The 57,671-nt window shown below is 37.4% G+C and carries 43 protein-coding genes (1 of these 43 running past the window's edge); 4 read left to right on the top strand and 39 right to left on the bottom strand.

Annotation, left to right across the window (positions count from 1 at the left end; all coding sequences use genetic code 11):
- Positions 1 to 460: 460 nt before the first annotated feature.
- From cysC to H4J65_RS13325, 36 genes are all read right to left on the bottom strand, one after another.
- Positions 461 to 1,063, bottom strand: coding sequence for an adenylyl-sulfate kinase (cysC, locus tag H4J65_RS13150; protein ID WP_182198479.1), 603 nt, complete (start codon positions 1,061 to 1,063; stop codon positions 461 to 463).
- Between the two features lie 171 nt (positions 1,064 to 1,234).
- A complete protein-coding gene (locus H4J65_RS13155; RefSeq protein WP_182198480.1) occupies positions 1,235 to 2,962 on the bottom strand; it encodes an SLC13 family permease in 1,728 nt (575 codons plus the stop codon).
- Between the two features lie 739 nt (positions 2,963 to 3,701).
- On the bottom strand, positions 3,702 to 5,126 hold the full coding sequence (cysN, locus tag H4J65_RS13160) for a sulfate adenylyltransferase subunit CysN (RefSeq protein WP_182198481.1): 1,425 nt from the start codon (positions 5,124 to 5,126) through the stop codon (positions 3,702 to 3,704).
- Between the two features lie 148 nt (positions 5,127 to 5,274).
- Positions 5,275 to 5,610: a four helix bundle protein gene (locus H4J65_RS13165; RefSeq protein ID WP_182198482.1), complete on the bottom strand. Its 336-nt coding sequence runs from the start codon at positions 5,608 to 5,610 to the stop codon at positions 5,275 to 5,277.
- Between the two features lie 239 nt (positions 5,611 to 5,849).
- Entirely contained in the window at positions 5,850 to 6,749 is a 900-nt protein-coding gene (cysD, locus tag H4J65_RS13170; RefSeq protein WP_182138269.1) for a sulfate adenylyltransferase subunit CysD, read from the bottom strand.
- Between the two features lie 473 nt (positions 6,750 to 7,222).
- On the bottom strand, positions 7,223 to 8,872 hold the full coding sequence (gene pgi / locus H4J65_RS13175) for a glucose-6-phosphate isomerase (RefSeq protein ID WP_182198483.1): 1,650 nt from the start codon (positions 8,870 to 8,872) through the stop codon (positions 7,223 to 7,225).
- A gap of 538 nt (positions 8,873 to 9,410) precedes the next feature.
- Positions 9,411 to 9,785: a GxxExxY protein gene (locus H4J65_RS13180; protein WP_182198484.1), complete on the bottom strand. Its 375-nt coding sequence runs from the start codon at positions 9,783 to 9,785 to the stop codon at positions 9,411 to 9,413.
- Positions 9,786 to 10,170: 385 nt separating this feature from the next.
- Positions 10,171 to 11,073: a UTP--glucose-1-phosphate uridylyltransferase GalU gene (gene galU, locus H4J65_RS13185; protein WP_182198485.1), complete on the bottom strand. Its 903-nt coding sequence runs from the start codon at positions 11,071 to 11,073 to the stop codon at positions 10,171 to 10,173.
- Between the two features lie 296 nt (positions 11,074 to 11,369).
- On the bottom strand, positions 11,370 to 12,470 hold the full coding sequence (gene rfbB, locus H4J65_RS13190) for a dTDP-glucose 4,6-dehydratase (RefSeq protein ID WP_182198486.1): 1,101 nt from the start codon (positions 12,468 to 12,470) through the stop codon (positions 11,370 to 11,372).
- A gap of 29 nt (positions 12,471 to 12,499) precedes the next feature.
- Positions 12,500 to 13,396: a dTDP-4-dehydrorhamnose reductase gene (rfbD, locus tag H4J65_RS13195; RefSeq protein WP_259367615.1), complete on the bottom strand. Its 897-nt coding sequence runs from the start codon at positions 13,394 to 13,396 to the stop codon at positions 12,500 to 12,502.
- A 23-nt stretch (positions 13,397 to 13,419) separates the two neighbouring features.
- The gene (gene rfbC, locus H4J65_RS13200; protein WP_182198487.1) at positions 13,420 to 13,968 is read right to left on the bottom strand and encodes a dTDP-4-dehydrorhamnose 3,5-epimerase; all 549 of its coding nucleotides are present in this window, start codon (positions 13,966 to 13,968) and stop codon (positions 13,420 to 13,422) included.
- Positions 13,969 to 14,151: 183 nt separating this feature from the next.
- Entirely contained in the window at positions 14,152 to 15,030 is an 879-nt protein-coding gene (gene rfbA / locus H4J65_RS13205; protein ID WP_182198488.1) for a glucose-1-phosphate thymidylyltransferase RfbA, read from the bottom strand.
- 37 nt (positions 15,031 to 15,067) lie between these two features.
- The gene (locus H4J65_RS13210; protein WP_182198489.1) at positions 15,068 to 15,847 is read right to left on the bottom strand and encodes a glycosyltransferase family 2 protein; all 780 of its coding nucleotides are present in this window, start codon (positions 15,845 to 15,847) and stop codon (positions 15,068 to 15,070) included.
- 37 nt (positions 15,848 to 15,884) lie between these two features.
- Positions 15,885 to 16,454 carry a DapH/DapD/GlmU-related protein gene (locus tag H4J65_RS13215; protein ID WP_182198490.1) on the bottom strand — a complete coding sequence of 190 codons (570 nt, stop codon included), beginning with the start codon at positions 16,452 to 16,454 and terminating at the stop codon, positions 15,885 to 15,887.
- A gap of 29 nt (positions 16,455 to 16,483) precedes the next feature.
- The gene (locus H4J65_RS13220; RefSeq protein WP_182198491.1) at positions 16,484 to 17,548 is read right to left on the bottom strand and encodes a glycosyltransferase family 4 protein; all 1,065 of its coding nucleotides are present in this window, start codon (positions 17,546 to 17,548) and stop codon (positions 16,484 to 16,486) included.
- Positions 17,541 to 18,587, bottom strand: coding sequence for a RimK family alpha-L-glutamate ligase (locus tag H4J65_RS13225; RefSeq protein ID WP_182198492.1), 1,047 nt, complete (start codon positions 18,585 to 18,587; stop codon positions 17,541 to 17,543). The genes H4J65_RS13220 and H4J65_RS13225 overlap by 8 nt, the downstream gene beginning before the upstream one ends.
- Entirely contained in the window at positions 18,565 to 19,689 is a 1,125-nt protein-coding gene (locus H4J65_RS13230; RefSeq protein WP_182198493.1) for a CapA family protein, read from the bottom strand. Before H4J65_RS13230 ends, H4J65_RS13225 begins: the two co-directional genes overlap by 23 nt.
- Before the next feature lie 140 nt (positions 19,690 to 19,829).
- Positions 19,830 to 21,101: an EpsG family protein gene (locus H4J65_RS13235; RefSeq protein ID WP_182198494.1), complete on the bottom strand. Its 1,272-nt coding sequence runs from the start codon at positions 21,099 to 21,101 to the stop codon at positions 19,830 to 19,832.
- Positions 21,088 to 22,278, bottom strand: coding sequence for a glycosyltransferase (locus H4J65_RS13240; RefSeq protein ID WP_182198495.1), 1,191 nt, complete (start codon positions 22,276 to 22,278; stop codon positions 21,088 to 21,090). Before H4J65_RS13240 ends, H4J65_RS13235 begins: the two co-directional genes overlap by 14 nt.
- Entirely contained in the window at positions 22,275 to 23,366 is a 1,092-nt protein-coding gene (gene wecB / locus H4J65_RS13245; protein ID WP_182198496.1) for a non-hydrolyzing UDP-N-acetylglucosamine 2-epimerase, read from the bottom strand. Before wecB ends, H4J65_RS13240 begins: the two co-directional genes overlap by 4 nt.
- A 4-nt stretch (positions 23,367 to 23,370) precedes the next feature.
- Positions 23,371 to 24,762, bottom strand: a complete 1,392-nt coding sequence (locus H4J65_RS13250; RefSeq protein ID WP_182198497.1) for a lipopolysaccharide biosynthesis protein — start codon at positions 24,760 to 24,762, stop codon at positions 23,371 to 23,373.
- Between the two features lie 21 nt (positions 24,763 to 24,783).
- A complete protein-coding gene (gene rffA / locus H4J65_RS13255) occupies positions 24,784 to 25,926 on the bottom strand; it encodes a dTDP-4-amino-4,6-dideoxygalactose transaminase (protein ID WP_182198498.1) in 1,143 nt (380 codons plus the stop codon).
- Between the two features lie 2 nt (positions 25,927 to 25,928).
- Positions 25,929 to 26,825: a formyltransferase family protein gene (locus tag H4J65_RS13260; protein WP_182198499.1), complete on the bottom strand. Its 897-nt coding sequence runs from the start codon at positions 26,823 to 26,825 to the stop codon at positions 25,929 to 25,931.
- A 7-nt stretch (positions 26,826 to 26,832) separates the two neighbouring features.
- Complete coding sequence (locus tag H4J65_RS13265) at positions 26,833 to 27,873, bottom strand: TDP-N-acetylfucosamine:lipid II N-acetylfucosaminyltransferase (RefSeq protein ID WP_182198500.1); 1,041 nt, start codon at positions 27,871 to 27,873, stop codon at positions 26,833 to 26,835.
- A 34-nt stretch (positions 27,874 to 27,907) separates the two neighbouring features.
- Entirely contained in the window at positions 27,908 to 28,978 is a 1,071-nt protein-coding gene (locus H4J65_RS13270) for a DegT/DnrJ/EryC1/StrS aminotransferase family protein (RefSeq protein ID WP_182198501.1), read from the bottom strand.
- A gap of 5 nt (positions 28,979 to 28,983) precedes the next feature.
- On the bottom strand, positions 28,984 to 29,568 hold the full coding sequence (locus H4J65_RS13275; RefSeq protein ID WP_182198502.1) for an acyltransferase: 585 nt from the start codon (positions 29,566 to 29,568) through the stop codon (positions 28,984 to 28,986).
- A gap of 10 nt (positions 29,569 to 29,578) precedes the next feature.
- Positions 29,579 to 30,538 (bottom strand): Gfo/Idh/MocA family protein, encoded by a 960-nt coding sequence (locus H4J65_RS13280; protein WP_182198503.1) that lies wholly within the window; start codon positions 30,536 to 30,538, stop codon positions 29,579 to 29,581.
- Positions 30,538 to 31,566 carry an NAD-dependent epimerase/dehydratase family protein gene (locus H4J65_RS13285; protein ID WP_182198504.1) on the bottom strand — a complete coding sequence of 343 codons (1,029 nt, stop codon included), beginning with the start codon at positions 31,564 to 31,566 and terminating at the stop codon, positions 30,538 to 30,540. Before H4J65_RS13285 ends, H4J65_RS13280 begins: the two co-directional genes overlap by 1 nt.
- A gap of 77 nt (positions 31,567 to 31,643) precedes the next feature.
- Entirely contained in the window at positions 31,644 to 32,924 is a 1,281-nt protein-coding gene (gene tviB, locus H4J65_RS13290; protein ID WP_182198505.1) for a Vi polysaccharide biosynthesis UDP-N-acetylglucosamine C-6 dehydrogenase TviB, read from the bottom strand.
- 133 nt (positions 32,925 to 33,057) lie between these two features.
- A complete protein-coding gene (wecA, locus tag H4J65_RS13295; protein WP_182198506.1) occupies positions 33,058 to 34,086 on the bottom strand; it encodes a UDP-N-acetylglucosamine--undecaprenyl-phosphate N-acetylglucosaminephosphotransferase in 1,029 nt (342 codons plus the stop codon).
- Between the two features lie 11 nt (positions 34,087 to 34,097).
- Complete coding sequence (locus H4J65_RS13300; RefSeq protein ID WP_182198587.1) at positions 34,098 to 35,153, bottom strand: Wzz/FepE/Etk N-terminal domain-containing protein; 1,056 nt, start codon at positions 35,151 to 35,153, stop codon at positions 34,098 to 34,100.
- 461 nt (positions 35,154 to 35,614) lie between these two features.
- Positions 35,615 to 38,407, bottom strand: a complete 2,793-nt coding sequence (locus tag H4J65_RS13305) for an SLBB domain-containing protein (protein WP_182198507.1) — start codon at positions 38,405 to 38,407, stop codon at positions 35,615 to 35,617.
- Positions 38,408 to 38,671: 264 nt separating this feature from the next.
- Complete coding sequence (locus H4J65_RS13310; RefSeq protein ID WP_182198508.1) at positions 38,672 to 39,724, bottom strand: NAD-dependent epimerase/dehydratase family protein; 1,053 nt, start codon at positions 39,722 to 39,724, stop codon at positions 38,672 to 38,674.
- Between the two features lie 561 nt (positions 39,725 to 40,285).
- Positions 40,286 to 40,738 (bottom strand): REP-associated tyrosine transposase, encoded by a 453-nt coding sequence (locus tag H4J65_RS13315; RefSeq protein ID WP_182198509.1) that lies wholly within the window; start codon positions 40,736 to 40,738, stop codon positions 40,286 to 40,288.
- A 673-nt stretch (positions 40,739 to 41,411) separates the two neighbouring features.
- Entirely contained in the window at positions 41,412 to 42,692 is a 1,281-nt protein-coding gene (gene tviB, locus H4J65_RS13320; RefSeq protein ID WP_220461205.1) for a Vi polysaccharide biosynthesis UDP-N-acetylglucosamine C-6 dehydrogenase TviB, read from the bottom strand.
- A gap of 1,224 nt (positions 42,693 to 43,916) precedes the next feature.
- On the bottom strand, positions 43,917 to 46,637 hold the full coding sequence (locus H4J65_RS13325; protein WP_259367625.1) for an SLBB domain-containing protein: 2,721 nt from the start codon (positions 46,635 to 46,637) through the stop codon (positions 43,917 to 43,919).
- Between the two features lie 780 nt (positions 46,638 to 47,417).
- Between H4J65_RS13325 and H4J65_RS13330 the strand changes: the two genes are divergently transcribed.
- The 4 genes from H4J65_RS13330 to serA all read left to right on the top strand — a co-directional run bounded on the left by H4J65_RS13330 (position 47,418) and on the right by serA (position 52,637).
- Positions 47,418 to 48,950, top strand: a complete 1,533-nt coding sequence (locus H4J65_RS13330; protein ID WP_182138247.1) for a peptide MFS transporter — start codon at positions 47,418 to 47,420, stop codon at positions 48,948 to 48,950.
- A gap of 681 nt (positions 48,951 to 49,631) precedes the next feature.
- On the top strand, positions 49,632 to 50,270 hold the full coding sequence (locus tag H4J65_RS13335; protein WP_182198511.1) for a 5-formyltetrahydrofolate cyclo-ligase: 639 nt from the start codon (positions 49,632 to 49,634) through the stop codon (positions 50,268 to 50,270).
- 371 nt (positions 50,271 to 50,641) lie between these two features.
- Entirely contained in the window at positions 50,642 to 51,298 is a 657-nt protein-coding gene (rpiA, locus tag H4J65_RS13340; protein ID WP_182198512.1) for a ribose-5-phosphate isomerase RpiA, read from the top strand.
- A 109-nt stretch (positions 51,299 to 51,407) separates the two neighbouring features.
- The gene (gene serA / locus H4J65_RS13345; RefSeq protein ID WP_182138245.1) at positions 51,408 to 52,637 is read left to right on the top strand and encodes a phosphoglycerate dehydrogenase; all 1,230 of its coding nucleotides are present in this window, start codon (positions 51,408 to 51,410) and stop codon (positions 52,635 to 52,637) included.
- Between the two features lie 272 nt (positions 52,638 to 52,909).
- Here the strand turns inward: serA and thrC are convergent, their stop codons facing one another.
- The 3 genes in view from thrC to thrA are tightly spaced (at most 58 nt apart) and all read right to left on the bottom strand, a layout consistent with a single transcriptional unit that may run on beyond the window.
- The gene (gene thrC, locus H4J65_RS13350) at positions 52,910 to 54,196 is read right to left on the bottom strand and encodes a threonine synthase (RefSeq protein WP_182198513.1); all 1,287 of its coding nucleotides are present in this window, start codon (positions 54,194 to 54,196) and stop codon (positions 52,910 to 52,912) included.
- Positions 54,197 to 54,254: 58 nt separating this feature from the next.
- Positions 54,255 to 55,229 (bottom strand): homoserine kinase, encoded by a 975-nt coding sequence (gene thrB, locus H4J65_RS13355; protein ID WP_182198514.1) that lies wholly within the window; start codon positions 55,227 to 55,229, stop codon positions 54,255 to 54,257.
- A protein-coding gene (gene thrA / locus H4J65_RS13360; RefSeq protein ID WP_182198515.1) for a bifunctional aspartate kinase/homoserine dehydrogenase I crosses the window boundary here: on the bottom strand, positions 55,229 to 57,671 show its 3' portion. It continues 14 nt past the right edge of the window; only the last 2,443 of its 2,457 coding nucleotides appear in the window; its start codon lies beyond the right edge, outside the window — the gene reads right to left on this strand; the stop codon is at positions 55,229 to 55,231. Before thrA ends, thrB begins: the two co-directional genes overlap by 1 nt.

Genomic DNA, 57,671 nt, shown 5'->3' on the forward strand with positions numbered 1-57,671 from the left:
CCAAAGTCAATGCTTTAAGGTTGGACTCAAACTCTCTTAGTTCTCGTCATAGAATAATAGCTCATTACTCTATTTAGAGAGATACAAGGTTGGACTTTAGTCCATCAAGTTAAATGAAATTTAACCGTCTTCTGCCTCAATGCCAATTGAGAAAATAATACTCGCTGCAAGTGTTTGCTAGCCCATCGCGTTAATCGCCTGCTAATGGTTGACGGACTAAAGTCCGACCTACATCAAAAATTTCCCAAGGCTACGTTATCACCCGTAGGCTCTTGTAGGTTGGACTTTAGTCCATCAAGTTAAATGAAATTTAACCGTCTTTGGCATCAATGCGAACGACAAAATAATACCATTTTCAGATGTTTTTTGGCCCATTACGTTAATGGCTCGCTATACAGTTGACGGACTAAAGTCCGACCTACATCAACAATTGCCCAACGTTACATTGTCACCCGTAGGCTCAATCAGTGATCAAGCCTTGTGTGATCAGATAATCAACCACTTGTTGAGCACATTGTTCAATACTTTTATTAGCCGTGTCGATATGAATGGCTGGGTTTTCAGGCGCTTCGTAAGTAGAGTCTATACCGGTAAAGTCTTTAATCTCACCTGCTCGGGCTTTTTTATACAAGCCTTTTGGATCACGTTGTTCGCAAACAGCAATCGGAGTATCAATAAATACTTCAATAAATTCTCCATTCTCAAGCTTGTTGGCTGCCATGGCGCGATCAGCGGCAAAAGGAGATATAAATGCGGTTGAGACAATTAAACCGGCATCTACAAACAGTTTTGCCACTTCGCTAATACGGCGAATGTTTTCAACTCTCTCTTCATCACTAAAGCCTAAGTCACCATTAAAGCCATGGCGAACATTGTCACCATCAAGTAAATAACTATGACAATGGCGTTGAAAAAGTAACGCGTCAACCGCGTTGGCAATGGTTGATTTACCTGAGCCACTAAGACCTGTGTACCATAACAAACAAGCTTTTTGCTTTTTGATATCAGCGCGTTGTGCTTTGCTCACTTGTTGGGTGTGCCAAACGGTATTTTCAGTTTTCATATTATTCCAGTTAAATTATGTACATAGCTGTAAGCTAACAAAGCTTTAAGCTTTAAGCTATCAGTTCAAAGCTGTCAGTAAAAACACAACCAAACGCCCAACTAATCTCTGATCTTTGTTTTTTACTGACAGCTGACAGCTTTAAACTAAAAGCTTCTCTTTTATTTTGCTCTAAAACGGAAAAATCACCGGTATCAAGATTAACACCACTACACTATAAGTCAGTGTTATTGGCCAACCAAATTTAATAAAGTCAGTGATTTTATAGTTGCCGGCATTAAACACCATAATATTGGTTTGATAACCATAAGGGCTAATAAAACTGCCACTAGCGCCAAAGGCTACCGCCATCACTAAGGGTAAAGGGTTAACACCTAAGCCAATGGCAATATTATAAGCTACCGGAAACACTAAAGCCGCCGCGGCGCTGTTGGTAATAACTTCGGTCAATATTAAGGTAATGAAAAATATCACCACCATAGCGATTAAGGCACTTTCACCTGCCAGTAATTGCTCAATTTCATGAGCAAAAATTCCTGCGACACCGCTATGTTCAAACGCTTGCGCTAAGGTTAATGCACCTAGCACAATGAGCCAAATTTCAATTGGGAATCGGCGCTTAATTTCATTCACCGTTAAACAACCAGTTAAAATCAATAACGCTAAATAAAACATTAGGCTCGACAATAAACTTATCGTAGTCACCATGGTCAGCGCAATAGCAATAATAAAGCCAAAAATAGCTAAAGAGTCACGCCAGCCTGACAGCATATCGTCGGGTTTATGACCGGAAAGAATGAAAAAGTTTTTCGTTAAATTAGTGCGCGCGCAAAAATCGGAGCCCACCGCTAAAACTAAAAAGTCACCCGCTTGCACTTTTATATCACCGAGTTTGCCAGAAAGCGACGTGCCCTCTCGGCGAATAGCGACAACGGCGGCATCAAACCTTGCCCTAAACCCGGCTGTTTTTAAGGTTTTACCTACAATAGCAGAATCAGGTTTAATCAATACTTCGGTTAAGTTTTCCCGTAACAAACCCTTTTGCTCAGCAAATAAGGTTAAGCCATCAAATTGCTGCAAGACTAAAACTTTGCTGATGTCACCACTAAAAATTAGCCTGTCATTCGGTTCTATTACTTCATCTGGCGTTACCGGGGAAATAAGCCGCCCGCAGCGTACTAACTCGACCAAAAATAAAGTGTCTAAATTTCTTAAGCCATTATCTTCAATGCTTTTTCCAATGAGTTTGGAGTTAGGTTTTACTTGTGCTTCAACCAGATATTCCTTATCGCCTAGCTGCTCGTTTGGCATGTCAGCTAAAGTATGTTGACGCAATAATATAATCAACAAACAAGCAACCAGTGCAGCACCACCCACTAGCGTAAAGTCAAAAAAACCTAAACTTTGTTGACCTTGTTCTAGCCATAACGAATTAACAATTAAGTTAGTTGAAGTACCAATTAAGGTTAAAGTACCACCAAGAATAGCGGCGAATGACAAGGGTAAGAGTAATTTACCAGGATTGACCACAGTATTTTTTTTCACTACCGAAATTAATGTAGCGACCACCGCCGTATTACTGATTAATGCCGAACTCAAAGCGGTAAATACAAGCGTTCTAAAACTTGCCGTAGATGCTTTACCATTGAGCATTAACGCTGATATACGCCTTAAAATACTGGTGCGTTCGTAAGCAAAAGAACATAACACCAATAATAATAACGTCACTAAACCAGGATTTACCGCATTACTGAGAATATCATCCGTGCTAACAAATGACGCAGCTAAACACAGTAACGTTGTACTACCAAAAACACGCTCGGGTTTGTTCGGAAAAAAAACCAGCCCAATCAGCGTTAATGCAAATATTGCGACCAGTAGCCACTGCGTATACAACATAATGTAAACCTAATCCAAGTTCTAACTACTGTTCGAAAAGTAAATTTCGTGAAATTATAAAAATTGCCCAACACTAGATTATCACCCGTAGGCTCTATGTTGGTTGGACTTTACTCCATCAGGTTAAATGAAATTTAACCTTCTTCGCATACATGCGAATGACAAAATAATGCCCGTTGCAGATGTTTTTTGGCCCATCTCTTTAATGGCTCGCTGTAAAGTTGACGGACTAAAGCCCGACCTACAAAAATCACAAAAAAAACCAAACGCCCAACACTACATTATCACCCGTAGGCTCTTGTAGGTTGGACTTTAGTCCATCAGGTTAAATGAAATTTAACCGTCTTCGCATACATGCGAATGACAAAATAATGCCCGTTGCAGATGTTTTGTGGCCCATTACGTTAATGGCTCGCTTTACAGTTGACGGACTAAAGTCCGACCTACAAAAAACACAAAAAAACAAACGCCCAACACTACATTATCACCCGTAGGCTCTTGTAGGTTGGACTTTAGTCCATCAAGTTAAATGAAATTTAACCGTCTTCACATACATGCGAACAACAAAACAATGCCCGTTTCAGATGTTTTTTGGCCCATTACGTTAATGGCTCGCTATACAGTTGACGGACTAAAGTCCGACCTACATAAACAATTGCCCAGGGCTACATTATTGCCCGTGGGTTCTTGTAGGTTGGACTATAATCCAACCTACACATAAGCGCTTAACTTTATAACGCTATTTCAATAAATCGCGTGCGCCCCAATGTGGGAAGTGCTTGCGAACTAAGGTGTTAAGTTCTTGTTCAAACGCTGAGTACTGATGATCTTGCTTCGCTTCAAGTGCGCTGTTAATCATACCCGCACCAACAGTAACGTTACTCAATCGGTCAATAATAATAAAAGCACCGGTCGCTGGATTATCACCATAAGCATCAAAATGTAACGCTTCAGCTACTTCAAGTTGAGCAACACCGATTTCATTTAACGCTAATTGGTCAACCGGAAATTTCTCCAAGGTATTAACATCAATGCGGTGGTCAATTTTTATTGCGTGTCCTGTGGTGAGCTTACTGCCGTGCTTAATGTAGTATTCACGCCCTGGTTCTAATTCGTCTTCATGCATCCAAACAATAGTCGCACTTAGCTCTTTAGCTGAAGTAGGAATACTGCCCTTTTTAACAATCATTTCGCCGCGACTGATGTCAATCTCATCTTCAAGGGTCAAAGTAACCGCCATACCGTGATCGGCGCGATCAATGTTACCTTCAAAAGTTACAATCGACTTAATCTTACTTTGCTTACCTGATGGCAAAGCAACAATTTCATCACCAACGCGAATATGTCCTGAGCCCACTGTGCCAGCAAAACCTCTAAAATCGAGATTAGGACGGTTAACATACTGTACTTGCAAACGAAATTGGGTAAAGTGTTTTTGATCATCTACCTTAATAGTATTCAATAACTTCATTAACGTAGCGCCGGGATACCAAGGCATTTTGCTACTTTCGTCAACAACATTATCACCATTAAGCGCTGAAATTGGCACAAAACGTACATCTTCAAAAGCTAAGTCATCGGCAAATTTGCGGTAGTCTTTTTTAATCTCTTGATAACGGTCTTGGCTATAATCAACCAAGTCCATTTTGTTAACTGCTACTAAAACATGCTTAATGCCTAACAAAGAACAAATATAAGAATGACGACGAGTTTGCACTTGCACACCGTGACGAGCATCAATCAAAATAATGGCCAGATCACAGGTTGAAGCGCCCGTAGCCATATTGCGGGTGTATTGTTCATGGCCTGGGGTATCGGCAATAATAAACTTACGTTTATCAGTAGCAAAATAACGATAAGCAACATCAATAGTAATGCCCTGCTCTCGCTCTGACTGCAAGCCGTCAACGAGTAAGGCTAGATCAATAGCTTCACCAGTAGTGCCTGACTTTTTACTGTCGTTTTTAATCGCCGCTAATTGATCTTCAAAGATCATTTTTGAATCGTGTAATAACCGGCCAATTAATGTACTTTTGCCATCATCAACGCTACCACAAGTAAAAAATCGCACCATTTCTTTGTTTTCATGCTGCTTCAAATAAGCTTCAATATCGGTTTCAAGTAAGTCGTTCGTAAGTAAATCTTTCTTGGGTGAATCTATCATCATCATTCCTAAATATTTAATAGCTGTAAGCTGTCAGTCTATAGCTGTCAGTAAAAACAAAAACCATCAGTATGGCGCTTGTTTTTACTGACAGCTGAAAGCTAAAAACTGATAGCTATCTTTTAAGCTTTTAAGCTTTCAACTAATCTCATATCGAGTTTCTCAGCCCTGTTAACATGGCTGATAACTCTTCTGTTTCTTTAATCCAGACCCGGCCTTTAATTTTTGATAAATAGCCGATCTCGATTCCAATATAAATTTGTGTTCTGAGCTCTGCCAAAGAAGACCTTGAAATAGTAATAAAGTGTCTCTTATCTTTCGGCGTTTCTCTTGTCATACCTTCGGCAATGTTACTCGGTACAGACAAGCTAGAACGCGTGATTTGATCCCTAAAACCAAAATCACGTAACGAAGCAGTTTGCTTATAAATTTCCGCAGACAAGCGCGCAGCGCGTTTCCATACCTCTAACTTCTCAAAGTTCATAACAAATCCTTGTTAAAATAAGCTGTAAGCTTTCAGTTCAAAGCCATCAGAAAGACCTAGAACACCAAACCAGTAACTTACTGAAAGCTGACAGCTGTAAACTGATAGCTATATTTTCTTCAGCTTAGAACTCAACGTTACTTTTTACTATTTCCCTAACCAAATGCTCAAAACTTGTTTTGCTGATCTTAACTGAAAGCTGACAGCTAAATACTTATAGCTATTTTTAAAACGAAGCTTTAAAAATAACCTTCCATCTTTTTCTTCTCCATTGAGCCTGCCGAGTCGTGGTCAATCACACGGCCTTGGCGCTCAGAGGTTTTGGTTAATAGCATTTCTTGAATAATTTCAGGTAAGGTTGTTGCGGTTGACTCAACAGCGCCGGTTAACGGATAACAACCTAAAGTTCTAAAGCGCACACTTTTCATTTGCACCACTTCGTCTTTACCAATAGGCATACGGTCGTCGTCAACCATGATTAGAGTGCCATCGCGTTCAACTACCGGGCGTTTTTCAGCTAAATAAAGTGGCACAATTTTAATGCCTTCTAAATAGATGTATTGCCAAATATCAAGCTCGGTCCAATTCGATAATGGAAAAACACGAATGCTTTCGCCTTTATTCACTTTACCGTTATAAATGTTCCACAGCTCAGGGCGTTGGCTTTTAGGATCCCAACGATGATTTTTATCACGAAATGAATACACACGCTCTTTCGCGCGCGATTTTTCTTCGTCGCGACGTGCGCCACCAAAAGCGGCATCAAAACCATATTTATCAAGGGCTTGCTTTAAGCCTTGAGTTTTCATGATATCGGTATGCTTAGCACTACCGTGCTCAAACGGACTAATATTCATCGCCATACCTTCGGCATTTTTATGCACGAGTAAATCAAAGCCATGTTCTTTTGCCATTTCATCGCGAAAGGCAATCATTTCTTTGAATTTCCAGTTGGTATCAACATGTAATAGCGGAAAAGGTATTTTTCCAGGAGCAAAGGCTTTTCGCGCAAGATGAAGTAGCACGGCGGAGTCTTTACCAACCGAGTAAAGCATCACAGGATTATCAAATTCTGCGGCAACTTCGCGCATGATATGAATAGATTCGGCTTCTAACTTTTGTAAATGGGTTAATTGCATTGCTGACCACTAATGTTGGCATGATATTATTGATTAATATCATGGCACAAGAATAAAGTATTATCCATATGAGTAAAAGCTTGGTTATACCAAAAAGGTATAAAGAGAAAGGAAGATTAAACTTCTTATTCTAAAAATATAACCTACGCCAATTCAGTTAAGTAACTGAAATAAGTAACTGAAATAAGTAACTGAGCTAATGGACAGTGAGGAACAATAATCCAGCGCACATGTTTATTGTTTCAAACTAAACATAAGTAGCTAAATCGACTAAAAGGATTTACTAATGCCGTGGAGCAATGTTATTACATGAGTGTAATTATTAGAGTAATGCCGGAGCAATTACCGATATAGATAGGAACAGCCCTGTAAGCACATGTTTATTGTTCCAGACCAAACATAAGTACCTACATCCCTGTAGGCGAAGCAGATATTGCCGATTTAAACCTGCTTAAAATGATCGATTAGTTATTTCAAATAGCATTAGTTAAGTTACTTTTATAACGACGAATTAATGCCAGTGACGAGGCAGAAAGCTTTTCACTGTCAATATCGCTCATCGGCTGCGCCATCACGTTAAGTACTTCTTTACCAAGTTGCTTACCTAATTCAACGCCCCATTGGTCGTATGAGTTTATCTGCCATACTACGCCTTGAACAAATATTTTATGCTCATACAACGCTAATAAAGCGCCAAGGGAGTGGGGATCTAACTGCTGCATTAAAATAGTATTACTTGGGGTATTACCTTTCATGGTTTTATGAGCAGCTAGCCTATTCGCTTCAGCCTCACTGGCGCCAGCATCCAGCATTTCTGCTTTCGCTTGGGCTAAGGTTTTACCTTGCATTAACGCTTCACTCTGAGCAAAACAGTTAGCCACTAAAGCGTCATGATTAGCCAAATGTTTGCTCGTTGGGGCAAGAGAGAGAATAAAATCTGTTGGAATAATATCGGCACTTTGATGCATTAATTGCATAAAGGCATGTTGGCCATTCGTACCTTCCTGACCAAAAACCACGGGGGCGGTTAAATAATTAAGCGTTTTACCGGTAATAGAAACCGACTTACCATTGCTTTCCATATCGGTTTGCTGCAAATAACCCGGTAAAGCTCTCAGCGCATGGTTATAAGGTAAAATAGCTAAGCTAGGGTAACCTAAAGCATTTCGATTCCAAATACCGAGCAAAGCCATCATTACCGGCATATTTTGCTCAAACGGTGCATTTTTAAAATGCTCGTCCATGGCATAAGCACCGGCTTTTAACGCGTTGAAATGGTTATTACCAATAATCAATGCCAGTGGCAAACCCACCGCTGACCATAAAGAAAACCGGCCACCAACCCAATCCCACATCGGCAAAATATTATCTGCATTAAGTCCAAACGCTGTTGCCGCCTCAATATTACTGCTGACCGCATACCAATGTTGAGCAATAACCTCTGCAGATGAATAATGAGGTTCAACCAAAGCATTAAGCATCCAAGCTTTAACAACAACTGCATTAAGTAGGGTTTCTTGCGTAGTAAAGGTTTTAGAAACTACCACCACCAGCGTGGTTGCGGCATTAAGTTTAGCAAATTTTTCCTGCGCGGCATCACCATCAACATTGGCTAACACATGCGCTTTCAAACCCGGCTGATGGTAAGGCACAAGTGCCGACAAGGCCACCTTAACACCGTAATAAGAGCCGCCAATGCCGATAGCGAGAATATCAGTAAACTTTTCACCAGTAACCGAACACACCTTACCCGAATGCACATCATCAACAATGGCGGCCATTTTGGCTTCAGTGTTAATAACCTCATCGGCTTGCGCCCCTAACACATCAAGTTTAACCGAGTCAGGCGCACGTAATACCGTATGCAAAACAGCGCGCTGTTCGGTAGTGTTGATCTTTTCACCCGAAAACTGCGCTGATATTTTACCCGCAAGATCAACCTGCTCAGCCAAAGTAAATAATGGCGTAAACTCACTATCAACAATGTTTTGCTTAGCATAATCTAAGAACAAACCCGCCGCCGAAATCGTATAATTTTCGCTGCGCTCAGGGTCGGAAAATAATGAGAAAATATTACGCGTTAATGCCAGTTCAGTAAACTGCGATAAATTAGTTACGTCCATATACCTATACTTTTAATAAATGAGTGTTAATAAAGAAAAATGACAATGAACCTGTGGGTCTTACTTTAACCCGTCAACCCCAAGCCAACTAAAAAACATCATAACCTATGAAACGACACTCCACTTAAAAAAACAACAAAATAATTCACAGGAAGGAAAGAAGGAGGACTACAGGAGGTAAAACACTAAAAAATAAAGTGTTTTTAAATGTTAAAGCCCTACCTCATTCCCTTCTCATTGTTTCCTCCCTGTAAAAAATAAAAATCATTCACAAAGAGAAAAGCAGGAGAACTTCAGGAGGTAAAACAATTAAAAATTAATTACTTATAAATATTTAAAGCCCTACCTCATTCACTTCTCGTTGTTTCCTCCCTGTAAAAAAATAAAAATTATTCACAGGGAGAAAAGCAGGAGCACTGTAGGAGGTAAAGCACTAAAACATAAAGTGCTTTTAAATGTTTAAAGCCCTACCTCATTCACTTCTCATTGTTTCCTCCCTGTGAAAAAACAACAAAATAAAGCAGAAAGAAGGCAACCGCTAAGATTCAAAAGACAAATTAAACCTTCGTATGCCATCGGTTAACTTTTTAACATTAAAATTAATCAACAAACCTTTATTTATATGAGTTAATTTCATATACGTTAACAATTGTGCTGAGTACACCGGGATAAGCCTATCAACTGATTTAAGTTCTATTATTAGTTCATTAGGTAACAATATATCTAAACGATAGCCCGCTTCAATATTCATATTCTTATAACAGATAGGCAAAATGACTTGAGAATGTGCAGTAATATTATTCGAATACAACTCATACATCAAACACTTCTCATAAGTTGACTCTAAAAGCCCGGGGCCTAATTGCTTATGCACTTCAATAGCGCAACCGATAACCTCACCCGTACAATCCATTTCAACACCCCTAATCCTTTAAAGCTATTAAATAAAAACCTATTCCTTTCTCATTGTTCCCTCACTGTAAAAAAAATAAACATATCTACACAGGGGGAAGGAAATGACGACTGAAGGAGGATAAAAACTAAAAACACAAAGTACTTTTAAATAGTTAAAGTCCCACCTCATTCACTTCTCATTGTTTCCTCCCTGTAAAAAAAACATATCGACACAGGGAGAACAGAATGAGGACTGAAGGAGGGTAAACATAGAAAATATAGCGCTTTTAAATATTTAAAGTCTCACCTCATTCACTTCTCATTGTTTCCTCCCTGTAAAAAAAGATCATTCTCAGGAAAAAAAGCAGGAGAGTAAAACCCTGAAAATACGCAGTGCCTTTACTTTAAACCTTCATCAAATCAGTTAAATAACTTCTAAAGTCATCAGCCAATTCAGGATGACGCAAACCATATTCAACATTGGCCTTCATATAACCTAACTTAGAACCACAGTCATGAGATTTACCCGTCATATGAAAGGCTTCAACGGTTTCTTTTTCCATTAACATCGCAATAGCATCCGTTAATTGAATTTCATCACCCGCACCAGGAGGAGTAATTTTTAACAAATCCCAAATTTTTTCAGACAACACATAACGGCCAACCACAGCTAAATTTGACGGCGCATCTTCCATCGATGGTTTTTCAACAATAGCCGTCATAGTTTGTGACTCGCCAGGGGCAAGCTCAACACCGCCACAATCAACCACACCGTAACTACTTACTTGCTCCATTGGTACAGGTTCAACCATAATCTGGCTGTAGCCACCAACTTCGTTATAACGGGTTAACATCGCCGCTAAATTTTCGGTTTTCAAATCTGCCGTAGCATCATCTAAAATAACATCGGGTAACACTACTACAAACGGTTCATTACCAATAATAGGACGAGCTTTTAATACCGCATGGCCTAAGCCTTTAGCTTCACCTTGGCGCACATGCAAGATGGTGACATCTTTCGGACATATTGCTTGAATTTCATCAAGCAATTGACGTTTTACACGTTTTTCTAAAGTAGTTTCAAGCTCAAACGACTTATCAAAATGGTTTTCAATCGCGTTTTTAGAAGAGTGCGTTACTAACACAATTTCTTTAATACCCGCGGCAATACATTCATTCACTATGTATTGAATAAGTGGTTTATCAACAATGGGTAGCATTTCTTTTGGAATGGCTTTTGTTGCTGGCAGCATCCGTGTACCAAGGCCCGCGACGGGTATTACCGCTTTTGTGATTCTATTTGACATTTTCATCCTTAATTGCAAATTTTATTTATTGTATGGGTTACTTGTGTACATGTCGTGATGTTTATAGATGAAAAAATTTGCATCCATCATATTGTCTAACAGTAAGATTAATTAGTGCGTTTAAAAACACTTAAAAAATTATAAAGAATGTAATCTAAAGCTAAAACATCGCAATATTTTAAATCTACAAAACTTATTACTACAATACAATAATTAAATATAAAAAAGGCCGGAAACCCGACCTGTTAATTATAACGATTATATATATTTCAAATATTTTTACCTACCGGCACAACTTATGAATATTGCTCGGCTATCCAGTTTTGATACGAGCCATCCATCACACTTTGCCACCAAGCTTCATTATTCAAATACCAAGCAACCGTTTTAGCAATACCGGTTTCAAATGACTCTTTCGGTTTATAGCTCAACTCATTGTTTGTTTTAGTCGCGTCAATGGCATAACGGCGGTCATGGCCAAGCCTGTCTTTCACGTAAGTAATAAGTGATTCAGTGTTTTGCGCCATCGCCGCTTTAGCCGCAGGAAAACGAGTAGCTAAATCTTGGTTTTTAATGAATTCTTGTTCAACCAGTTTTGAAATGGTTTTAACAATATCAATATTTGCCCATTCATTATCGCCACCAATATTGTAGTTTTCACCAACACGGCCATCTTGTAAGACTAAATCTATGCCGTAAGCGTGGTCTTCAACGTATAACCAATCACGAATTTGTTGGCCATCGCCGTAAATTGGCAAGGCTTTATCATGCAAAATATTAGTAATAACTAAAGGGATAAGCTTTTCAGGAAAATGAAACGGTCCATAGTTATTCGAACAATTACTGGTAGTCACATTTAAACCATAAGTATGGTGATAAGCTCGCACTAAATGATCACTAGCGGCTTTACTAGCTGAATAAGGTGAATTAGGCGCGTAAGCTGTATCTTCGGTAAAAGCAGGGTCGGTAGGTGAAAGCGTGCCATAAACTTCATCAGTAGACACATGATGAAACCTATGTCCTACAAGAATACTTTTGCCGTCTAACCAAACTTTTTTAGCCGCTTTAAGTAAACTATAAGTGCCAATAATATTGGTTTCGATAAAGGCATCAGGGCCTGTAATCGAACGATCAACGTGAGATTCTGCCGCAAAATGCACTAAGGTATCAATACCGTGTTCAACCAGTAATGTTTCAATTAAGGCTTGGTCACAAATATTGCCATGAACAAAAGTAAAATTAGCATCATCTTTTACGCTATCTAAGTTAGCAATATTGCCCGCGTAAGTTAGTGCGTCAAGTACCACAACTTTATCGGCTGAATATTTTGCCATCCAATAATGTACAAAGTTAGCGCCAATAAAACCGGCGCCACCTGTAACTAATAATTTTTTCATAAAAATCTCGAATTAATAATATAATTTAACTATGCTTCGCGTTCATTTTTTAACGCGGTCATCATATGTTTTAACTGTTCTTGCCAATGCATTAACGAAAGCTCCGGCAAAGCGTTAACTAAACTGCTTTTATCCAACACACTGTAATGCGGGCGGTTGGCGGGTGTTGGGTATTGCGCAGTAGTAATAGGTTTGATGGGAATTTTTTTATCTAATAAACCAAGTTCAACACCGATATTTTGAATAGCGACAGCGAAATCAAACCAACTCGCAACTCCGGTATCAGTATAGTGATGAACACCCACAACTTGGTTAGTTAAACTGGCAATACAAGCTTGCGCTAAGCCTTTAGCGTAAGTTGGTGTACCAATTTGGTCACTAATAACACCCAGTTCAGGTTTACACGCCATTAAATTCAGCATAGTTTTTACAAAGTTATTACCGTGCGTTGAATACACCCAAGACGTGCGAATAATAGCGCTACGCTCGGGGTAAATATCAGCAATTAACTGTTCACCTTGCGCTTTACTCGCACCATAAACACCTAAAGGATTTATGTCATCGCCGGGTAAGTAAGGTGCGCCTTTATCACCATGAAAAACAAAATCTGTTGATATATGCACAAATGGCACGGATAACGTTTTACACGCTTGTGCTAAGTTACCCACAGCGTTGGCATTAAGCGCAAAAGCATTTTCAACATCACTTTCAGCGTTATCAACAGCGGTGTAAGCTGAGGCATTAATAACACCATCGGCGTTACGCTGCTTAAAAGCGTTAACAAGTGCAGGTATGTCTTGCAAATTAACATCATCACGACCTAAACAGACTATTGTTTGTTCAGGTGTTGAAAGTTGACTTAATTCCCAGGCAAGTTGGCCAGATTTTCCAATAACGATTATTTTCATTGTGTTGTTATCTGTCATTATTTATCAATTTAGCTAAGTATTTATTTAAATGTTGGCGCATCTTTGAACAACAGTCCTACTTCATCTTTTGCAGATAACGAAGGTTTATTGCCATCGCGTAATGGCCATTGAATATTTAACGCAGGGTCATTCCATAACAACGACACTTCATGCTCAGGGGCATAATAATCGGTACATTTGTAAACAAACTCTGCTGAGTCACTCATGACATAAAAGCCATGCGCAAAACCTTCCGGTATCCATAATTGGCGATTATTATCACCAGAAAGTACTACACCAATATGCTGGCCATACGTAGGTGATGATTTACGCATATCAACCGCAACATCATAAACTTCGCCTGATGTTACCCTGACTAATTTGCCCTGTGTATTTTTCAGCTGATAATGCAAGCCGCGTAAAATTCCGTGACTTGATTTGCTGTGGTTGTCTTGCACAAAGGTTTGCTTTGAACAGTGCTCAGTAAACTCGTCAACACGAAAAGTTTCCATAAAAAAACCACGTTCGTCACCAAACACATTCGGTTCTATTATTTTAACATCCGCAATAGCAGTATCTATATAATTCATAAAATCCCATTAAAACTTTAAAGCAACACATGTAGGGGCGAATTCATTCGCCGTAGCAAAACCTAATCATAAGCAAAAAAAGCGACTAAAGTCGCCTCTACGAGAAGATAAAAGAAAAACCAAAAGCTCTTTTGTTAAAAGCCTCCTTCACTTCTCCTTCTTTCCTCCCTGTAAATCAAGCGCCTAAAAAACACGCTCTTCAATCAATTTTATTAAATATTCACCATAGCCACTTTTGCGTAACGGTTGGGCTATTTCACGCAATTTCTCTTCACTTAACCAACCATTACGATAAGCGACTTCTTCAGGACAATTAACTTTAAGGCCTTGGCGCTTTTCTATTGTAGAAATAAAATTAGCAGCAGCGAGTAAATCATCATGGGTACCAGTATCAAGCCAAGCGGTACCACGGCCCATAATTTCAACTTTTAACTCGCCCGCTTTTAAGTATTGATCAATAACATCAGTTATCTCTAATTCGCCACGCGGCGAAGGCTTAACATTTTTAGCGAATTCAACTACGCGAGAGTCAAAAAAGTACAAACCTGGTATGGCATAATTTGACTTGGGTACTAGCGGTTTTTCGTCTATTGAAATAGCCGTACCTGAAGCATCAAATTCAACCACGCCATAGGATTTTGGATTAGACACATGATAGCCAAATACCGTGCCGCCTGAAGTTTGTGCATTAGCATTTTGCAAAGACTTAGTTAAATCATGGCCATAAAACATATTATCGCCAAGTACTAATGCGGCTGAAGCGCCTGCAAGAAACTCTTCAGCTAAAATAAAGGCTTGTGCTAAACCATCTGGGCTAGGTTGTTCTTTATAAGAGATTGAAACACCGAAGTTTTCGCCATTGCCCAATAAGTCTTCAAATCGGCTGATTTCTTCAGGGGTAGATATAATCAGTATATCTCTGATACCAGCCTGCATTAATGTAGCAAGAGGATAATAAACCATAGGTTTATCATAAACTGGCATCAGTTGCTTGCTTACTACTTTTGTTAACGGGTATAAACGAGTACCGCTTCCACCGGCTAAAATAATTCCTTTATGCATTACAATCTGCCTTTTGAATAAATTTAAATTTTTTTCTTTAATATGGCTTCTTCATTTTATAAGTAATCAAAAGGTACCTGATCATACTTTTAACGTGCCAAATAAAGTGCTTTGAAAATAATGAACGATTAGCATGCTCAGCAAAATGAATCGCTTTGATATCTGGATAAAACATCAATGATTCGCCTTTTAATCGTTTCGCTCGCCAACAAATATCTATATCTTCACAATACATAAAATAATTAGGGTCAAACCCAGCTAAGTCTCGATACAGTGAAGATCTAAATAATAAAAATGAACCTGCTGCCCAATCAACCTCTTGTTCTTTAAGAGTAATATCCTTATCTATTATAGTTTTATTACCCAAACCAATATACGATGAAATGAAATCTAATAAAGTAGGAAAAGATCTAATACAATTATCGTAAACTGTATAATTATTATCTTTAAATAAATTAATCGTTGCCAATTCAATACTGTGTTTATGAGCTTTTTCAACTAATTTTATTATTGATGAGTCATCAACTAAAACATCTGGATTTAATACTAAAAACCAATCAGTTGACTTTAGATTTAAATTTTCACAACACCAATTAAAAACATAATTATTATTCTCGCCAAAGCCTAGCCCATAACTTTCATCCAACAAATGAATATTGTTATTATTTGTCAGATCATTTAGTGCATCTGATTTTAAAGGGGTGTTATTCTTAATTACGATCTCAAATTGATCATTTTGAGATAATTTTTCCAAACAATTCAAATCTAAAATAAGTTTCTCATGGCCATGAGAAACAACCGAAATAAATACTTTCATAAACTAACAACCACTTTCCATCTCAAAATAAAATTCCCTAGGTACTATACTTTTTTAAAACTTTAGCTGGAGCGCCAACTGCGATTACATTTTTAGGTATATCTTTTGTTACCACACTACCGGCGCCTATTATTGCACCATCACCGATAGTAACACCGGGTAAAATTGATACATTTTCTCCAATCCATACATTGGCACCTATATGAACGGGGTTACTAGATAGCTCTCTTTTAATGGGTGGTATAGCTAATTCTGATAGGTCTTTAAACAAGCCATGATTATGATCAGTAATAAACACTTTACTAGCTATTAAAGTATTATCACCTATTGTAATTGAATCTATAGCTCCAATATGAACATAATCATTCACTTGTACGTTTTTACCTATAATCAAAACAGCGTCTAGTTTACTTGAAGTTGGAAATGCATCTAACCTAAGACCTACACCGCTAGTAAAACCTAAGCCAACTTTTATATAACGCCCCCCCCTAATGTACAAAGGTCGTCTAATTAATCTTGCCGGTCTATTCAAAGTTTTAGTTAATAAAATGTCTTTTATAAGGCGCAGAAATCCAAAGAATCCATAAGTGTTAAGTAATTTTTTCACGACCTTTTCCCCCTTCAAGTACAAAGCAATCAAACATCCGTAATTACCTTGTATTGAGTAACATAATTTTTTGTCATATATTTAGGACTGAAACGTTTGTCAAGTAACTCAAAAAATCTTACATTATTGACAAGGTCAAGCATGCGCTTTTGCTCTTTGATAGCTGCTGCCAAACTAGATTGAGAATTATTACTAAAGATCCTGCCAATATCGTTATAGCCTTCAACGATTACCTTATGTGAAGTGATATCAGAAAGTATTACAGGACAACATACAGACAAAGCCTCTAAAACAGCATTAGGTAGCCCCTCATGTAAAGAAGCAGATATAAAACAATCGTTCGAAGCATAAACCTGTAATGGGTTATCTACATATCCGTGAAATATAATATTTACATGCTTCTTATATTTCTGCTGTAATTCACTATGTACAAACCCAATTATATTTAATGAACACTCTTTCAAGTTCGGGTCAGAAATGAATGTTTTAATAATGAATTCAATATTTTTACCCGGATGCATTGTTGATACTGTCACAAAATTATTAAGTTTTGTATGGGTTTTATTTGCTTCATAATTATCAACTTTTAATAAAATTGAGTTATTTATAACAAATGACTCAATGCCATATTCAAGTAGATGCTCTTGAACACCTGCTGAACAAGCGATAACAGAATCAAAGCGTTCAATAATCTTTAGATGCAAGTAACCGATTATCTTACCTAGTAGGCCTTTAACTGACCAATTGATCATTGTTAAGTTTCTAACCACTACTATTTTTTTTACTTTACTTAAAAGTAGAGTAATAATATCGCATCTAATACCAAAGCTCTGTACAACATCAATATTATGTTTTTTGATCAAAAGATTAAGTTTGTGTGGAGCTATTAACAAACTACTACCCCATGAGTAATTTAAGTAAATTACTTTACATTTGCTTTCAATAGCGACAGTGTTTTCATTAACTTCTCTAGAGCCTAATACACAAACAATTGGGAGTACATCATCATGATTAAAGTCAGATAATAAATACATTAATTGATTATTAGGACCTTTGGTTCTAATAAAAGAGGTTATAAACATAACTTTAGTCACGGTTAATCCTCAATATTTTCTTATTTGCAGTATTAAGCAAGCTTTCGATAATCCACTTCTGTGGCTCAACTATACCATCACACCACTCCATATCACTCGTCCAATACCCTTCACAGTGATCATATGCATCTTGATGAAAACCATAACTGATTTCAGCTATAACAAGTTCACCATTAGCATCATATAAAAAATCTAACGCTAAACAGTTCGAAGAAAGTTTTTTAGCCGTGTCGAAAGCAATCTCTATACATCGAGAGTCTATATTTGTGCGATCGTAAGTAATGTTGCCACTTCCTGATGCTCTAAAATCACCATCATTTACATGACGCTTTAAGGCAAATGCTTTGTTATCAATAACAACTACCCTTTGATCAAATGGGTTTTCGGGTAAAAATTGTTGAAATAATACGTAACCTTTGTGATTACCTGAATACCGCTCAAAAGAGCTTTTAATAAATATTTTGATGAAAGTAAGAAAAAAATCTTTTAATGATGATTTCCCCTTCAAAAGTTTGCTTAATCCAAACCTAAGATTAGAAAATCTATCGATAGCCCTATGCCCAATAGTGAAAGAGCGTATAGCATATCGCATGGCTTGTAGCTTGCTTGTTAATATTTTTACATTGCTAGAGCCTGCTCCACCTTTTAACTTCGCAACTAATGGATAGTGCGAATTCTTAAGGAAATTAATTGCCTCAGAAAACGAATAAAAAACATCTGTTTTAGGAGTAGGTATATTCAAATTTTCAAATATATATTTTTGGGCGACTTTGTCATCAAAGTGCCAAAAATCACACGGTGCAGGAAAAACAGCTTTATTGTATTGAAGAGCTGTCAGTAATACTTTACCTAAATAATAATCAGGGTGTGAAGCATGAGAAAAGTGCCATAACACTACATCCACATCACGTAGAGTATCAATTATATCTGAGTCTGAAAAGTTAACTAGAATATAATCAATACTATTAGTTTCTAGCCACTTTATCCATCTCGCAGTAAAGTAACCTTCACTACATTTATTTTCTACTGCTACTTTCATTTTCTATAATTTCCAATTTTTGTTCTAAGGCTTCTATTGTTGCACTTCTAATTGAATCATTCACCAATACAGTACGAAGAAAACTAATATACCGACTATTAAATATAAGCTTATTAACTCCAAGTTTTTTCAAAAAAAACCTTAAATATCTATTAGTAATTGATTGCAATGGAGACACTGTAGATAAATGAAAATCTAACTGCTGATTTATCTCATTCTGCCATTCTAATTTGTATTCTTCTATGTCTCGATTGATATAAGCAGCATTTAATACACCATCTACAAAATCAAAATCAGTATAGTTTTTATTAAACCTGATAACGTTTGAACTTAATACTGACAATGATGATTTACTAAACTCTATAGTAAGTACAAGTGACTCGCGCCAACAATTTGTAGACTCAGTTTTATTAAAAATAAAGTTACCCAACCCAAAAAAAATAGGAACATCGTTCCAATATTCAAAAGAATTTACTTTATGCGTGTGGTGGCAAAGAATCAAGCTAGCCCCCTGTTCAGTTAAATAGCGCATATTCTGAACCAAATCTGGACTAGGGACAGAAGAAAATTCTAACCCGCCATGATAAGAGATAATCACGTGATCATACTCTTTGCGAAATTCTTTTATTTTACGTGATATATCATGCAGCTGAAATGTATTGCTGCCACCTAGAGTGCCTTTAGCACCACCCCACTCCTGTTCGCAAATAGAAATAACGCACAGGGTTACTCCCTCACTTCTTATGATAAAATGGTCTTTAAATTTATCTGGTAATACAACCCCTGAATACTCTACTCCTATATTTTCAAGCATATTAGTAGTGTTGAGTAATCCTTTATTTCCATAATCCATTATGTGGTTATTAGCTAATGAAACCCCTATAACCCCCAAGTCATTTAGAATCTTAGGCGTCGTAATGTGCCCGCTTATTCCAGGACCTGATTTGAAAATCTGACAGTATTCAGTTGTACTATCAAGAATAGGACCTTCTAAGTTTAAAATAACAGGGGAGTTATTGAATACTTCTTTGCTAATCCTATCAATAACTTGTTGTTCAATATGGTCACATAAGCAAAAGTCGCCACAAAAATTAATTATCACTTGAAATCAACTCCATATAAAATATCATTTGTAGAATCACCTGCTATATAAATAAATACTATTAAAATTCAAAGAGAAAGCACCTGTATTACGTAACTCATATTGCATTATTATTTTCATCCATGCCGTTTTATTTCTAATCAAGATTTATAAAAACTATAAATCGAGTAATTATCTAAAATTGGAGAAAAAACAATAGGTATTAAAAATTGAACACCTGTAACTTCTATAGCTAAACGAATAACTACCACAAGCCTTAATATTAATGCAGGAAGAAGTATTATAAACATAACTGGAAAAATGAATTTCTCTCTACGATTGTTTTTAACAAAGCCTTGCCTTTTATGTGAATAATAAAGAAGGATAAAAATTAAACATAAAACTTCAAAAATCACATTAAACCTCCCCATCGATGGAACAGAAGAAGTAAGTAAACTAAAAATCAAGCAACTTGAGGTTATAGCCCATAATGTAATTAAGGTCTTATGTTTATAAAAATACTGATATTTCCTTGCTGTCAAATAGAGCAAAATAACTATCAGCAGATAATAAAGTAGATTACCACCAAGACTAACTATAATATTAGCCTGTGTAGCTGAGTTATCGACCAATTCTACATAATCTTCATTGACATACCTAGCAGCTTTGTCATTAACACCACCACCACCACCACCACTTAAAATGATATTAGAGATAAAGCCAAGCACCCAGTTTCCTAAGGTAAACGAAATTAGAATAAGTGCTATAACTTTATTTTTACCAAATTGTTTTGTTAACTTCAAAAACGGGAAAATTAGAACAAAAATGATAAAACTAAAATGCACTAAGGGAGAGAACAAAACAAAAAGCAGAGCACTCTTCTTATTACTTAAGTAAAACCCAAGGCAACCGAGAATAAAAAACCAACAGGCAGTATAAAAACGAACGCCATTTATATAAAATATTGGCACGCATAGAAACAAAATAGCAAGAGACATGAATAAGAAAAAAATTGATTTCTCGCCAGATATTTTTTTTATCTGTACGTAACATAAATATTGTAATGTAAAGACCACTAATGCAAAAAATGTAAACATTAATTCTTTGCTAGCATCTAACTTAGCAAGTAAAAATGTTACAACAGGTTGATAAAGATCGAGCGCACTCTCATGCCTTAAGTAGCCGTAAATATAAACATCTAAAAACTGCTTGAGATTAAGACCTTTCATTTCAGAAAGGGCCTCTGCATATCTCCAAGAATCCAATTCAGGATTAGAAAAAGGGAATGTTAAACCGTACCAAGTCGCACTTATCAAAAGAAATATAAATGCAAGTTTTCGCTTAACAATAAAAGCAAAAAACAAGCCCAAAACAGGCCACATAATTGTTGCCAGTATTGAGAAACCTATATATCTAGAGTTACTGTCCTTCATCTAAAGAATTATCCTTGAGAAAAAGCTCAAAACTCTTTGCCTGAAACTCGCGAGTAAAAGGCATTAGTTTTTCAACCGTGTTACTAGGTGCAGTGGTTATTAGGTTACTCTTCCAATTTGTAATTTCTTCTAAAAGCCATTTCTCACAGTCATCTTTATGGAATAATGTTTTACCAAATTCATTCGTATCAATAAATTGACTTACGAAACTATCTACAGGAGATAAATTTAAGATGGATCGGCCTGTAGCTGCATATTCGAATATTTTAGATGGAATCGCATCTTTATGACTCTCAGGTAGTAAATTTACCAAAACACTAGCTTGTTTATAATACGATGTTAATTCGTCTAAAGACACTAGACCTTTAAACTCTATAATCTGATTATATTTATTTAGGTATCTAGTTTTTTCAATATTTTTTATACCCCCTAATACAACCACTCTAATTTTGTTATCTTTAGATAGTTTTTTGACTGCGTCTAATAAAGGATCCAGCTTACGTCCGGCATATAGTGAACCTGCGTACACAATATCAAAAAACTCACTACCCGATGCGTGCTTTGCTATATTTTCGGTATAACTATTAAGTAAATCTAATGGAACGCCATTATATACAACGGCACTATTTTCTATTGAAGACTCGATTGCCATTCTATCGCAAAGAGCTTGATTTACGCTAGTTACACCCTTAGCACTTTTTAACAATCTGTATAGATACCTAGTTTCTGAATTTAGCTGCCCCAAAGGAAGAAATTGATTAGGTAAATCTCTAACATCACAAAACCATGGTATTTTATATTTTTTTGCTAATCGTGCTGCAACCTTTACTGAAGACATCGTCTGATATGTAGTAATTATACAGTCAAACTTCTCACCAGTATCAATTGCCTTATTTATTTTACGTTCAACAATTTGGCCAAAGGACGCAAAATAATCTAATTTTGGCAAAAACCTTCTTATCACACCAACATATTTTTGGTAAGTTGGGTTAAAGTAAAAATTTGGCACTGAAACTTCTTTAAAATTAAAAGGAAATACATTTTCCATATCATTTTTTGTCGGTGCATAAAGTTCAACTTCATTTGACTGAGACAAACCTTTTAATATAGATTCAAAACGCCGACTACCAGGGGTATTATCGGGAAACCAATGAGTTCTTAAAGCTAATATTCTCATTTTAAATCAACCAGTAACTCTATAATGTTATTTGCTGCGTTTCCCGTACCATAAATTTCTTTATTAAAAGAAGAATTATCACGAATTAATTTTTTCACTTCAACAGACTTTTCTACAATTAATGATTGAGAAGCTCCTACCAATTGATTTACTCCAGCTTCAATCAGTTCAACCCACTCAGTTTGATCTCTCATTGTTATGCACGGTTTTTTAAAAAAATAAGCTTCTTTTTGCAGACCTCCACTATCAGTGATAACAAGCGCACAATTTTTAAGGAGCCAAATCATTTCGAAATAACCTACTGGTTCTATCATTTCAAAATTAGGTACAATAGAAAGTTCAGCCATCATTTTACGCGTTCTAGGGTGTATAGGACATACAACGGGAGTTTGCAAATGTATTTCGTTTAATGCTTTTACAATATTTGTTAAGCGCTCAACATTATCTGTATTATCAGCACGATGAATTGTGACTAGAGCAAAGTTATTATCAACATTCACAGAATTAGGTTTTTTACTTTTCGGAGAATAATACATTGCAGCATCATACATGACATCACCAACATTAAATATTTGGCAAGTTTTGCTCTCAAAGCCTTCATTTTTTAAATTATTAATCGCAGTTTCAGTTGGACAGAATAAAACATCACTAATTTGGTCTGTTAGGATACGGTTAATCTCTTCAGGCATCTTCATATTAAAACTTCTAAGGCCCGCTTCAACATGCACTACGGGAATATGTAGCTTCGCTGCAGCTAACGCACCGGCAAGAGTAGAATTTGTATCTCCATAAACAAGTACATAATCAGGTTTTTCTTTAAGCAATACTTCTTCAATTTTTTCTAACTGACGTCCTGTCATCGCACCATGGCCCCCTCCACCTACACCTAATGTGTACGCAGGTTTAGGTATTTCCATTTCAGTAAAAAAAACATCACTCATATTTGCATCGTAATGTTGACCTGTATGAACAATTAACTCTTCAATTGAGTTTAATGGGTTTGCTTTATTATGCTCTAAAATTGCACGGCTTACCGTTGCAGCTTTTACAAATTGGGGGCGAGCCCCAATAATTGTGATAATTTTCATTACATTACGACCTTAATTTTTTACATATAATTAGAACTGTGTCTTTTTCTTTAACTAAAAAGTTTAAAGAAACTACAAAAAGAATAAATAAGGATATATATACAGAAAAATTACTTTCACTAAATATAAGTGTAAAAACGCTTATTATTGATAAATAGTTATAGCTTTTATAACTGACCTTTTTCCAAACCTTATTAGAAAAATACAGCCGCAAGTAAAAGTACAACATAAAAGTTATTGCAGTTACGACAGCAGCCCCTTTGGCTCCCCAAAAGGGTATGGCAAAGTAATTCAATACTATGTTAACTAGTGCACAACTTGCCGTGATAGGCACTAAAAACTTATTTTTTCTCGAAATAGAAAACCCCACACTAGCAACTTCTGCTAAAGCATAATATATAGGGAACATTAGTAAATATGGAAATATTTGTAATGCATTACTATAATTTTCGCCTAACAATAAAATTAACCAATCTTTTAATACAATAACTACAAGAAATATTATTAATAAAACATTTGAAACAATGAAACCGGCCCTTTCGTAAGACACTATGCTTTCATTATTTTTTGCCCACTTTAAGCTTAACGGTATCCAATAAACGGCTATGATGCCTTGTAGTAGTGTTAAAGCCGCACATAGCTTATAGGCTGCGCTATACAAACCTAGTTCTGTAAAATCACTTAAAATACGTAACATATATTGATCTGCTGAATATAAAACCCACATAAATAGTGAGGAAACGAGTAATGGAAGCGAGAAGGCCAAAAGAGATTTAAATAACAACATATCAAATTTGACAGGTTCATTATTAAAATTTAACTTCAACTTAAGAAAAGCCAATATAGTCACACTAGAAATTGAGATTAAATTTGCAGAAAGTATTGCATGTAAATTACCTAATATTTCGAAGTTAATTAAAAGCAGAATAAATATTAAATTCAAAGCTGATTGCAAGATTGTTACCAATGAAAAGGATAAAGCCATCCCCTTCATTCGAAGGCCTGACTTTAAATATCTTAACAACATGGTTTGGAATAAAATACACCCAATCAAACCTACTGACAAAGCATCCGATTTATCAAATAAAAAATATGCCACTTCATCCCTAAATACATACAAGAGTATTAATAAAAGGACGCTAATTAGAACGTTTACACCCAGGGTATGTGTAAGTAATTTAACTTTCGATTTTGTTTCATAAAATTCACGTATATATGCCTGATCTAAACCAGCCAAACAACCGAATAATAAAAGCTGAACTGTTATGTGAGCTAATGAAATTTGGGCAAAAACTTCTGGCAGCACTAAACGGGTAATTATAGGAACACTTATCAAACCAATCAGCGCAGCCACAATAGGGCCCAAAGAAAAGCCTAATAATTTTTTTAAAGACATACTATTTTTATAACCGTAAAGTTAAGAGGAGTTTTTATTAAAAAAATTAGTTAATGTAACAATTACAGTTTCTAAATTAGCGAGAGGTATATTATGCCAAAGAGGTAACCTAATTAATTTTTCACTTTCATTTGTAGTAAATTTATCATCACCATAAAATGAAGAGTAGTTATTTCCTGCCAGTGAACTATGCAAAGGAACGTAATGAAAAACAGCCATTATATCATTATCTTTAAGGTACTCTATTAGTTCTGAACGCTCGGTTAAATTTGAAACTTTAATATAAAACATATGCGCGTTATGGATACAACCTTCAGGTATGGTTGGTAGTTCTAGGTAACCTTTAGAAGCCAATCCTTCCAGAGCACCCTTATAAATACTCCACGAATTTAACCTACTATTGTTGATATCTTGTGATTTTTCGAGCTGGCCCCATAAATATGCTGCTTGCAATTCACTAGGCAGGTAACTACTGCCCATATCTACCCATTGGTATTTATTAACCATTCCTCTAAAAAACTGTGTTCTGTTGGTACCTTTTTCTCGAATAATTTCAGCACGTTTTACAAACGAACTATCATTAATTATAAGTAAGCCACCTTCACCACCACTTGTGTAATTTTTAGTCTCATGAAAACTATACGCCCCCAGGTGGCCAATGGTGCCTAGTGGTCTTCCTTTGTATGTTGACATCATGCCTTGTGCTGCATCTTCAATTACATATAAGCTATACTTTGAAGCTAACGCCATAATAACATCCATTTCACATGCTACACCGGCATAATGGACAGGTACAATTGCTTTAGTCTTTTTAGTAATAGCTTGCTCTATAAGCATTTCATCTATATTCATAGTATCTGGGCGGATATCTACAAAAACTATTTTTGCCCCACGAAGTACAAATGCATTAGCAGTACTTACAAATGTGTAACTTGGCATAATCACCTCATCGCCAGGTTTTATATCTATTAGTATCGCCGCCATTTCTAGTGCTTGAGTGCAGTTAGGTGTCAATAGTGCTTTGTCACAATTCAGCTGATCTTCAAACCATTCATGGCAAAGAACAGTGTACTTCCCGTCCCCTGAAATTTTATCGCTTTGCATAGAGTCGAGAACATATTGCTCTTCATTAGTTGTATAAGGTGGTTTATTAAATAAGATCATATTTACGGCTGCCCTGTTGTAAACTTAGTACGGAATGAAAATTTTTTTATGGCTACATTTGAAGTTGACTCGACTAACTTTAATTCAAGCAAACCATCTGCACAAATAACAACTGGATTATTATCTTTAAAAAACAAAATCTTACCTATATTGGCCTTGCGGTGCTCTATATGAACATCAGCATAAACTTCTGATTCTAAAACCCTAACTTTCTGTTTACGAATAAACGTAGCTGCTCCTGAATAAGGGTAAGACACTGAATCAACAAACCGTTTAATAAAAATAGCCCCCATTCCCCAATCGATTAAATAGTCATCTTCAGATCGCCAAATAGAATATGTAGCATCACTCTCATTTTGAGAGAATTTTTCAAGCTCTAGCCCTGATAATAACTTATGACAAATCTCAGTTGCTAATTGTGCATACAAAGTAGATACTTTATCTATAGCGTCTTTGATTTTAATAGGATAAGAAATTTCAACTGACTTTTGTCCCAATATATCCCCGCGATCAAATTCATTTGATGCAATTAAAGCTGTTACACCAATTTCTTTTTCTTCATTAAGTAACATATTAACCAGAGGGGAAAAACCCCTATACTTTGGGAGTAATGAATCATGTAAGACAATCAAATTATTGCAATCACGAATCAACCAGCGCCAGCCTACGGCAAAAGCCCAATTAGCATTGTCAATTGGAACTTTAGTTACGGCACCTCTTTCTGAATAGTTAATATTGTGCAAGTTACAAAGGCTACTTATTTCATAAAAATAATCATGTTTTACATTAGCATCTTTTGCAATCACTACATGAAAAATGCAATTAGGACCAAGTGTATTTATAACACTTTCTATAACGTTAAAACCTTTTTGACCAAGTAAATAAAAATATAACTTCATAATATTGTTACACCAAAATATGCTTCCACTGGGCTATCAACTTAATTACTGAGAAATAATCTTCAACAATCTTGCTATTTATTTTATTTTCAACTTCATTTATATCGGTGATAGTAGCTATATCGCAATCATCAATACTGTGTATATAAATACCAAGGCTAATAAAGAGTTCATACTGTGCTGTATCTCGCCTAACAAAAACTTTTTTCCCTAAACCTAATAATGTAATGATATTTCCCATAGCTTGTTGTCGTTCATGTGCAAAGATAGCAATATCGATGTTCGCTAGCCATTTGGTATAATCATCAAAAGTCATTAATTCCTTTAGCCCAAGATATCTATCTCGAAATAACTTGCATGCATATCGATCTATAACTTCGGCATACTTTTTATCGCCATATGATAGAGGAATATTAATATTAAGGTTGTTTTGATTACATAAAGCCAGCTTATCTAATATGTAGGTATGTTGATTTGAGGGATCAGCTGAATTACCAACTTGAATGTTAATGTCGTCATTCATATTCTTCGTAACAGTAAAGTTTTTAAATGTATTGCTCGGGTACATTATACATTCTTGATAGACCCCTTTTGAACCATAACGTTTTCTAACAAATTCTATGTCTTTCGGTATATAACTAATCAGATATCCCATTTTTTTGATTACATTGTGTCTTAAAAATTCAAAAAAGCGTGATTTTAACGTGGTAAATGGTTTATTGAAACGATAAAAGTCACCTCCCCACATTACCCAGTAACATTTTTTCAATAAAGAAGGAAACAATGACAATATGAGCAACAGTTGTTGGTTCCATAAGCCATGTATTATTATTTTTTTTGAGTTGAATATTGCATTCATTATATCTATAACATTACTAGTAGTTAATATTGGTAAAGCAGAATTCATTGGATGTTTATATTTAGTCCTTCCAATAAAAAAAACACAATCGTCATAATCAATATTATCAACAATAAAATCTGAATATTTACTCATGATCTGTGAATCATTACAAATATGTAACACTTTATTCTTAAATGATTTTTTCATTAAAATATTTCTTTCTTAACTTGGCTAGTAAAACTTAAATTGCTATATAGGGATGCATTGGTAAACTAAATACACTTTTAGACAAAAGCTCTGCAGTAGGAAAATCACCAATTTTATAACCTAACTTTTTGAACGCCGTTTGCTGATGCATACAAGTCTCATAATATATAGCTGTTGGGATACCTTTTTCCTTATAGGCAGCCATAACGCCGTTCCGGTTTTCATCTGTAACCGTATATTGAGCCCACGAACTCATATATCCTTCTGCTACTTGTTGCGTTTTAAATTTATCTTTTAATTCATTTTGATATTTTTTAGCAACTTTATTTCTACTGATAAGTTCAACTGGAAATTCCGCTAATTTTTCTAGTAATATTGCCGCTTGAATAGTATCTAATCGACTATTAATACCTATTCTTACGTTGTCATATTTATCTTGCCCTTTCCCGTGTACACGATATGAACGTACTAATTCGGCATATTCGTCGTTATTGGTAAAAATAGCACCACCATCTCCATAACATCCCAATGGCTTAGCAGGAAAAAAGCTTGTGGTAGCAATATCACCAAAACTCCCCGCTTTTTTACCATGAATGGCGCCACCAAAACCTTGGGCAGCATCTTCAATTAGTTTTAAACCATATTTAGTGGCGATTTTTTCTATCTCAGGATAATTAGCCGGTAAGCCAAACAAATCAACCGCAATTATCGCCTTGGGAATCAACTTACCTTCGGCAATCGTTTTATTAATTCTTTTTTCCAAATCAATAGGGCAAATATTAAATGTTTCTGCGTCGGAGTCGACAAATACGGGTGTTGCATTAGCAAAGGCTATCGTTTCTGCAGTTGCGAAAAAAGTAAATGTTGGACAAAAAACTGCATCTCCTGCTTTTATATCTAAAACCATCATAGCTAAAGTCAAAGCATCAGTGCCATTAGCACAAGTTATTGCGTGTTTAACGCCTACGTATTCAGCAAGTTTTTCTTCTAGCTCTTGTACTTCTGGCCCCATGATATAGTTACCATGGTCTAATACCGTTTGAATACGCTTATCTATACGAGTTTTTAAATGTTGGTACTGTGCTTGTAGATCAATGAATTGCATCACGTTTACTCAGGTATTTTTATTAGTTGATTATTTGTCAACTGGTAAGTAGCACTCGTATGTTGACAGGTAATTTCACCTTCACCTTCAACAGGTAAATCAAGTTGTTCACCGTACTGACTCATCCAGCCAATTTGTTTAGCAGGAACACCGACCATAAGAGCATAAGCCTTTACATCTTTATTAACTACAGCACCCGCACCAACAAAAGCATATTCGCCGATCGTGACGCCGCAAACAATGGTGCAATTAGCACCTAATGTTGCGCCTTTTTTAACGATGGTATCTAGGTATTGATCTTTACGTTCTACACCAGAACGTGGATTATAGACATTAGTGAATACCATACTTGGGCCACAAAAAACTTCATCTTCGAGATGAACATTGTCATAAACTGAAACGTTGTTTTGAATTTTGCATTTATTACCAATGGTAACTTTATTCCCTACAAAAACATTTTGCCCAAGAGACACTCCCGTTCCAATTTGAGCTTGTCCACAAACATGTGCAAAATGCCATACTCTTGAGTCATCGCCGATTACAGCTCCATCATCAATGATGGCAGTTTCATGTTTATAATATGTCGCCATTACAGTACTCTTATTTGCTTAAAACTTGACTTACAAAAGGATGAATATCAGACGTATTTGTCACGATATCTTGATTACGAATACTACTTACAATATCGATACTTTTACGAGCTTCTTCCAAACCAAAACCACCGCCATGCAAAATATGTTCGTAACTTTTTGTATGCAAATCAGTGAAACCGCCTGAGAACTCAATTTCATTACCATCAACAGTGATTGACCGATAGGTTCTTTGGCCTGAAGCTTTAATTTCTTCAGGGATATAATCATAATTAACTGATAAAAACCAACGCACTTTGGCGTGTTTAAACTCTAAATAACCAGCACTACTATCTTGCTGCTTTAGATGAGCTTCATTTTTTTTAAGCTCACCAAACACCCACCCCAACATGTCATAAAAATGAACACCAATGTTAGTTGCGATACCACCAGACTTATTGTCATCACCTTTCCAAGAAGTAAAATACCAATGTCCACGACTGGTCAAGTAAGTCAAATCAACATCAAAGACTTTACCTGGATTTTTGGCAATTTCATCTGCAACATAAGCTTTAAGATCGATGATACTTTGATGTAAACGAAGTTGAAGAATATTATAAACTTGTTTGCCGGTTTCTTCTTGAACAACTTCTAATGCATCAATATTATGCGGATTTAATACTAGGGGTTTTTCACAAATGGCATGGGCATTGTTTCTTAATGCGAACCGAATATGGGAGTCATGTAAGTAATTAGGTGTCGCTATACTTACGTAATCAATTTGGGTACCACTTCTTTTTAATAAATCTATATGGCGATCAAATCGCTCATATTCAGTAAAAAAATCAGCCTCAGGGAAGTAACTATCTATAACACCTACAGAATCATTTTTATCTAATGCAGCAACTAAATTATTTCCTGTTTCTTTAATCGCTTTCATATGACGTGGTGCGATATAGCCTGCAGCGCCGATCAATGCAAAATTTTTCACTATTTATTCCCTAAAAAATTTATATACCAAGGCATAGCTTTGTCTATACCTTCCTGTATTTGATACTTTGGTTCAAAACCTAACTTTGTCTTAGCTTTAGAAATATCTGCTTGTGAGTGCATAACATCACCAGTACGAAAATCTCTATAGATAGCATGTTTGTCATAGCTTATGTCGTTGGCATTCAATGCAAGTTTTAAACTATTAAATAATGAATTTAATGACGTCCTATCGCAAAGAGCTACATTGTAAACATGATCCTTACCTGCATCATCGGCAACAGCCGCCAAAATATTAGCTTGAACAGCATTTTCAACAAAACAAAAATCTCGGCTAGTTTCACCATCACCATTTATAAACAATTCTTGATTGCTGATCATCGCTGCAGTCCACTTTGGAATAACTGCAGCATATGCCCCATCAGGATCTTGACGTTTACCAAACACATTAAAGTACCTTAAACCTATACTTTTAAATCCATAGGTTTTGGCATATACACCTGCATATAATTCATTCACATACTTGGTTACTGCGTAAGGAGATAAAGGATTACCTATATGTTCTTCAACTTTCGGTAATCCTGGATGATCACCATAGGTAGAACTGCTTGCAGCATAAGTAAAACTTTTCACTTTGGCTTCTTTCGATGCTTGTAAAATATTCAAGAAACCCGTGATGTTTGCTGCATTAGTGGTAATAGGGTCTACAATTGAACGCGGTACAGAACCAAGTGCTGCCTGATGTAATACATAATCAACATTATCTAGTGATTTTTCACAAGTACTATAATCGCGTATATCACCTTCAATAAAAGTGAAATTTTTCCACTGGATATCAGACACTAATTCTCTGACTTCATCAAGGTTATGTTTATGACCTGTGGCAAAGTTATCTAAACCTACTATTTTTTGATCTAATAGCAATAAGTTCTCAAGGAGGTTGGAGCCTATGAATCCAGCGACACCTGTAATTAACCATACTTTAGGTTCTGATTTTAAATCGATTTTTATTTTTTGGTATTTTGTCATGTATTTAAGCAACTCTATATATACTACAAAAGATCGTAATGCTTTCAACCAAAAACATTAGAGATTCCAGTTTCTTGTTATAATCGCAGATCTACTTGATCTTTAGGTAATATATACTTTAAGTCATAAATTACATGATTTTCTTTACCAAGCGCTTTAATTTTTTCAGCGCCTAGTGCTTTAAACTCAGCATGAGATACTGCCAAAATAACCGCATCATAGTGCGCTTCTTTAGGTCTATCTATCAGTTTTAAATTGTATTCCTCTTCTGCTTGCGCGCTAGAGCACCAAGGATCTAAAACATCTGTATTGATATTATATTCTTTTAGTTCACTTATAATATCTACAATTTTAGTATTACGAAGATCAGGACAATTCTCTTTAAAGGTAAGTCCCATCACTAATACATTAGCACCTTCAACTTGAATGCGTTTTTTAAGCATTTTCTTAACCAATTGAGAAACTACATATGCAGCCATTCCATCATTTAGTCGCCTACCGGCTAAGATCATCTCTGGATGATAACCAACAGATTGTGCTTTATGCGTTAAATAATAAGGATCAACACCAATACAATGGCCACCTACTAAACCGGGTCGGAATGGCAAAAAATTCCACTTAGTCCCAGCAGCTTCAAGCACCTCTAATGTATCAATACCAAGTTTATTAAATATAATTGATAACTCATTTATAAGAGCAATATTTACATCTCTTTGCGTATTTTCAATTACCTTTGCTGCTTCTGCAACTTTTATAGTGCTTGCCTTGTGAGTTCCTGCTGTGATAATTGACTTATAAAGTTGATCTATTTTTTCAGCTATTTCAGGTGTAGAACCTGAAGTTACCTTTAAAATATTAGTTACACGATGTTCTTTATCGCCAGGATTAATGCGTTCTGGGGAGTAGCCCGCATAAAAATCTTGGTTAAACTTTAAGCCTGATACACGTTCAACGACAGGAATGCATTCTTCTTCGGTTGCACCCGGGTATACTGTTGATTCATACACAATGATATCGCTTTTACCTATAACACCACCTAGCATCTCACTAGCTTTGATCAATGGCGTTAAATCAGGTTGTTTATGTTCATCTATAGGCGTCGGAACAGTAACGATATATATATTACACGACTTCAGATCCTCTTTAATTGCGCTGTAGGATAGTTTTGTAGCAGACCCTAGCTCTTCTGATGAACATTCTAAGGTTCTATCTACACCTTTTTTCAGTTCTGAGACGCGTCCTTGATCAATGTCAAAGCCTAATGTATTGAATCTTTTACCAAACTCTACGGCCAGTGGCAATCCCACATATCCGAGACCGATAACACCGATTTTAACGGAGTCAAATGTAAAACTCATTATCTATTCCTATACTTCTTGAATTAATTAATTTACTTATAATCTTGTTGAAAACCTTAAATACCTAAACTCAGAGTAATACCGACCTGAAATAATTTTATTGTGATCGAGACACTCTTTTTATTTGAAGTATTCACTCATCATACTTCCAACTAAAGTGCCGAGCATATTTATTATAAAGAATAAACATCAGCACAAATAGCGCCAACTCGATACTTTCAGGTACTTGAAAATATTCACCTAACACACCTAATATAGACATAAGTGCTGAAGCTATTGAAATAACCACTAGTGTTTGGCGTGAAGACAAACCTGCGCGTTGTAATATGTGGTGTAAATGATCTCGGTCTGGCTTGAAAGGAGACTTACCTTTGCGGTATCTGCGCATAACTATAGCCAGCATGTCCATTAAAGGTATGGCACATATCCATAATGCGGTTACTGGCCTAAACGAGGCGCTTTCGCCTTGCGTACCAATGGTTAATAGCCATATAACACTTAGGCCGATGAACATACTACCGGCATCGCCCATAAATATTTTTTTGCTGTAACTTTTAAAAAAACCTAAATTGAAAATCAAATAAGGCAAGGTTGCAGTAGCTAAAATTAGTGGATAGCTTAAGTAGCTCGTATTGCCACTTATTAAAAATAATATCGCAATGGCGGTAAAGGTATTTAAACTTAAGCTACCAATTAAACCGTCAATGCCATCAACCATGTTATAAGCATTAATCACCACAATAATGGCAAAATAAGTAAATACGATGCCTACAGGGCCTAATTCAATATCGCCAAAACTAAATAAGTTACCTAAGTTTGATATATAACCACCTACGCCATAAATCATTAAACTGGCAATAATAATTTGCCCTACAATTCGAATGCGTACTTTAAGATCGAATTTATCATCCAATGCGCCAATAAACACCATCATCGCTGAGGCAACTAGGTACATACGTAATTCTAAGGTATTAGGCAGCCAAATTAGGCTGGCCGCTAATACTGCAGCAAATATTGAAATGCCGCCAATCAGTGGCACCTGGCCGTTATGGTGTTTGCGTGCATTCGGCTTGTCTACTAAGCCAACATCAATGGCGATAGGTTTGAACACTTTTATTGCAATAAAAGCAAAGCAGAAGGCAGTTATGGCGGCAACAATCATTACATATACTCCTATTTACTTGTAACTTTGGCTGAAACTTGAGCAGCAGTAGTCGAACCTGATATTGGCTCAGCAACTTGGTTAGCACTATTTGAATGGTTAATGTCGTCTTTATTATTACCTTTATTATCTTTATTAGAAAAGTAACGTACTAACACAATTAACACCGATAAAATGCCACCTAACATAGTACCTAGCACAACAATTAAAGCTCGTTTTGGTTTTGCTTTTTCTTCTGGTGCATTAGCAGGGTCAATAGTTTTTAACACATATTCTAGTGATACTTCAGCTAACATGATGGTTTTGGTTTGTTGCTCAATTAACTGATAGAACACCGTTTGCATGTCTGCTAGTTGAGTTTCTTGTAGCTTAGTAGATAAATAGTCAATACTGCGTTGCGCTTCGGCTTTATCTTGTTCGCGCATGGCGGCGTTGATATCACTTACTAGCCATAACAACCACTGCGTAGCAATTTCTGGTGAGTAATGCTCAATAGTTAGGGTAATCATACCCGTTTCTTTATTCGTTGCCACCGCTAAGATATCTTTAAATGCTTTATAAGCTTTCCATGAAGAAGGTTGAGGCTGTTTTGGCGCTTTAACTTCTCTTACCCATGTTTTAGTTGTCGTGTTATAAATGTCGTCATTAAATATCAGTCTATTGGTTTTAGCATTCCAATTTTTAGCTGCCATTAAAGGCACTAATAATTGGTGTTTATTGATGAATTTTTCGAGAAATACTCGAGACTTTAATACTTCAAGCGCTAGGCCTGTTTTGTCTGTGCCGCCGCCGCCAAGGTTAATACCGGCAAGGCTTGCTAAACCACCAAACTGGCCAGCCATTTTAGATAAGCCACTTGCACCACCTTGCTCGCTTGCTGGTGCTAATAGGGTTGTAGCTTTATAAATATTAGGTTGGTTAATCGCATAGATAATTGATGAAATGGCGAACAAGCCACTAATAGCAATAATTAATAGTTTGCCTGACCATATAGCATGCCAAAGCTCTACTAGGTCAATTTCGTCGTCTTCGGGAAGGTGTTGCTGATGATATTCGTTTGAATTCATTGCGTCGACTTCTTTTGAAGTACTTCCTTGCAATTTATGACTTTTCACAATGTCTCACACTTACGTTCATTTGATTATACCTATTGGCAATTAATTCGAAACTTTACATTAAATGCTCAAGCGGAGCGCATTATAACAAGAAATCTGTATTTTTTAATAGTTGTTTATTGGTTTTATTTGAACAAAAACATTTGGCCTTTTTAAGTTTACTGGCTGGTTGTGATTTTGCCCTTTTTTGTTATGTGTTCGTTTTGTGGCTGTCAGACTGAAGTCCGACCTACAGGTAGTTTTAAATTTTGTGGCTGTCGGACTGAAGTCCGACCTACAGGTAGTCAAATACAAGAGATTAAATAATTATGCTACTGACGCTGACGCTATTACTAGCAATAGCGTCAGTATCTCTCTGAAATTGTCAGCAATTCACCGTTATTCAAAAACAGATAAAAACGCCAAACCAGCCATTACAAACTGCCAATGGCTGCAACCGCTACGGCTGAATTATAAATTATTTGTGTTACTGCCGACCAAAGGCTTAGGCTGTCTTTATATTCTAAATCTAGCGGTATTACTATGGTATCGCCTGGTGCTAACATATCAGCTTGGCTTGAAAACCAGTTGTTGTTATTACTTGCTAACTGCACTGTGCCATCGGCTTTGATAATATAAATACGTTCTTGGTCAGCACGGGTTTTTAAGCCACCTGAGCGGTTAATATAATCGTTAAAATCAACACCGTTTTCATACAAGTGTGATGTTGCATATTGCACTTCGCCTATTACGCTGATTGACTCTCGTGTTTTGGGTATATACAAAACATCGCCGTCATCTAAGCGAATATCGGCTAGGTTATTGCTTAATACTTGTGGTAAGTCAATTACTAAGCGGCCAATGGCTTCAGCCGAATTTAATTGAGTTAACAAGGCTGATGATTCGGTCAGTTCAGCGCTGCCCGCTTCATCATCAGTTAATTTTATTTGCGCTGTTTCACTTTCTAACTGTGCTTGCAACTGTGCTATTTTTTCAGCTTCTTGCTTTTTAAGCGCGGCTCGGGTAAAAATTGCCGCCGAGGCATCAGCCTCTGTTGTTAAACCGCCAGCGCGCTGTATAACATTATTTAAGGTTTCACCTTTTTGTATAATATAACTACCGGGAAAAACCACTTCGCCGGTTAATTCAATTTCTCGCTTTTCTTGCCAATCAGGTATGCGTTTAATGTGCAAGTTATCAAGTGATTGCAGTATAAACTGACTCGCTGGATTAATATTTTGATGGCTAATTTCAGCATTTTCTATCCCGTCATGATTAAAGCGCACTAAGTCTGCATTAACCAAGTAGCTAGACTCTTTCAAGCCACCGGCTAAATTAATCAACTCATTACTGGTCATGTTGATAACATAAGGGTATTGCCCCGGAAAATGCACATCGCCGGTGATGCTAACTACGTTTTGTGCCTTTGACTTGTCAGCTTGTTGGCGCAATTCAGTAATTAATCCCTCAAGTAATTCAGTACGTGGCTTGTTGCGGTCAAACAAAAATAATCGGTCAAGCGCGGTTAGTGAAATATTCTTCGCGGTGGCACTGGTTAGATCGATGTAAAGCACACTGGTATTTAGTTGTTTGTCTTTTCTGGCGAGTAAAGCATATTCTAATTCAGAGTTTCGTGTATAACCCATAGCCGCATTGAGTAAGTCATTAACTGTGGCGTTTACCGTTAGCGGATAATCGCCAGGATTACGCACCGCGCCTTTTGCGCTAACAATAGTGGCAAGCTCTGCCAATTGAGTTTGTGCTTTTAGCACCTCAAGCAAAGGTTCTAAGCTTTCGCTACGATTTCTTTGTTTGTTAAATACGTAAACGGTGTCTTCTGCCTGTAAAACAAAGTCTGACGAAGCTTGCTGACTTTTTATATAATCAGCAAAATTGACGTTATAGCTAGTCAATTTGCCGGTAATAGGGTTTTTACGGGTAATTAAAATGTATTCAAGATCAGGTTGGGCTTTAAAGTCATTAATACTGCGAAGAATATCGCTTAATTTGATGTTTTTATACCAACCATAAATACCGGGACGTTGAATATGGCCTTTTACGGTAATGCTTTGCTCTAGTGTTGATAACACTGAGGCCACTTCTATGGTGTCACCATTTTTAACTTGGCTATTTTGGCCGGTCAGTAAGTTAACACTGAGCACTGAACGTAAGCCACTTTTGTTGATACGTGCTATTTTTCCTACTTGCTTATAAGCGGTGGCTTTTACGCCACCGGCCAAACTTATGACCTCAGCTATGCTTTGCTCGTTTTTAAGCTCATAAATCGCTGGACGACTTACTTCACCTTTAATGCCAACTGTTGTGCCAACCGTAGGTATAAAAACCACATCTCCGGCCATTAAACTGATATCGCCTGAGGTATCACCTTGTAATAACAGTTGGTATAAGTCTAACTCTGCAATAACTTTGCCACGGCGTTTTACTTGAATGTTGCGCAATGAGCCAATGTCGTTAATACCACCTGCTGCATATATGGCTTGAGTTACCGTTGATAACGAACTTAAGGTATATGACGCGGCGCGATAAGCTTCGCCCAATACAAATACTTTAATGGAGCGTAATTCGCCCATTGATATGTTGCTTTTAACGCCTAATATTCGCTCGTCGATAATACTGGTGATTAAACTTTTTGCTTCACTAAAACTTTGCCCTGCTACATTAACCGGTCCTAATTTAGGAATGTCGACATTGCCTTGACGGTTTATGGGTAAGTTGTAACTCATGGTTTCTTTACCATAAAGCTGAATAGATAAAGAGTCGCCTGGGCCTAAAACATATTCAGAAGGAATAGGTACGTCAGAAACAGGGGCAAATGTTGATGGTTCGCCAGCAAATAACTCGTAACCAAAAGGCTTTAGGCTAAGGGTGTTTTCAATTTTTTCAAACTGTAGGCTGATGGCCTCAATTCCTGGTAAAGTTTCGTCAGATGATTTTAATGCTGGATCATTTTCATCTATTGGTGTGTTTCTAACTGGCACTAGTTCATTTAATGAGGGAGATGACTGCGTAGCTGCTTTGCTGTTATTGCCAAGGCCACCTAGTGCTGAGATGTCAATACCCATGTTTTTCGCGAGGGCTTTTTGCTGACTCGGTGACAATTGTTTAAATTGTTCTATTTGTGCTTGGCTTACGTCTGCAGAAAGAACATTAAAGGCACTGATGAAAAGTAACGACACAAGTGTGATTTTGACAAAAAATAACTTCATTGATTTATTTAACTTCTATAATTTATAGCGATGGTTTAATTATTAGATAGTCAAATAAGCTTTTATAAAAAAATGACAAAGGCTTAATTATATCCATATAAAGTCAGTCGAAAGATTGCTTAAAATTGACTTTAAAAGACATACCTAACAGATCAGCATTGCACAGTAGTTTAATTACTGTTCTTTGTCAAAAAAATTAATTTCAATATGGCGAATTAATTATTTTGCTGATCTGCTTTGTTTACTTGGTTTTGCTTTGCTTACTTAATTTTTCTTAGTTTGCTTGGTTAAAAATTTGATGTACCACGGCATGGCTTTATTTATGCCTTGTTGAATACGGTATGCTGGTTGATAACCAATAAGCTTTTTAGCTTTTGATATATCAGCCTGAGAATGGCGCACGTCACCCGCTCTAAATTCTTGGTATATGGCTGTTTTAGTATAGCTAACCTCATTGGTGTTTAATGCAGCAACTAAGCTTGAAAATAATTCATTAAGTGTTGTTCTATCCCCTAGCGCGACATTATATATTTGGTTTTTGCCTTGCTCATTCGCTGTGGCCGCTAATATATTGGCTTGTACGGCATTTTCGATAAAACAAAAATCACGACTGGTTTCACCATCACCATTAACAAATAAGTCTTGATTGTCTATCATCGCGGCTGTCCATTTAGGAATAACCGCAGCGTAGGCACCATCAGGGTCTTGGCGCTTACCAAATACATTGAAGTAACGCAGGCCGGTGGCATTTAAGCCGTAAGTTTTATTAAATACATCAGCATAAAGTTCATTAACATATTTAGTCACGGCATAAGGGGATAATGGCTTACCAATGTTTGCTTCAACTTTTGGTAATGCAGGGTGATCGCCGTAAGTAGAACTTGATGCGGCATAAACAAAAGTCGCTACTTTCGCGTCTTTTGCGGCGGTTAACATATTCACAAAACCGGTAATGTTGGCCGCGTTAGTTAAAATAGGATCTGCGATAGAGCGAGGCACGGAGCCAAGGGCGGCTTGGTGTAACACGTAGTCAACGTTAAGGTTATTAATAGTGAAGGCTTGCTGACAATCGTCAAAGTTTCGAATATCGCCATTAATAAAAGTAAAGTTATGCCATTGCTGTGCTGAGACCTCAGATTTCACTTCGTCTAAGTTACGTTGGTGACCGGTAGCAAAGTTGTCTAAACCGATAACTTTTTGGTTTAATAGTAATAATGTTTCTAGAAGGTTTGAGCCAATAAAACCTGCGACCCCAGTAACAAGCCAAACTTTTGGTTCTTGCTTAAGCTGCTTTTGTACTTCTTCATATTTTGACATTATTACTTCCATTTAGTTTTGAATATTAAGTTTTAAATATTAAGTTTTATTGCATTCGCTGTACGGTTGACGGACTAAAGTCCGACCTACAAAACAATCGCCTAAATCTACATTGTCACCTGTAGGCTTGATGTAGGGTGGACTTTAGTCCATCAGGTTTTAAAAATAGCTGTCAGTTATAAAAAATAGCTTTTAGATTACTTTTTTATTTGGCTTTATCCTACTCCGCTTTGTATTCGCTGCACGGTTGACGGACTAAAGTCCGACCTACAAAACAATTGCCTAAATTTACATTGTCACCTGTAGGCTCTATGTAGGTTGGACTTTAGTCCATCAAGTTAAATAAAATTTAACTTCTTTCGGAATAATACCAACTGCAAAAAATAATACGCTGTAAATACCTGTTGGCCAATCTCGTTAATAGCCCGCTGCACGGTTGACGGACTAAAGTCCGACCTACAAGATAATCACCTAAATTTATATTATCACCCGTAGGCTCGATGTAGGTTGGACTTTAGTCCATCAGGTTCAATAAAGTTTAACTTTTATATAAACAGTGACCTACAAATATACTGAATTCCAAAAAGAATAATTAGCAATATTATTCACTAATCTTTTTCTCAATGGATTGGCAAGAATATATCTAGCTAGATTCTTTCTATTTTCATCAACCCTTAAAGCACGATCATAAAACGATGATTGCCAAAATTGCTTTTGCTGATTACGTTCTTTATTAATAATAAAGCTAGCACTTCCCTTTAAACCCTTAACAACATTAGGTAGTGTTGAACCATCAGCATTTAAACGCAATAAGCCATGAAAATGATCAGGCATTAATACCCAGGCCAGCCATACACAATTATGCTTAGTTTCATTAACAATTATTTGCTGAGAAAACAAACAGGCCAAATTAAAATCATGAAAATATGGTTCTCTGTTTTGGGTATTGAAAGTAACAAAATACTCACCTTGCTCATGTGAATAACGGCCTTTACGCAAATCAGACCATGACATAAAACCTCCATGTTTTATAATTTATTAAAGCTTTGGCATTGGCTAATTTAGTTAATAGCCCGCTGCACGGTTGACGGACTAAAGTCTGACCTACAAAACAATTGCCTAAATCTACATTTTCACCGGTAGGCTCGATGTAGGTTGGACTTTAGTCCATCAGGTTAAATGAAATTTAACTGTTTTCGGAGTGATGCCAACTGCAAATGTTTGTTGGCCCATCTCGTTAATAGCCCGCTGTACGGTTGACGGACTAAAGTCCGACCTACAAAGCAATCGCCTAAATTTACATTATCACCCGTGGGCTTGATGTAGGTTGGACTTTAGTCCATCAAGTTAAATGAAATTTAACTTTTTTCGGAGTAATGCCAACTGCAAATGTTTGTTGGCCCATCTCGTTAATAGCCTGCTGTACGGTTGTCGGACTAAAGTCCGACCTACAAAACAATTGCCTCAACCTACATTTTCACCCGTGGGCTCTATGTAGGTTGGACTTTAGTCCGTCAGGTTAAATCAAATTTAACTGTTTTCGGAATAATGCCAACTGCAAATGTTTGTTGGCCCATCTCGTTAATAGCCCGCTGTACGGTTGACGGACTAAAGTCCGACCTACAACATAATCGCCTAAATCTACATTATCACCCGTAAGTTCTATATTGCTGATTTATCCGCTACGCTATAAACGCATGTCTACTGACTCTTTTGGTAGTATATATTTTAGGTCATAAAGTACATGGTGTTGTTTACCTAGTTTGCGAATTTCGTCAACACCTAAGCTTTTAAATTGATTATGGGCTACCGCCAAAATAATAGCGTCGTAATGACCAGCTTCGGGTTTTTCTGTCAGGCTTAAATTATATTCGTGTTCGGCTTGTTCGCTTGAACACCAGGGGTCGGTAATATCAACATTCATGTTGTATTCTTTGAGCTCGCTGACGATATCAACAATTTTGGTATTGCGTAAATCAGGACAGTTTTCTTTAAAGGTCAGGCCCATAATTAACACATTGGCACCTTCTACCTGAATACGTTTGTGTAGCATGTTTTTGACTAACTGAGAGACAACATAAGCGCCCATGCCGTCATTTAAACGCCGACCAGCGAGTATCATTTCAGGATGATAACCTACTGATTGCGCTTTATGTGTTAAGTAGTAGGGATCAACACCAATACAATGACCACCGACTAAACCGGGGCGAAAGGGCAGAAAATTCCATTTGGTGCCCGCAGCTTCAAGTACTTCTAAGGTGTCGATATTGAGTTTGTTAAATATAATAGACAGCTCGTTAATTAAGGCAATGTTAACGTCGCGTTGTGTGTTTTCAATAACTTTTGCTGCTTCTGCAACTTTGATTGAACTCGCCTTATAGGTGCCTGCAATGATAATAGAGCGATATAGGTTGTCTACAATTGTCGCTACCTCAGGTGTTGAGCCAGAGGTGACTTTTAAAATATTGGTGACTCTGTGCTCTTTGTCGCCGGGGTTAATACGTTCAGGTGAATAACCCGCATAAAAGTCTTTGTTGTACACTAAACCCGATGCTTTTTCGACTACGGGAATACAAGCTTCTTCAGTTGCACCTGGGTAAACTGTCGACTCATAAATAATAATGTCGTTTTTACTGATCACTTTACCTAACATTTCGCTGGCTTTAAGTAATGGTGTTAAATCGGGCTGTTTATGCTGGTCGATAGGTGTTGGTACGGTAACGATATAAACGTTGGAGTTTTTCAAGTCTTCGGGTTGGCAAGCATAACTTAGGTTGGTTGTTTCAGCTAATTCTTCATCGCTAACCTCAAGGGTACTGTCTGTGCCATTATTTAATTCGGTAATACGTGCTTGATTGATATCGAAACCTAAGGTTTGATATTTTTTTCCAAACTCTACTGCCAGTGGTAAACCAACATAGCCTAAGCCTATTACGGCTATTTTTACATCATTTAAATCACGTATCATTTTGGTAATCCTTTGCCTTTAATAGCGGTTATTAAAAAAGTTTTAAGTTATTAGCTGTTAGTAGAATAAAGCCTTCTGTTTAAAGTTTACTTGTCGGTTGATATTTTTATCATCAGGTTTTAAAAGACAGCTGTCAGTTTGGCCTTATCCCACTACGTTTTGTATTCGCTGAACAGTTGACGGACTAAAGTCCGACCTACAAAACAATTGCCTAAATCTACATTATCACCCGTGGGCTCTATGTAGGTTGGACTTTAGTCCATCAAGTTAAATGAAATTTAACTGTTTTCGCATAAATGCGAACGACAAATAATAATGCCAACTGCAAATGTTTGTTGGCCCATTTCGTTAATAGCCGGCTGAACAGTTGTCGGACTAAAGTCCGACCTACAAAACAATCGCCTAAACCTACATTATCACCCGTAGGCTTGATGTAGGTTGGACTTTAGTCCATCAAGTTAAATGAAATTTAACTGTTTTCGCATAAATGCGAACGACAAATAATAATGCCAACTGCAAATGTTTGTTACTCCATCTCGTTAATAGGCCGCTGAACAGTTGACGGACTAAAGTCCGACCTACAAAACAATCGCCTAAATCTACATTGTCACCTGTGGGCTCTATGTAGGTTGGACTTTAGTCCATCAAGTTAAATGCAATTTAACTGTTTTCGCATCAATGCGAACCACAAAAAATAATGCCAACTGCAAATGTTTGTTACTCCATCTCGTTAATAGGCCGCTGAACAGTTGACGGACTAAAGTCCGACCTACATAAACAATTGCCCAACGCTACATTGTCACCTGTGGGCTCTATGTAGGTTGGACTTTAGTCCATCAAGTTAAATGAAATTTAACTGTTTTTGCATAAATGCGAACGACAAATAATAATGCCAACTGCAAATGTTTGTTGGCCCATTTCGTTAATAGGCCGATGAACAGTTGACGGACTAAAGTCCGACCTACAAAACAATCACCTAAATCTACATTATCACCTGTGGGCTCTATGTAGGTTGGACTTTAGTCCATCAAGTTAAATGAAATTTAACTGTTTTCGCATAAATGCGAACGACAAAAAATAATGTCAACTGCAAATGTTTGTTACTCCATCTCGTTAATAGGCCACTGAACAGTTGACGGACTAAAGTCCGACCTACATAAACAATTGCCCAACGCTACATTGTCACCTGTGGGCTCTATGTAGGTTGGACTTTAGTCCATCAGGTTAAATACCGTTTATTGCTGCTACTGCTACAGCAGAGTTATAAATAATTTGTGTGGCTGTTGACCATAATGTTAGATCATTCATATATTCAGAATCTAATGGCACTACGATGGTATCGCCTGGTTTTAACAAGGCGTCTTCTGCGCCAGAAAACCAGTTACTTTCTTCAACCATTTTAATACTACCACTGGCCGAGATAACATAAATACGCTCGGCGTCAGCACGTTTTTTAATGCCACCACTTTGCTCGATATAGTCTTCGGTCGTCATGGCATTGTCATATAAATGTGATGAGCCCACCTGAACTTGGCCAATAACATTAATGGAGTTGTTCTTAGTTGGCACATAAAGTACGTCACCGCCCTCTAGTAACACATCATTATTATTTGAAGCCATTAAACTGGGAAGATTAATCACTAAACGCCCGATTGGATCTAGATTAGTAATATCAGCCAGTAGTTTTTGGGCATCGTCGTAAGAAGCTGAAGTACCTTGTTCGGTTAATGATTTAGAGGCCATTTCAATACGTAGGTCACCAGCAAGCTTAACTAGGTTTTGCTTTTCAAGTTCTTTTAACTTTATGCGAGTAAACACTGACGCATCAGGGTGAGCATATTGGGTTAAACCGCCGGCCTTACTAACTAAGTCAGCTATGGTTTCACCGCGACGAATGGTATATTTGCCAGGAAAGACAAACTCACCTCGTAATTCAACCACATGGTTTTCACTCCAGGCGGGAATTTTATGCACGTTTAGTCTATCTTTACTTTGCAAAGCAATATCGAAAATTTCATCTCCTTTTAAGGCTAAGCCTAGGTCGACATCTAAAGAAATTTTTGTCGCACCTGCCACGGTAAGTGTATTACGAGTCACTTCTGCTCGCGCTAAGTAAGCAGACTCATTTACGCCACCAGCTGCGGCTAATAAATCACTTACTTTTGCATTTTTCGCTAGCGGATAAACACCAGGGAATTTGACTTGGCCATCTACTTCAATCAGTTGAATGGGTTGGCCAGAGGCGCCTTGTTGACGTAACTTTGTTAGCACTGGCGCTAACAAACGAGGGCGAGAAAACAAACCCATTGCACGAATATCGACTTCCTGGTCTACACTACTATTGGTCATCTGCACTAAAGATTGATTGGCTAAACGCCCTGCTTCTTCAGTTGCATCAGTGTCTGTTGCATATTGTGATGAACTGCCGCCATATTTGTCCCAAAACAATTTTTCTTTATGTGACGTTTTAGCCTGCTGTCGCTCTTTGGCAAAAAGTTGCTCTTGGGTAAAAGCCAATTGATCTAGTGATATTTTTTTATCCAACTGCTTAGTAACATTAGCAAATATCAATAGTTTGTCGTTAGGTAATAAGGCAAGATTATCAACTGGGTTAGGTGTTGATTTATTAAGCGCCTTGGCTAAATTAAATTGTAATACTTCTATATTTCTGGCTTGGTCTTTTTGACGCACAATTAAGCCATAACTTAAATCGGCAGAAGGCAAGATATGAGAATCTAAACTGGGCAACAAATCAGCTATTTTAAGACCTTGTTGCCATTGATATTTTCCAGGACGTGTCACGGCGCCGATAACGGTAATTGATTGTTCATATATACCCGAGCTTTTTAACACCCGAATATAATCACCACTTTTCAGTAATTGTTTACGCGCTTTACTATCCGTTAGGTCAATATTAATGATGCTAAGTAAGCTGTCTTGATTATAGCGTTCTACCATGGTTGATTGCGGATAGGCAGACGGTAATAAACCACCAGCCATTTCAATAATTTGATTGAAGTTATCGCCGGCCTTTAGTTCGTATATAGCGGGACGCCTAACTTCACCTCGTATTGAAACATTTTTACTTTGAGTTGGAATGAAAACCACGTCGCCAGATTGCAACAAAATGTCGCTTGAAGAATCACCGTTTATGAGCAGGTCGTATAAATCAACAGTTTGTACTATTTTGCCCGCGCGTTTTACTTCAATATTGCGTAATGAGCCAATATCGCTAACCCCACCGGCAGCAAAAATAGCGTGTGTAACACTTGAAAGTGAACTAAGCGTGTAAGGGCCTGGTTTGTAGGCGTCACCTAAAACAAAAATACGCATTGAACGTAATTCAGCTAAGCTAACCACCACGTTTACCCCCAAAATACGTTGTTGAATTCTTTCAGCTAGAAATTTTTTCATCTCGCCAAACGCTAAACCAACAATTTTCACTGGTCCAATATTAGGGATAAGTATATTGCCCTCTCGCGTTATTGGCAGTATGTATTCAGCATTTTCTTTACCATACATTTGTATCGATAATTGGTCACCAACGCCTAGGATATAGTGTTCAGGAATGGCAATATCCATGGTGGGGGTAAACGTACTTGGCGCATTGGCAAAAACCTCCATACCAAATCTTGTTAGTGGCTTAAATAATTCAGTGTCACTTTCAAACTCAATAACCTCTGCTTGCCCTACCATTTTATTTTCAACTGTAGATCTTGGCACAACGGGTGTAGATGATAATTGTGTTTGTTGGTTGCTACCCGATATTTGTCCCATAACGGCATTAAGATCAACACCCATGCTTTGTGCTAATGACTGCTGCTGAGATTTAGGTAAATTTTTAAATTGCTCTATTTGCTGTGGGCTAATTTGCGCTGCGATAGCACTAAAGGAGAGTGTAAAAACTACCAAAAGGCTTGTCAGTTGACGGATAAAGTAAATCATTGGCACATGTTTTTCCTGTGTATACGGAGGGGACAGAAATCAACCTCAACTAAAAGTTAATAAAAAGTTAATTTTAAGTAAATCACAGGCGAGTCTATCAGTAAGTTTACTTTGATTAAAGTAACTTTTTAAGTACAGTATATTATGCGTTACTCATTAAGATATAAGAGATAAAAGAGATGGCTGTCAGTTAAAGAAACAGCTTTGAGTAAACAAGCCCTTAAGTTATTAGCTGTCAGTTTGAAGTGAAACAGCTTTCATTATACTTGTCTGGTTCTTAATCATTACGCTATGCGTCACTAAACGGCTGACGGACTAAAGTCCGACCTACAAAACAATCGCCTAAATCTACATTATCACCCGTAAGCTCGATGTAGGTTGGACTTTAGTCCATCAAGTTAAATGAAATTTAACTGTTTTCGCATAAATGCGAACGACAAATAATAATGCCAACTGCAAATGTTTGTTACCCCATTTCGTTAATAGCCCGCTATACAGCTGACGGACTAAAGTCCGACCTACAAAATTATGCTATTGTGCCTTGAAATTAACCTCCTAATTAAAGTGTGTCGGCAGCAAAATCAATTGGTTTGATATAACTTTACATTCATTAACATAAAGATTAACCGCGCTTACTTGCCTTTCGATGCTACCAAAGGTATAAAGCGGGTTGATTAATAAAACTTTTAATTTATCTGAGCACGTTCAACCCGATATATATTCATGTTGAAACAATAATAATTTTAAACCGTGTTTGGTATTACCTATCGAGGATTTTATATGAGTACCCCAAATTCAGAGGCTTTTTATGGCCATCCAGGCGGATTAAAAACACTTTTCGTCACAGAAATGTGGGAACGCATGAGTTATTACGGCATGCGCGCCTTGCTTGTTCTTTTTATGACCGCAACCTTACAAGAAGGCGGCTTAGCATTAACTATTGCATCGGCAACCGCTATTTATGGTTTATATACGGGTACCGTCTATTTTATGGGCTTGCCAGGCGGTTGGATAGCAGACAGATTACTGGGTGGGCAAAGAGCGGTTTGGTATGGCGGCATTATCATCATGTTTGGCCACATAGTTTTAGCTATCCCAAATGACAAAACATTCTTTATTGGTTTGATCTTAGTTATTTTAGGTACGGGTTTATTAAAGCCTAATATTGGCGCTATGGTTGGCCAATTATATAGTGAAAATGATAAGCGCCGTGATAGTGGTTATGCTATTTATTACATGGGCATTAACTTAGGTTCTTTCATTGGCTATTTAGTTTGTGGTTATTTAGCTTCAGATTTTGGTTGGCATTATGCCTTTGGTGCAGCCGCAATAGGCATGGCAGCAGGCCTTATTCAATATAAAATTACCACACCAAAATTAGAAGGTGTTGGCGCAAAACCGGTTGCACCTTTATCAGCAAAAGGTCAACGCACTAGCTGGATAATTATAGCCGCTTCGCTAGTCGCCATTGCAGTGGTCACTGTTTTAACCTTTGAAGGTATTGTGGTGATAGACCCTATTGCCACAGCACAATATGTCGCAATAGCATTTACCTTAATTTTTGTTATTTATTATGCCATTATTTACTTTTTTAGTGACTTAACCGGCAATGAAAAGAAAAAACTTTGGGCACTATTATTAATTTGTATTGCCTCAGCTTTTTTCTGGTCTGGCTTTGAACAAGCCGGCTCATCATTAAACTTATTCGCTCGTGATTACACTGACCGTATGATAGGTTCGTTTGAAATTCCAACGGCATGGTTTCAGTTTTCTAATGCTATGTTTATTGTTTTGCTATCACCTTTTTTCGCCGCATTTTGGATTAAATTAGGTCAAAGAATGGTTACACCGGCATACGGCATTAAATGTGCTGTTGGCTTAATTATTATGGCCAGTGGCTTTATCGTGATGTTTTTTGCCGCACAATATGCAGCGAGTGGCTTACAAGTTGCGCCCGGTTGGTTAATTACCACTTACTTTTTACACACAGTGGGTGAGTTATGCTTAAGTCCTATCGCCTTAAGTGCCGTAAGTAAATTATCACCGAGAAGATTTGCTGGCCAAATGATGGGTGTATTTGTTTTAACCTATTCAATTGGTAATATTATTTCTGGTTTGCTTGCTGGTAATTACGATCCAAACAACGTTGAACAAATTCCAGCCTTATATATTCAAATCAGTCTATTTAGTATTGGTATTGGTATTATTATTTTACTCATTGGCTTGAAATCTAGATTCTGGGAAGCGCTAGAAACAGAAGAAGATGACACTTCATCGCCAGTTAAAGGTAAAAGCACAACATCTACTGCATAATTATTTTGAATAATTAACAGTAAAAATAGCCAACTAGATGTTGGCTATTTTTTTGTCTATGAAAATTGTTTAAGCTGTCAGTAAAAGAAATGTTTAAGCTATCAGTAAAAGAAATGTTTAAGCTATCAGTAAAAGAAAATAGCTGTCAGCTTTCAGTAAAATATTAGAGTTCTTGGTTGATGGTTGAGCAAACGTTCTGTCGGCCGAACTTCAGTCTGTCAAAGGGACTGATTAAGATAGTTAATGCTTAAAACCTGTTGGACTAAAGTCCAACCTACATCGGGCCTACATAGAGCCTAAAAGTGATAATGTAAATGTTAAGCGATTGTTTTGTAGGTCGGACTTTAGTCCGTCAACCTTAAAGCGAATACAAAACCTAGTGGCATAAAACCAAACAGACAAATAAACTAAAAGCTATTTTCTTTAAATCTGACAGCTAAAAACTTCAAACTGAAAGCTGCCTTTTGAAACTTGTTGGACTAAAGTCCAACCTACATCGGGCCTAAAGGTGATAATGTAAATGTTAAGCAATTGTTTTGTAGGTCGGACTTTAGTCCGTCAACTGTTAAGCAAACAATTAACAAGATGGCAAACAGCTATCTGCAGCGCCTTATTTTTTGTCGTTCGCATTTATGCGATGCCTCCACAGCGCACACATACCCTAATGAGAAAACGCTATTGATGATGTCTACACGAAATGAAATAAGAAAATCACTTAGGACTAAACGCCAAAGTCTTAGTGAGGTTGAGCAACAACAGTTCTCCGATGATTTACTCATTCAACTCAGTGCCCGTAGAGATGTGCTAGCGGCAAAAAATATTGCGCTTTATTTAGCCAATGACAGTGAGCTTGATGCTATGCCCTTTATAAAATGGTGTTGGCAAAACAACAAAAAGACCTACTTACCTGTTATTCATCCTTTTAGTCATGGGCAGTTATTGTTTCTCCATTATGATGAAAACAGTGTCATGAAAAAAAATAACTATGGCATTTTAGAACCTAAACTTGACGTGCGTTTGATTAAAACTATTGGCGAAATAGATATTATTTTTACCCCCTTGGTTGCGTTTGACCCATTAGGTAATCGTTTAGGCATGGGCGGCGGATTCTACGATAGAACCTTAGCATCATGGTATCAACAATACCGCCATCAGAATCAACCGCTTAACGTTGCACCAAGCAAGTTAACAAAGCCTTATCCAATAGGCTTAGCGCATGACATCCAATTAATAGACGCTATTCCCGCACAACTGTGGGATATTCCGCTACCTGAAATTATTACGCCAACAAGACAATATAAGTTTGATAGCCATAAATAAAATCTGATTAATTCGATACGCTTGTTATAATACTGACCATAGATAGTTAAGAGATAGCTGTCAGTTTTTAGCTTTCAGCTTTCAGTGAGTTACAAAGACATAGTTAAGAGATAGCTGTTAGTTTTTAGCTCTCAGCTTTCAGTAAGTTACTACAGACATAGTTAAAATATAGCTCGAAAACTTCTTTTGATTTATAACTACATCTTACTGAATGCTAATCACTTATTACTTTTAACTGATCACTATATTGTACTGACAGCTGACCGCTTAAAACTGAAAGCTAACCACTGATTACTATATTTTACAGAAAGCTTACAACTGATAGCTATCTCTTACTGATAGCTAATTTTTTTATTTAAAACAGGCCTATTATGACTCAAGATGACATGAAAAAAGCGGCAGCAATAAAAGCCCTAGACTATATCGAAGCAGATACCATTGTTGGTGTCGGTACTGGCTCAACGGTAAATCATTTTATCGACGCCCTTGCTACCATTAAAGATAAAGTTATTGGCGTAGTATCAAGCTCTGAAGGCTCAACTGAGCGTTTAAAATCATATGGTATTGAAGTGTTTGATCTTAATAACGTTGACGGCATTGATGTTTATGTTGATGGCGCTGATGAAATTAGCCCTCACCTGCATATGATCAAAGGTGGCGGTGCTGCCCTTACCCGCGAAAAAATTGTTGCTGCGGTGGCAAAAACCTTCATTTGTATCGCCGATGACACTAAGCAAGTGCCTATGTTAGGTCGTTTTCCATTGCCGGTAGAAGTGATCCCAATGGCGCGCAGTTATGTTGCCAGAGAGCTAGTGAAATTAGGTGGTGATCCGGTTTATCGCCAAGGGGTTATTACCGACAACGGCAATGTTATTCTTGATGTGCATAACTTAAAAATAATGGACCCTAAAGCATTAGAAAATAGCATTAACGCTATTGCTGGTGTTGTGACTAATGGCTTGTTTGCTAATCGTCCAGCAAATGTCTTAATTATCGGCAGTGCAGAGGGTACAAAAATAATAAAATAACACTTTAGAGTTTATACCCTATATGGTATTTTAGGTATCTAGCCATCTAAAAGCTTATTTGAAATATATTTAAGTACATCAATGTTTGATCGAGAGAAGATAAACTATCATGAGCAACAATTCACTAGCAAAAGACAAGATTAAGATACTACTTCTAGAAGGTGTTCACCAGAGCGCCCTTGAAGAGCTGAAAAATAAAGGCTATTCAAATATTGAATATATTAAAGCCTCACTTTCAGAAGCAGAGCTAATTAAGAAAATTGCCGACGTGCATTTTGTTGGTATACGTTCTCGCACTGACTTAAATAAAAATGTTTTAAGCCACGCTAAAAAGCTGGTTGCTATTGGTTGCTTCTGTATTGGTACCAATCAAGTAGACAAAGCCGCAGCACAATCATTTGGTATCCCAGTATTTAACGCGCCATTTTCAAATACCCGTTCGGTTGCTGAGTTAGTATTGGGCGAAACATTATTATTATTACGTGGTATTCCAGAAAAAAGTGCCCAAGCACATCGTGGTGTTTGGAATAAGTCAGCTACGGGTTCAGTTGAAGCCAGAGGCAAAACCTTAGGTATTATCGGTTATGGTCATATTGGTATGCAACTTGGCATACTAGCCGAAACTTTAGGGATGAAAGTTCGCTTTTTTGATATTGAAACTAAACTGCCTTTAGGTAATGCCAGCCAAGCGCCAACTATGACTTCATTATTGAAAGAAGCGGATGTTATTAGTTTGCATGTACCTGAAACGCCACAAACCAAAAATATGATGGGTGCGGCAGAATTTGAGGTCATGAAACAGGGTGTTATCTTTATTAATGCTTCGCGCGGCACTGTTGTTGATATTGACGCCTTAGCCGAGGCCTTAACCAGTAAAAAAGTGGCTGGTGCAGCAATTGACGTATTCCCAGTTGAACCTAAAAGTAATGACGATGAGTTTTTTAGCCCGTTACGTGCCTTTGATAACGTGATTTTAACGCCACATATTGGTGGCAGTACGAAAGAAGCGCAAGAAAATATTGGCCTTGAAGTAGCCAGTAAACTGGCTAAATATTCAGACAATGGTTCAACATTATCTGCCGTTAATTTTCCTGAAGTATCCTTACCTGGCCATCTTGGCACCAGTCGTTTATTACACATTCACCACAATAGACCTGGGGTGTTAACGCAAATCAACCAAATGTTTGCCAAACTTAATATCAATATTGCCGCTCAGTATTTACAAACCGCTGACCAAATTGGCTATGTAGTTATTGATATTGAAGCTGAAAATGGCAAGTTAGCCTTAAAAGAATTAAAACAGATTGATGCAACAATCAGAGTAAGATTATTAAACTAATATCACTGCTGATTTGAAAAACTAAAAAGCCAAAGAATATTTTCTTTGGCTTTTTTATTTCTGCTACAGTTTACGTTATATCACACTATGTTAAGTGCCTAACTTGGCAAGAAAAATACCGATTTACCATGACTCACCGTAAAAATTTACTCACCTCACAGCGACTTGCCTCACAGCTTCTTGACCCCAGACTTGCTATACTTTATGCAGATAAAAGGCAGTAAAAACTGCCCTTTAACACTGCCCTGTTCTTGCGCTAACCAGCGCAGTAACTAATTGAGTAAGTAAGCTCTAAGTTCAGCAAAGTCGGTTGAACTTGTGGTTGATAAAATGGTTTCACTCGCACAATCGGCAAGCTCTTTTGGCAAGCCTATCGGTTGTCCTAAGGTACTTTCAACAATATCTTTAAATTTCGCTGGATGCGCGGTACCCAAAAATACACCAAATTCAGTATCAAGGGCATTATATTGCAGCGCTCTATAAGCAACCGCGGCATGAGGTTCACTGATGTAGCCAAGTTTAGCCAGTTGGATCATCGCCATTTGTGTTTGCTCTTCATCAATTGATACTGAAGTGACACAATCTTGCTCAACTAATCCCGCTTTTAACATATGTTCTATACGTGGCCAATTATTGGGGTTACTCACATCCATAGCATTAGAAATAGTTGCTACTGTTTCATTAGGTGTCCATTCGCCGGTTTTTAAATAGCGAGGCACGGTATCATTGGCATTTGTGGCGGCAATAAAACGCTTAATAGGTAAACCTAAGGCTTTAGCAAAAAGTCCTGCGGTAAGGTTACCAAAATTACCACTGGGAATAGCAAAAACAATATCGCTAAGTGCATCAGTGCCTTTTTGACGATAAAGTTGTGCAACCGCTTCAAAGTAATAACAAATTTGTGCCAACAAACGACTAATATTAATCGAGTTAGCTGAGTTTAAGCCAATAGCCTCTTTAAGCTCTTGATCATCAAAAGACTGCTTAACAAGCGCCTGACAATCGTCAAACGTGCCTTCTACCGCAATAGTACGAATATTACCGCCTAAGGTAGTAAACATTTTTTCCTGTAATAAACTTATTTTTCCTTTCGGATATAAGATCACGACATCAATGTTGTCAATACCGTGAAAAGCATGTGCTACAGCAGCGCCAGTATCACCAGAGGTTGCGGTTAAAATAGTGACTTTTTTACCCTCACCAAACGCTTGTAAACATTTGGCCATAAAGCGAGCACCAAAATCTTTAAACGCCAGTGTCGGTCCATGAAATAATTCTAGTATGGCTCTACGTTCACTAATAGGCTGTATTTGCGCTGGAAAATTAAAGGCGTCAGTAACAATTTCAGTTAACTGCTCTTCGGTTAAATCTTCACTAACAAAAGGGTAAAGTACTTTAACGCTACGCTCAACCATCGGCAGCGCAAGTAAGGCTTCAATATCATCAAAGCGGGGGATTTCTTCTGGAAAAAACAGGCCCTGATTACGCCCTAAGCCTTGCTTTACCGCGCCAGCAAAACTGACTCGTTCATCGTTTTCTTTTAAATTATAAAATTTCACACTCAATTCCTATATAGGGTTTAATCTCGAGGTTTAAAGCAACAGATAGCATTGCGCTTTAAGGTAAACTCACTGCACCTTGAGTATCAGCTTGGCAAACATGAACAAATCCTTCACTGCTGCCGTTAGCTGATGTTTGTAAATAATTGTCGTTTAACCAAGCAGCAAATTCTGTTGCTTTTGCTAGATCGTCTGTGACACAAAAAAGTGTTGGCCCTGAGCCAGAAATGCCAACCGCCAAACAGCCCTGTTGTGTTAAATAACTTGCCGCTTCGCTGTAGCCAGGTAAAATTGATTTTCGATAAGGCTCAGCAACCACATCAGTCAATACGGCAAAGGCTTGCGCTTTATCACCGCGATGACAAGCATCAACAAATGTGGCGAAATTCTGCCCAAAACTGATCAAGTCAGCACGAGAATAAGCGTTTGGTAATATCTCTCTTGCTGCTTTGGTTGATATTTCAATGCCTGGGTATGCCATGACAAAATAACAATCTTGAAATGGCGGTAAATTACGGGCAATGATATCGTGGTCGGGCACCATTAGCTGCATACCCCCTAAAAAACATGGTGCAACATTGTCGTAGTGAAGACTACCACTAATTTGTGCTTCCATCTTTCCCATCATTTTTAACAGCGCTTGCTTTGAAAAGCTAAACTGATGGTACTTTTCATAAAAAGCATTTAAACCGGCAATGGCTGCCACCACTGAACAAGCGCTAGAGCCTAATCCGCTGCCCACTGGCATACGTTTATCTAAGCTTATTTTTACTTCAACACTCGCCTGTTTACTGGCAAATAATTCTTTATTAAACAAGAGTAAACACTGCCAAACAATATTTAGCTTAACATCACTGGGTAACTTATGTGCAAAATCACCGGTAACCGTTAATTGATCGCCGTCATTACTAGGGCTAACCGTCACTACATCACCCAATAATGTGCCATCAATGGGTTTAACCGCTAAACCTAAAACATCAAAACCGACATTAACGTTGCCAATTGAAGCAGGTGCAAATACTGAAACGCTCATTAGTGTTGTTGCTCCCATGCTAATGTTCTTAATAAATCACCAAAAACACCGGCAGCAGTTACCGCAGCGCCAGCACCATAACCCCGTAAAACGAAAGGTAATGGTTGATAATAGCGGCTATGAATCGCTAAAGCGTTTTCGCCATCTTTAACACTATATAAAGGATGTTCTTTACCAACAGCTTCGATAGTCACCTGACATTTCCCTTCAACGATGTTACCAATATACCTAAGTACTTTGCCATCCGCTTTTGCGAGATTAATTCGCTCAGCAAAGGCCTGATCTAAGGTAGGTAAATTGCTCATAAAGGTGGCTACGTCGCCACTAGCGTCAAATGAGTTAGCCAACACTGGCTCTATTTCAATGTCATCTAGTTCTAACGCCATACCGGCTTCTCTGGCCATAATAAGCAATTTACGCGCTACGTCCATACCGCTCAGGTCATCGCGCGGATCAGGTTCAGTAAAGCCTTGTTCTTTGGCTAAATTGGTTGCTTGAGATAAGGTCATGCCCTCATCAAGTTTACCAAATATATAGGATAAAGAGCCTGATAATATCCCTTCAAAGCGCACCAGTTCATCACCGGCTTTCAGTAAGTTTTGTAAGGTATCAATCACAGGTAAACCTGCGCCAACGGTCGTTTCATATAAAAATCGACGGTTGGTTTTTTGTGCTGCTGTTCGTAATGCTTGATAATACTGCCAAGAATCGGTGTTGGCTTTCTTATTGGGCGTTACCACATTAAAGCCTGCTTCTAAGTAATCCACATATTGCAACGCGAGTGCTTCATTAGATGTACAATCAACTAATACAGGGTTAATTAAATGATTTTGACGCACAAAGTTTTTAATGTTTTCAACATTAACCGCCACAGGTTGTTGCCTTAAGTTTTCCTGCCAATTTGCCGCATCGATACCTTCACTGTTAAATACCATGCCTTTACTATTAGCCAAACCATAGACTCTTAGTGAGATATTGTCTGTGGTCAGTTTTGCCTGTTGGCGCGCTATTTGCGCAAGTAACTCACTACCTACCACACCACAGCCAACTAAAAATACATCGATAGATTTTTTGTGTGAGAAAAAGTTTTGATGACTCACTTTCATGGCATCAGTGCACTTTCTACTTTCGATAACGACAGAAATACTACGCTCTGACGAGTCTTGCGCAATCGCCACCACATTGACTCTGGCTTGTGCCAGTGAAGCGAAAAATTTTGCCGCCACACCTTGCTGATGATTCATGCCATCGCCAACTAACGACACAATCGACATTTCAGGGGTTAATGATAACGGCTCTAGTAAACCGTTTAACAATTCCAATTCAAATTCTTCTTGTAGACTGCGCTCTGCTTTAACGGCATCAGAAGAGTAAATACAAAAACTAATACAATATTCGCTTGAAGATTGACTAATTAAAATTAAAGAAACATTTTCACGACTCATAGTAGCAAAAACTCGACTTGCCATACCTACCATGCCTTTCATACCTGGGCCGGAAACATTCACCATGGTTAAGTCATCTAGGTTTGAAATCGCTTTAACCCGCTTTTGCTGATCATTTTCATTAGCAATTAAGGTGCCTGGCGCGTCAGGATTACCGGTATTTTTAATTAAACAAGGGATATGGTACTGGGCAATCGGTCCAATCGTTTTAGGGTGTAAAACACTGGCGCCAAAATAAGACAGCTCCATCGCTTCTTGGTAGGATAAATAATCTAATAATTGCGCTTCTTTGATTAAGCGAGGATCGGCATTATAAACGCCGTCAACATCCGTCCAAATTTCGCAATACTCGGCGTCACTACAAACCGCTAATACGGCTGCAGAATAGTCTGAGCCATTGCGGCCTAAGGTGGTTATATTGCCAAGGCTGTCCACACCAATAAAACCAGGCATAAGCGCAATGGTATTGAGTTCGTTATATACATGTTGAAACTTTTCTTTACATAACACCAAGTCAGCCACGGCATTCATAGCCACATCATTAGTACGTAAAAACTTTTCGGGTTCAATAATACTCACTTCAATGGCGTCAACTGACAGTACCGATTGCAACAAGGCTACACTTAAGCGCTCACCAATACTGATAATACGCGCACGTATATGTTCAGGACAAAATGACAGTAATGTGGCGCCATGCAAATATCGACTTAACTGGTGTTCCCAAGTGGCTAGTACTTGCTCGCTATGTAGAGGACAAAAACTGGGCAATGTTGCCGATAAGTCGTTAATAATATTTTCAATTGCGTGTTTAAAATGCAGTAAGTCACTTTGCAACTTTTCTTCATTGGAAATATTCTCTGCCATCGCTACAAGATGATTAGTGACGCCCTGAGGCGCAGAGACAACAATAGCAAGGCTAGAAGACTTACTTTTATTTTTGATGATATTTGCCACTTCAATAAAGCGCTGAGCTGAAGCCAAAGAGGAACCACCAAAT

The organism is Colwellia sp. MB02u-9, assembly GCF_014077085.1.
In the GTDB taxonomy this organism is placed as follows: Bacteria; Pseudomonadota; Gammaproteobacteria; order Enterobacterales; family Alteromonadaceae; genus Cognaticolwellia.

Excerpts from the sequence above, each read along its gene's own strand:
- cysC (WP_182198479.1), bottom strand. The coding sequence starts at position 1,063 with ATGAAAACTGAAAATACCGTTTGGCACACCCAACAAGTGAGCAAAGCA.
- H4J65_RS13155 (WP_182198480.1), bottom strand. The coding sequence starts at position 2,962 with ATGTTGTATACGCAGTGGCTACTGGTCGCAATATTTGCATTAACGCTG.
- cysN (WP_182198481.1), bottom strand. The coding sequence starts at position 5,126 with ATGATAGATTCACCCAAGAAAGATTTACTTACGAACGACTTACTTGAA.
- H4J65_RS13165 (WP_182198482.1), bottom strand. The coding sequence starts at position 5,610 with ATGAACTTTGAGAAGTTAGAGGTATGGAAACGCGCTGCGCGCTTGTCT.
- cysD (WP_182138269.1), bottom strand. The coding sequence starts at position 6,749 with ATGCAATTAACCCATTTACAAAAGTTAGAAGCCGAATCTATTCATATC.
- pgi (WP_182198483.1), bottom strand. The coding sequence starts at position 8,872 with ATGGACGTAACTAATTTATCGCAGTTTACTGAACTGGCATTAACGCGT.
- H4J65_RS13180 (WP_182198484.1), bottom strand. The coding sequence starts at position 9,785 with ATGGATTGTACGGGTGAGGTTATCGGTTGCGCTATTGAAGTGCATAAG.
- galU (WP_182198485.1), bottom strand. The coding sequence starts at position 11,073 with ATGTCAAATAGAATCACAAAAGCGGTAATACCCGTCGCGGGCCTTGGT.
- rfbB (WP_182198486.1), bottom strand. The coding sequence starts at position 12,470 with ATGAAAAAATTATTAGTTACAGGTGGCGCCGGTTTTATTGGCGCTAAC.
- rfbD (WP_259367615.1), bottom strand. The coding sequence starts at position 13,396 with ATGACAGATAACAACACAATGAAAATAATCGTTATTGGAAAATCTGGC.
- rfbC (WP_182198487.1), bottom strand. The coding sequence starts at position 13,968 with ATGAATTATATAGATACTGCTATTGCGGATGTTAAAATAATAGAACCG.
- rfbA (WP_182198488.1), bottom strand. The coding sequence starts at position 15,030 with ATGCATAAAGGAATTATTTTAGCCGGTGGAAGCGGTACTCGTTTATAC.
- H4J65_RS13210 (WP_182198489.1), bottom strand. The coding sequence starts at position 15,847 with ATGAAAGTATTTATTTCGGTTGTTTCTCATGGCCATGAGAAACTTATT.
- H4J65_RS13225 (WP_182198492.1), bottom strand. The coding sequence starts at position 18,587 with ATGAAAGTAGCAGTAGAAAATAAATGTAGTGAAGGTTACTTTACTGCG.
- H4J65_RS13235 (WP_182198494.1), bottom strand. The coding sequence starts at position 21,101 with ATGAAGGACAGTAACTCTAGATATATAGGTTTCTCAATACTGGCAACA.
- H4J65_RS13240 (WP_182198495.1), bottom strand. The coding sequence starts at position 22,278 with ATGAGAATATTAGCTTTAAGAACTCATTGGTTTCCCGATAATACCCCT.
- wecB (WP_182198496.1), bottom strand. The coding sequence starts at position 23,366 with ATGAAAATTATCACAATTATTGGGGCTCGCCCCCAATTTGTAAAAGCT.
- H4J65_RS13250 (WP_182198497.1), bottom strand. The coding sequence starts at position 24,762 with ATGTCTTTAAAAAAATTATTAGGCTTTTCTTTGGGCCCTATTGTGGCT.
- rffA (WP_182198498.1), bottom strand. The coding sequence starts at position 25,926 with ATGATCTTATTTAATAAACCACCTTATACAACTAATGAAGAGCAATAT.
- H4J65_RS13260 (WP_182198499.1), bottom strand. The coding sequence starts at position 26,825 with ATGAAGTTATATTTTTATTTACTTGGTCAAAAAGGTTTTAACGTTATA.
- H4J65_RS13265 (WP_182198500.1), bottom strand. The coding sequence starts at position 27,873 with ATGAAAAAATCATTTAAGAATAAAGTGTTACATATTTGTAATGATTCA.
- H4J65_RS13270 (WP_182198501.1), bottom strand. The coding sequence starts at position 28,978 with ATGCAATTCATTGATCTACAAGCACAGTACCAACATTTAAAAACTCGT.
- H4J65_RS13275 (WP_182198502.1), bottom strand. The coding sequence starts at position 29,568 with ATGGCGACATATTATAAACATGAAACTGCCATCATTGATGATGGAGCT.
- H4J65_RS13285 (WP_182198504.1), bottom strand. The coding sequence starts at position 31,566 with ATGACAAAATACCAAAAAATAAAAATCGATTTAAAATCAGAACCTAAA.
- tviB (WP_182198505.1), bottom strand. The coding sequence starts at position 32,924 with ATGAGTTTTACATTTGACTCCGTTAAAATCGGTGTTATCGGTCTCGGA.
- wecA (WP_182198506.1), bottom strand. The coding sequence starts at position 34,086 with ATGATTGTTGCCGCCATAACTGCCTTCTGCTTTGCTTTTATTGCAATA.
- H4J65_RS13300 (WP_182198587.1), bottom strand. The coding sequence starts at position 35,153 with ATGAATTCAAACGAATATCATCAGCAACACCTTCCCGAAGACGACGAA.
- H4J65_RS13305 (WP_182198507.1), bottom strand. The coding sequence starts at position 38,407 with ATGAAGTTATTTTTTGTCAAAATCACACTTGTGTCGTTACTTTTCATC.
- H4J65_RS13310 (WP_182198508.1), bottom strand. The coding sequence starts at position 39,724 with ATGTCAAAATATGAAGAAGTACAAAAGCAGCTTAAGCAAGAACCAAAA.
- H4J65_RS13315 (WP_182198509.1), bottom strand. The coding sequence starts at position 40,738 with ATGTCATGGTCTGATTTGCGTAAAGGCCGTTATTCACATGAGCAAGGT.
- tviB (WP_220461205.1), bottom strand. The coding sequence starts at position 42,692 with ATGATACGTGATTTAAATGATGTAAAAATAGCCGTAATAGGCTTAGGC.
- H4J65_RS13325 (WP_259367625.1), bottom strand. The coding sequence starts at position 46,637 with ATGATTTACTTTATCCGTCAACTGACAAGCCTTTTGGTAGTTTTTACA.
- H4J65_RS13330 (WP_182138247.1), top strand. The coding sequence starts at position 47,418 with ATGAGTACCCCAAATTCAGAGGCTTTTTATGGCCATCCAGGCGGATTA.
- H4J65_RS13335 (WP_182198511.1), top strand. The coding sequence starts at position 49,632 with ATGATGTCTACACGAAATGAAATAAGAAAATCACTTAGGACTAAACGC.
- rpiA (WP_182198512.1), top strand. The coding sequence starts at position 50,642 with ATGACTCAAGATGACATGAAAAAAGCGGCAGCAATAAAAGCCCTAGAC.
- serA (WP_182138245.1), top strand. The coding sequence starts at position 51,408 with ATGAGCAACAATTCACTAGCAAAAGACAAGATTAAGATACTACTTCTA.
- thrB (WP_182198514.1), bottom strand. The coding sequence starts at position 55,229 with ATGAGCGTTTCAGTATTTGCACCTGCTTCAATTGGCAACGTTAATGTC.